Origin of the sequence: Leeia sp., from assembly GCF_041909055.1 — a bacterium.
Classification (GTDB): domain Bacteria; phylum Pseudomonadota; class Gammaproteobacteria; order Burkholderiales; family Leeiaceae; genus Leeia; species Leeia aquatica.
Window position 1 is genome coordinate 55398 of the sequence record NZ_JAYREC010000003.1, and the last position, 56661, is coordinate 112058.

50 protein-coding genes and 1 pseudogene (2 of these 51 running past the window's edge) are annotated in these 56661 nt (G+C 61.6%); 15 read left to right on the forward strand and 36 right to left on the reverse strand.

What is annotated here, in order from left to right:
- Together ACE3O2_RS09115 and ACE3O2_RS09120 are read right to left on the reverse strand one after the other, a co-directional pair.
- Positions 1-1735, reverse strand: the 5' portion of a protein-coding gene (locus tag ACE3O2_RS09115) for an ABC transporter ATP-binding protein/permease (RefSeq protein WP_168877740.1). 50 nt of this gene lie to the left of the window's left edge; 1735 of the gene's 1785 nt are visible here — the first part of the coding sequence; it begins with the start codon at positions 1733-1735; its stop codon lies beyond the left edge, outside the window.
- A 201-nt stretch (positions 1736-1936) separates the two neighbouring features.
- A complete protein-coding gene (locus ACE3O2_RS09120) occupies positions 1937-2533 on the reverse strand; it encodes a DUF1287 domain-containing protein (RefSeq protein WP_374336795.1) in 597 nt (198 codons plus the stop codon).
- 88 nt (positions 2534-2621) lie between these two features.
- Between ACE3O2_RS09120 and ACE3O2_RS09125 the strand changes: the two genes are divergently transcribed.
- The 5 genes from ACE3O2_RS09125 to ACE3O2_RS09145 all read left to right on the forward strand — a co-directional run bounded on the left by ACE3O2_RS09125 (position 2622) and on the right by ACE3O2_RS09145 (position 7559).
- A complete protein-coding gene (locus tag ACE3O2_RS09125) occupies positions 2622-2822 on the forward strand; it encodes a DUF2061 domain-containing protein (protein ID WP_374336797.1) in 201 nt (66 codons plus the stop codon).
- Positions 2823-2904: 82 nt separating this feature from the next.
- Positions 2905-4368 carry an FAD-linked oxidase C-terminal domain-containing protein gene (locus tag ACE3O2_RS09130; protein ID WP_374336799.1) on the forward strand — a complete coding sequence of 488 codons (1464 nt, stop codon included), beginning with the start codon at positions 2905-2907 and terminating at the stop codon, positions 4366-4368.
- 2 nt (positions 4369-4370) lie between these two features.
- On the forward strand, positions 4371-5426 hold the full coding sequence (gene glcE / locus ACE3O2_RS09135) for a glycolate oxidase subunit GlcE (RefSeq protein ID WP_374336801.1): 1056 nt from the start codon (positions 4371-4373) through the stop codon (positions 5424-5426).
- Between the two features lie 7 nt (positions 5427-5433).
- The gene (gene glcF, locus ACE3O2_RS09140) at positions 5434-6663 is read left to right on the forward strand and encodes a glycolate oxidase subunit GlcF (RefSeq protein WP_374336803.1); all 1230 of its coding nucleotides are present in this window, start codon (positions 5434-5436) and stop codon (positions 6661-6663) included.
- Positions 6664-6761: 98 nt separating this feature from the next.
- Positions 6762-7559 carry a GNAT family N-acetyltransferase gene (locus ACE3O2_RS09145; RefSeq protein ID WP_374336806.1) on the forward strand — a complete coding sequence of 266 codons (798 nt, stop codon included), beginning with the start codon at positions 6762-6764 and terminating at the stop codon, positions 7557-7559.
- A 7-nt stretch (positions 7560-7566) separates the two neighbouring features.
- Here ACE3O2_RS09145 and ACE3O2_RS09150 read toward each other — a convergent pair whose 3' ends face one another.
- Complete coding sequence (locus tag ACE3O2_RS09150; RefSeq protein WP_374336808.1) at positions 7567-8256, reverse strand: pirin family protein; 690 nt, start codon at positions 8254-8256, stop codon at positions 7567-7569.
- Between the two features lie 228 nt (positions 8257-8484).
- Here ACE3O2_RS09150 and ACE3O2_RS09155 point away from each other — a divergent pair, with 228 nt between their 5' ends.
- Positions 8485-14067, forward strand: coding sequence for an amino acid adenylation domain-containing protein (locus ACE3O2_RS09155; RefSeq protein ID WP_374336810.1), 5583 nt, complete (start codon positions 8485-8487; stop codon positions 14065-14067).
- A 55-nt stretch (positions 14068-14122) separates the two neighbouring features.
- On the opposite strand, the gene yegQ is transcribed toward ACE3O2_RS09155, so the two are convergent.
- Together yegQ and ACE3O2_RS09165 are read right to left on the reverse strand one after the other, a co-directional pair.
- Positions 14123-15487 (reverse strand): tRNA 5-hydroxyuridine modification protein YegQ, encoded by a 1365-nt coding sequence (yegQ, locus tag ACE3O2_RS09160; RefSeq protein WP_374336812.1) that lies wholly within the window; start codon positions 15485-15487, stop codon positions 14123-14125.
- 58 nt (positions 15488-15545) lie between these two features.
- The gene (locus tag ACE3O2_RS09165; protein WP_374336814.1) at positions 15546-16388 is read right to left on the reverse strand and encodes a hypothetical protein; all 843 of its coding nucleotides are present in this window, start codon (positions 16386-16388) and stop codon (positions 15546-15548) included.
- 124 nt (positions 16389-16512) lie between these two features.
- Here ACE3O2_RS09165 and ACE3O2_RS09170 point away from each other — a divergent pair, with 124 nt between their 5' ends.
- Positions 16513-17100, forward strand: a complete 588-nt coding sequence (locus tag ACE3O2_RS09170; protein WP_374336816.1) for a LexA family protein — start codon at positions 16513-16515, stop codon at positions 17098-17100.
- A 52-nt stretch (positions 17101-17152) separates the two neighbouring features.
- On the opposite strand, the gene ACE3O2_RS09175 is transcribed toward ACE3O2_RS09170, so the two are convergent.
- From ACE3O2_RS09175 to ACE3O2_RS09190, 4 genes are all read right to left on the reverse strand, one after another.
- The gene (locus ACE3O2_RS09175; RefSeq protein WP_374336818.1) at positions 17153-18010 is read right to left on the reverse strand and encodes an FTR1 family protein; all 858 of its coding nucleotides are present in this window, start codon (positions 18008-18010) and stop codon (positions 17153-17155) included.
- A gap of 55 nt (positions 18011-18065) precedes the next feature.
- A complete protein-coding gene (locus ACE3O2_RS09180) occupies positions 18066-18401 on the reverse strand; it encodes a cupredoxin domain-containing protein (protein ID WP_168877753.1) in 336 nt (111 codons plus the stop codon).
- A gap of 143 nt (positions 18402-18544) precedes the next feature.
- Positions 18545-19087 carry a hemerythrin domain-containing protein gene (locus ACE3O2_RS09185; protein ID WP_374336820.1) on the reverse strand — a complete coding sequence of 181 codons (543 nt, stop codon included), beginning with the start codon at positions 19085-19087 and terminating at the stop codon, positions 18545-18547.
- Positions 19062-20267 carry an NAD(P)H-dependent flavin oxidoreductase gene (locus tag ACE3O2_RS09190; protein WP_374336822.1) on the reverse strand — a complete coding sequence of 402 codons (1206 nt, stop codon included), beginning with the start codon at positions 20265-20267 and terminating at the stop codon, positions 19062-19064. The genes ACE3O2_RS09185 and ACE3O2_RS09190 overlap by 26 nt, the downstream gene beginning before the upstream one ends.
- A gap of 187 nt (positions 20268-20454) precedes the next feature.
- Here ACE3O2_RS09190 and ACE3O2_RS09195 point away from each other — a divergent pair, with 187 nt between their 5' ends.
- Entirely contained in the window at positions 20455-21849 is a 1395-nt protein-coding gene (locus tag ACE3O2_RS09195; protein ID WP_374336824.1) for an FAD-binding oxidoreductase, read from the forward strand.
- Positions 21850-21942: 93 nt separating this feature from the next.
- On the opposite strand, the gene ACE3O2_RS09200 is transcribed toward ACE3O2_RS09195, so the two are convergent.
- The 3 genes from ACE3O2_RS09200 to ACE3O2_RS09210 form a co-directional block, all read right to left on the reverse strand.
- Positions 21943-22944: an alpha/beta hydrolase family protein gene (locus ACE3O2_RS09200; protein WP_374336826.1), complete on the reverse strand. Its 1002-nt coding sequence runs from the start codon at positions 22942-22944 to the stop codon at positions 21943-21945.
- A gap of 104 nt (positions 22945-23048) precedes the next feature.
- Positions 23049-24656 (reverse strand): NAD(P)-binding protein, encoded by a 1608-nt coding sequence (locus ACE3O2_RS09205; RefSeq protein ID WP_374336828.1) that lies wholly within the window; start codon positions 24654-24656, stop codon positions 23049-23051.
- A complete protein-coding gene (locus tag ACE3O2_RS09210; protein WP_374336830.1) occupies positions 24656-26167 on the reverse strand; it encodes a polyamine aminopropyltransferase in 1512 nt (503 codons plus the stop codon). The genes ACE3O2_RS09205 and ACE3O2_RS09210 overlap by 1 nt, the downstream gene beginning before the upstream one ends.
- A gap of 82 nt (positions 26168-26249) precedes the next feature.
- Here ACE3O2_RS09210 and ACE3O2_RS09215 point away from each other — a divergent pair, with 82 nt between their 5' ends.
- From ACE3O2_RS09215 to ACE3O2_RS09235, 5 genes are all read left to right on the forward strand, one after another.
- A complete protein-coding gene (locus ACE3O2_RS09215; RefSeq protein WP_374336832.1) occupies positions 26250-26636 on the forward strand; it encodes a DUF350 domain-containing protein in 387 nt (128 codons plus the stop codon).
- A 29-nt stretch (positions 26637-26665) separates the two neighbouring features.
- The gene (locus ACE3O2_RS09220; protein WP_374336835.1) at positions 26666-27706 is read left to right on the forward strand and encodes an SPFH domain-containing protein; all 1041 of its coding nucleotides are present in this window, start codon (positions 26666-26668) and stop codon (positions 27704-27706) included.
- Positions 27707-27710: 4 nt separating this feature from the next.
- Positions 27711-29237 carry a DUF4178 domain-containing protein gene (locus ACE3O2_RS09225; RefSeq protein ID WP_374336837.1) on the forward strand — a complete coding sequence of 509 codons (1527 nt, stop codon included), beginning with the start codon at positions 27711-27713 and terminating at the stop codon, positions 29235-29237.
- A gap of 148 nt (positions 29238-29385) precedes the next feature.
- Positions 29386-29748: an adenosylmethionine decarboxylase gene (gene speD / locus ACE3O2_RS09230; RefSeq protein WP_374336839.1), complete on the forward strand. Its 363-nt coding sequence runs from the start codon at positions 29386-29388 to the stop codon at positions 29746-29748.
- A gap of 4 nt (positions 29749-29752) precedes the next feature.
- Entirely contained in the window at positions 29753-30928 is a 1176-nt protein-coding gene (locus ACE3O2_RS09235) for an AAA family ATPase (RefSeq protein ID WP_374336841.1), read from the forward strand.
- 6 nt (positions 30929-30934) lie between these two features.
- Here ACE3O2_RS09235 and ACE3O2_RS09240 read toward each other — a convergent pair whose 3' ends face one another.
- The 20 genes from ACE3O2_RS09240 to ACE3O2_RS09335 form a co-directional block, all read right to left on the reverse strand.
- Positions 30935-31843 carry a DMT family transporter gene (locus ACE3O2_RS09240; RefSeq protein ID WP_374336843.1) on the reverse strand — a complete coding sequence of 303 codons (909 nt, stop codon included), beginning with the start codon at positions 31841-31843 and terminating at the stop codon, positions 30935-30937.
- A gap of 64 nt (positions 31844-31907) precedes the next feature.
- Positions 31908-33122: a beta-ketoacyl synthase N-terminal-like domain-containing protein gene (locus ACE3O2_RS09245; RefSeq protein ID WP_374336845.1), complete on the reverse strand. Its 1215-nt coding sequence runs from the start codon at positions 33120-33122 to the stop codon at positions 31908-31910.
- Between the two features lie 3 nt (positions 33123-33125).
- Complete coding sequence (locus ACE3O2_RS09250; RefSeq protein ID WP_374336847.1) at positions 33126-34346, reverse strand: beta-ketoacyl-ACP synthase; 1221 nt, start codon at positions 34344-34346, stop codon at positions 33126-33128.
- A complete protein-coding gene (locus ACE3O2_RS09255) occupies positions 34343-35074 on the reverse strand; it encodes a 3-ketoacyl-ACP reductase FabG2 (protein ID WP_374336849.1) in 732 nt (243 codons plus the stop codon). Before ACE3O2_RS09255 ends, ACE3O2_RS09250 begins: the two co-directional genes overlap by 4 nt.
- The gene (locus ACE3O2_RS09260; protein WP_374336851.1) at positions 35071-35538 is read right to left on the reverse strand and encodes a hypothetical protein; all 468 of its coding nucleotides are present in this window, start codon (positions 35536-35538) and stop codon (positions 35071-35073) included. Before ACE3O2_RS09260 ends, ACE3O2_RS09255 begins: the two co-directional genes overlap by 4 nt.
- Positions 35535-36725: a beta-ketoacyl-[acyl-carrier-protein] synthase family protein gene (locus tag ACE3O2_RS09265; protein ID WP_374336853.1), complete on the reverse strand. Its 1191-nt coding sequence runs from the start codon at positions 36723-36725 to the stop codon at positions 35535-35537. Before ACE3O2_RS09265 ends, ACE3O2_RS09260 begins: the two co-directional genes overlap by 4 nt.
- Positions 36722-37282: a DUF3261 domain-containing protein gene (locus ACE3O2_RS09270; RefSeq protein ID WP_374336855.1), complete on the reverse strand. Its 561-nt coding sequence runs from the start codon at positions 37280-37282 to the stop codon at positions 36722-36724. Before ACE3O2_RS09270 ends, ACE3O2_RS09265 begins: the two co-directional genes overlap by 4 nt.
- Entirely contained in the window at positions 37267-39600 is a 2334-nt protein-coding gene (locus ACE3O2_RS09275) for an MMPL family transporter (RefSeq protein ID WP_374336857.1), read from the reverse strand. Before ACE3O2_RS09275 ends, ACE3O2_RS09270 begins: the two co-directional genes overlap by 16 nt.
- Positions 39600-40217, reverse strand: a complete 618-nt coding sequence (locus ACE3O2_RS09280) for an outer membrane lipoprotein carrier protein LolA (protein ID WP_374336859.1) — start codon at positions 40215-40217, stop codon at positions 39600-39602. The genes ACE3O2_RS09275 and ACE3O2_RS09280 overlap by 1 nt, the downstream gene beginning before the upstream one ends.
- Positions 40205-40621 carry an acyl-CoA thioesterase gene (locus ACE3O2_RS09285; RefSeq protein WP_374336861.1) on the reverse strand — a complete coding sequence of 139 codons (417 nt, stop codon included), beginning with the start codon at positions 40619-40621 and terminating at the stop codon, positions 40205-40207. Before ACE3O2_RS09285 ends, ACE3O2_RS09280 begins: the two co-directional genes overlap by 13 nt.
- On the reverse strand, positions 40605-42107 hold the full coding sequence (gene hutH, locus ACE3O2_RS09290; protein WP_374336863.1) for a histidine ammonia-lyase: 1503 nt from the start codon (positions 42105-42107) through the stop codon (positions 40605-40607). Before hutH ends, ACE3O2_RS09285 begins: the two co-directional genes overlap by 17 nt.
- Positions 42108-42203: 96 nt before the next feature.
- Positions 42204-43883 (reverse strand): glycosyltransferase, encoded by a 1680-nt coding sequence (locus ACE3O2_RS09295; RefSeq protein WP_374336865.1) that lies wholly within the window; start codon positions 43881-43883, stop codon positions 42204-42206.
- Positions 43880-44245: a 3-hydroxyacyl-ACP dehydratase FabZ family protein gene (locus ACE3O2_RS09300; protein ID WP_374336867.1), complete on the reverse strand. Its 366-nt coding sequence runs from the start codon at positions 44243-44245 to the stop codon at positions 43880-43882. Before ACE3O2_RS09300 ends, ACE3O2_RS09295 begins: the two co-directional genes overlap by 4 nt.
- Positions 44242-45501: an AMP-binding protein gene (locus ACE3O2_RS09305; protein WP_374336869.1), complete on the reverse strand. Its 1260-nt coding sequence runs from the start codon at positions 45499-45501 to the stop codon at positions 44242-44244. The genes ACE3O2_RS09300 and ACE3O2_RS09305 overlap by 4 nt, the downstream gene beginning before the upstream one ends.
- Positions 45498-46076 (reverse strand): hypothetical protein, encoded by a 579-nt coding sequence (locus ACE3O2_RS09310; protein ID WP_374336871.1) that lies wholly within the window; start codon positions 46074-46076, stop codon positions 45498-45500. Before ACE3O2_RS09310 ends, ACE3O2_RS09305 begins: the two co-directional genes overlap by 4 nt.
- Positions 46073-46324 (reverse strand): acyl carrier protein, encoded by a 252-nt coding sequence (locus tag ACE3O2_RS09315; RefSeq protein ID WP_374336873.1) that lies wholly within the window; start codon positions 46322-46324, stop codon positions 46073-46075. Before ACE3O2_RS09315 ends, ACE3O2_RS09310 begins: the two co-directional genes overlap by 4 nt.
- A 26-nt stretch (positions 46325-46350) precedes the next feature.
- Entirely contained in the window at positions 46351-46611 is a 261-nt protein-coding gene (locus tag ACE3O2_RS09320) for a phosphopantetheine-binding protein (protein ID WP_374336875.1), read from the reverse strand.
- Entirely contained in the window at positions 46598-47359 is a 762-nt protein-coding gene (locus ACE3O2_RS09325; protein ID WP_374336877.1) for a lysophospholipid acyltransferase family protein, read from the reverse strand. The genes ACE3O2_RS09320 and ACE3O2_RS09325 overlap by 14 nt, the downstream gene beginning before the upstream one ends.
- A gap of 14 nt (positions 47360-47373) precedes the next feature.
- The gene (locus ACE3O2_RS09330) at positions 47374-48051 is read right to left on the reverse strand and encodes a beta-ketoacyl synthase chain length factor (RefSeq protein ID WP_374336879.1); all 678 of its coding nucleotides are present in this window, start codon (positions 48049-48051) and stop codon (positions 47374-47376) included.
- A gap of 13 nt (positions 48052-48064) precedes the next feature.
- Positions 48065-48523: a hypothetical protein gene (locus ACE3O2_RS09335; RefSeq protein WP_374336881.1), complete on the reverse strand. Its 459-nt coding sequence runs from the start codon at positions 48521-48523 to the stop codon at positions 48065-48067.
- Positions 48524-48767: 244 nt separating this feature from the next.
- Between ACE3O2_RS09335 and ACE3O2_RS09340 the strand changes: the two genes are divergently transcribed.
- Complete coding sequence (locus tag ACE3O2_RS09340) at positions 48768-49970, forward strand: DUF3142 domain-containing protein (RefSeq protein ID WP_374336883.1); 1203 nt, start codon at positions 48768-48770, stop codon at positions 49968-49970.
- Positions 49971-49978: 8 nt separating this feature from the next.
- Positions 49979-52183 carry a tol-pal system YbgF family protein gene (locus ACE3O2_RS09345; protein ID WP_374336885.1) on the forward strand — a complete coding sequence of 735 codons (2205 nt, stop codon included), beginning with the start codon at positions 49979-49981 and terminating at the stop codon, positions 52181-52183.
- On the opposite strand, the pseudogene cysG reads toward ACE3O2_RS09345, so the two are convergent.
- The 4 genes and pseudogenes from cysG to ACE3O2_RS09365 form a co-directional block, all read right to left on the reverse strand.
- Positions 52134-53580, reverse strand: a pseudogene (cysG, locus tag ACE3O2_RS09350) (siroheme synthase CysG). The gene ACE3O2_RS09345 and the pseudogene cysG overlap by 50 nt on opposite strands.
- 20 nt (positions 53581-53600) lie before the next feature.
- Positions 53601-54644: an NADP(H)-dependent aldo-keto reductase gene (locus ACE3O2_RS09355; protein WP_374336886.1), complete on the reverse strand. Its 1044-nt coding sequence runs from the start codon at positions 54642-54644 to the stop codon at positions 53601-53603.
- 137 nt (positions 54645-54781) lie between these two features.
- Positions 54782-55570: a tetratricopeptide repeat protein gene (locus ACE3O2_RS09360; protein ID WP_374336888.1), complete on the reverse strand. Its 789-nt coding sequence runs from the start codon at positions 55568-55570 to the stop codon at positions 54782-54784.
- Positions 55571-55800: 230 nt separating this feature from the next.
- Positions 55801-56661, reverse strand: partial view of a porin gene (locus ACE3O2_RS09365; RefSeq protein WP_374336889.1) — the 3' portion only. 138 nt of this gene lie beyond the right edge of the window; the window shows 861 of its 999 coding nt (coding positions 139-999); its start codon lies beyond the right edge, outside the window — the gene reads right to left on this strand; it ends in the stop codon at positions 55801-55803.

Here is a 56661-nt window from a genome sequence, read left to right on the forward strand (position 1 = left end):
ATTGGTCGAGCAATTCACTGTGTGTACCCTGCTCGATGATGCGCCCGCCTTCCATCACCAGAATGGTATCTGCATGCACGATGGTGGACAGCCGGTGCGCCACGATCAAGGTGGTACGGTTGCTGGCGATCTGCCGCAGCTCCTCCTGGATGGCCTGCTCGGTACGCGAATCCAGTGCGGAAGTGGCCTCATCCAGCACCAGGATGGGCGGATTCTTGAGGATGGTGCGCGCAATCGCCACCCGCTGCTTCTCGCCGCCGGAGAGCTTGAGGCCCCGCTCACCCACCAGCGTGTCATAGCCATCCGGCAAGCTGCTGACAAAATCATGAATATGGGCGGCGCGCGCCGCTTCAATCACCTCTTCCCGGCTGGCGTCGGGACGACCATACGCGATGTTGTAATAGATACTGTCGTTGAACAGCACCGTATCCTGCGGCACGATGCCGATATGGCGGCGCAAGCTTTCCTGGCTCAGGCTACGGATGTCCTCGCCATTGATGCAAACTCGCCCCTGCTGCACATCATAGAAACGGAATAACAGGCGGGAGAGCGTCGATTTGCCTGCGCCACTGGTACCCACCACCGCTACCGTTCGCCCAGCGGGAATGCTGAAACTCACGTCATGCAGAATGGGACGTTTTTCTTCATAGGCAAAGGCCACTTGCTCGAAGCTGACCGTTACCTCCCGGCTGTTCAGGGCTCGCGCGTCAGGCGCATCCTCCACCTCGCGCGGCTCGCCCATCAGGTCGAACATTTTTTCCATGTCGGCCAGGGAGTGCTTGATTTCCCGGTAGACAAAGCCCAGAAAGTTAAGCGGGATATAGAGCTGAATCATGAAGGCGTTGACCAGTACCAGATCCCCCAGCGTCATGGTCTTGTTCACCACACCGCGTGCGGCCAGCCACATCAGCACGGTGACGCCCGTGGCAATGATCAGCGCCTGCCCGGCATTCAGGAAGGCCAGCGACACCTGATTCTTGACGGCAGCCCGCTCCCACACCTGCAGGTTCTGGTCGTAACGGCGAGACTCATAGGCCTCATTGCCAAAGTACTTCACCGTTTCATAGTTGATCAGCGCGTCAATGGCCTTGCTGTTGGCCTTGGAATCCATGTCGTTCATGGTGCGGCGGAACACCATGCGCCATTCGGTCACCCCCAGGGTGAAGGCGATGTAGATGGCCAGCGAGGTAAACGTAACAATGGTGAACCAGATGTCGTAGCGACTGAGCAGCACGCCAGCCACCAGCACGATTTCCACCAGCGTCGGGATGATGTTGAACAGCATGAAGTTGAGCAGGAAGGCAATGCCACGGGTACCACGCTCAATGTCCCGGCTCATGCCACCGGTTTGCCGCTCCAGATGAAAGCGCAATGAGAGCCGGTGCAGGTGTTCAAACACCTGCAAGGCGATGCGCCGGATCGCCCCCTGTGTCACCTTGGCAAACACGGCGTCACGCATTTCCCCCAGGCTGCTTGAAGCAAACCGCAGCAAGCCATAAGCAATGATGGCCCCCAGTGGAATCAGCAAGGCCACTTGCCCGGGAGCATGCTCGAAATGGTCAACCACGGCCTTGAGCATCAACGGCACCGCCACGTTGGCAACTTTGGCCAGCAGCAGGAACAGCATGGCCAGCATCACACGACCCCGGTATTGCCACAGGTATGGCAACAGGGTTTTCAGGGTATGCCAGTCGTTACGGCGTGCCGGGGCGGGGCCGGTATGGGAAATGCGCATGTGGAGCTTCCAGTGGAGCGTGGCGGGAGATCGGGTATGATCTCATGCAGATGGGGGCATCGGCGCGCCCTGCAAGGCAAACCTGCACAAAAAAGGGATACAGGATGGGCTGGCTGCTGCTGGAGGCCGCAATTGCGGTGGGTTTACTGGTCGGGATTGTCTGGTGGACCTGGCCACCTCAGAAATAAACGTGCGGCAAGCTCAACGCGCCAGCCGCCAGCGGTAATGGCCGGTGATGGTGTCCTGAAACAGATAGTCTTCTTCACGCGCGCCAAAGCCGATGTTGTGGATCACCAAAGGACGGCCACTGGCAGACTTGCGGTCACTGACCAGCATGATGTGTGGGCGGCCATTGGCCAGACGTACCGTCACGATATCCCCGGCCTGATAATCCGCATTCTGCTCACTCACCGGCAAGGCCATGCCTTTGTGCTGGAAAAACACCTGCAGATTGGGTACCCGGCGGTGGTCGATATTGGCATCGGGGCCGTTGCCGCCCCAGAGCTTGGGATACGTCGCCCAGCGCTGCCGCATGTCCTTATGCACCTGCTGCTGCAGGTCAACCTGGTAAGCGCGCCGTAGCGCACGGATCACCACGTCCGTACATACCCCCTGCAGGATCGGCACATCACCATTCGGATAAGCCAGCGGCTGGTAGCGCGGGTCATAGATCAGGGTCTTGCCCACTTGCGTACGGGCCGCCTGCACCAGCGCCGGACTGGCGGCATGGGCATGCCATGCCAGCCCCCAGCTCAGGCAAACGACCACCACCAGGCGAATTACCGAAAATTTAGTCATTAGCTATTTATTTCATAAAAACAATCAAATTTACCAATCAAGGCACTGTGCGCACAATTAGCACCAAGATCGACACAGGAGCACCATCATGGCCAAAAGTGCAGCGTTTGGGCTGGTCCACGTCGGCACCGCTTTTGGGGTGACCTATGCGATGACTGGCAATCTGGCGGTCAGTGGTGCGGTGACGTTTGTCGAACCCGCCGTCAACACCGTGGTACATTATTTTTTTGATCGGGCATGGGATCGTAAAGTTCATCCCGCCAGCCCGTCGACCGCGATGACACCCTGAGCCTGGCATTGCGGGTTTTCCCCAGCTTGTCCGGCGCGTCAGACCGGCGCAAGCTGGCTGCATTGGAAATCACCCGCCCACCATGCCAGCCCTGACCACTGACCTGTTCCTGCATGATCTGGCCGCCAGCCTGCCGGTTGACGCTCGGGTAGTGGATCGTGAGCGGATGCGCGTTTTCGAATGCGACGCCTTGTCGGCTTATCAGCAATTGCCCCTGGCCGTCGTCTTGCCCGCTGATGAAGCGCAACTGCTGCACACGCTGGCGCTATGCCGCCAGTATCGTGTTCCGGTGGTCGCCCGCGGTGCGGGTACCGGCCTCTCCGGCGGGGCCTTGCCGGTGGCCGGTGGCGTCCTGCTGTCGCTCTCCCGCATGAACCGCCTGCTGGAACTCGACCCGCTGGCCCGTACCGCCCGGCTGCAGCCCGGCGTTCGCAACCTGGCCATCTCGGAAGCCGCTGCGCCGCATGGCCTGTACTACGCACCCGACCCGTCCAGCCAGATTGCCTGCAGCATTGGCGGCAATGTGGCCGAGAATGCGGGCGGCGTGCATTGCCTCAAATACGGTCTGACCGTCCACAATCTACTGGCCTTGCGGGTGGTCACCATGGACGGCGAAGTCCTCAGCCTGGGTGGCACGGCGCCCGACGCGCCGGGGCTGGACCTGCTGCCGCTGCTGACTGGCAGCGAAGGCCTGCTGGGCTTTATCACTGAAGTCACAGTGCGTTTGCTCCCCAAACCACCACTGGCCAGGGTCATCATGGCGGCCTTTCCGACGGTGGACCGGGCGGCCGATGCCGTGGCGCAGCTGATTGCAAGCGGCCTCATCCCGGCCGCCGTAGAGATGATGGACCGGGCGACCGTACAGGCGGTCACCCCGCTGGTCGGCCCGATCTACCCCACCGATGCCGCCGCCGTGCTGCTGGTTGAGGCCGATGGCAGCGAGGCGGAGGTGGCGGGGGATATTGAGCGCATGCTGCGCGTCTTGCAGGAGCGTGGCGCGTCACAACTCACGGTATCTGACAGCGAGGCCGAGCGCCTGCAGCTGTGGGCCGGACGCAAGGCAGCTTTCCCGGCTGCAGCCCGTCTGGCTCCGGACTATTACTGCATGGATGGCAGCATCCCGCGCCAACAGCTGGGGCGTATCTTGCAGGAAATCGAGGCCCTGTCTGCCGAGTTTGGACTGCCTTGCATCAACGTCTTTCACGCCGGGGACGGTAACCTGCACCCCCTGATCCTGTTTGATGCCAACGCGCCCGGCCAGTTTGAACGCACCGAAGCCTTTGGCGCTCGCATTCTGGAAGCCTGTGTCGCGCTGGGTGGCGCCATCACCGGCGAGCATGGTGTGGGCGTGGAAAAAATCCAGTCCATGTGTGTGCAGTTCTCCCGCGCAGAGCTGACCTGCTTCCATCAGCTGAAGCAGGCTTTTGATCCGCAGGGTCTGCTCAACCCCGGCAAGGCGATCCCGGAGCTGCACCGCTGCGCCGAGCATGGCCGCCTGCATGTGCATGGCGGGCAACTGCCCTTTCCTGACTTACCCCGGTTCTGATCATGCTGGATACCCTGCAAGCACAAGTCCGCCAAGCCTGTCATGCCGGCCAACCGCTAGCCATCCGTGGTGGCGGCAGTCATGCCGGGCAGCTGCCTGCACCCGGCCCCGGCCCCACCCTGCAGGTCAGCGACTATCAGGGCATCGTCCAGCACGATCCAGCGGAGCTAGTCATTACCGTGCGGGCGGGCACCCCGATCGCTGTGGTGAACGCCCATCTGGCGCAGCACCAGCAGATGCTGGCGCATGAGCCGCCTGAGCATGACGGGCAAGCCACTGTCGGCGGCATGGTCGCCACCGCCGACGCCGGTCCGCGACGTGCCTACCGGGGGCCGGTGCGTGATCAACTGCTGGGGGCGCAGTTGATTGATGGGCAGGGTGAGCTGCTGCGTTTTGGCGGGCGGGTCATGAAAAATGTGGCGGGCTTCGATGTCAGCCGCATGCTGGCAGGCAGCAGGGGCAGCCTCGGTGTCCTCACCGAGCTGACCTTTCGCGTGTGGCCGCTGCCGGAGGAGGAACGCACGCTGGTGTTTGCCGCACATGAGCAAGAAGCCATCACCTGGCTGAACCAGTGGGCCGGGCAGCCGCTACCCGTGTCGGGTAGCGGCTGGCAGGATGGCCAGCTCTGGATACGCCTGTCCGGCCACTCGGCCAGTGTGACAGCGGCCCACCGCCTGCTGGGGGGCGGTCTGGACGAGGCGCCCCCTTGGTCAGCGCTGCGTGAGCAGCACTTTGCCCGTCAAACCCTGAATACCGGCGAGGCCCTCTGGCGCTTGAGTGTGCCGCCTACTGCGCCACCCTTGGCACTGCCCGGCCTGACACTGCTGGAATGGGGCGGTGGTCTGCGCTGGCTGAAAGCCCCCTTGAGTACCGAAGCGATCATCCGGCAACGGGTGCAGGCACTCGGCGGCCATTGCCAGTGCTGGCGCGCGGAAGGCGCACCACAACAGGTGTTTGATCCGCTACCTGCCCCACTGCTGGCACTGCAGCAACGCATCAAAGCCCGGTTCGATCCTGCAGGCGTGTTCAACCCCAGCGTGTTTTACCCGACCCTCTAGGCCGATCATGCAGACCCGTTTGCGCAGCGACCTCCTCTCGTCTACCGAAAGCCAGCAGGCTGAACAAATCCTGCGCCGCTGTGTGCATTGCGGCTTCTGCCTCGCCACCTGCCCCACCTACCAGCTGACTGGCAACGAACTGGATAGCCCGCGTGGCCGTATCTACCTGATCAAGCAACTGCTGGAAGGTGAAGCGGCCAGTGTGGCCACGCAACAGCATCTGGATCGCTGCCTGACCTGCCGAGCCTGTGAAACCACCTGCCCCAGCGGGGTGCAATACAGTCAACTGACCGACATCGGGCGCGGTCTGCTGGAGCAGCAAGGCTTGCGCCGCTGGCGTGATCGCCAATACCGGCGTTTGTTGCAGACCGGTTTGCGGCAGCGCGCCCTGTTTGGTACCGCCGTCTGGCTGGGACGTACCCTGCGCCCCCTGTTTCGCGCCACCACCGCAGGCATCCCCCCGCGCCACACCCTGCCGGCGTGGACCCTGCCGGCGCTGCCCGCTAACGCCCCCAGCGTCATCGTGCTGCAAGGCTGTGTGCAAGCTGCACTGGCACCGGACACCCACGAGGCCACATTGCGCGTGTTGCAGGCGGCGGGCCTTCAGGTCCATACCGTGCCGCGCGAAGGGTGTTGCGGGGCGCTGGCCTGGCATCTGGACGATCAGGACGCGGGTAGGGATGACATGCGACGGATGGTAGACAGACTGTGGCCACTGGTAGAAGCGGGTGCGAGCGCCATCATCACCACCGCCAGTGGTTGTGGTGTGCAACTGCATGAATATGCTGTGCTGCTCGCGCAGGATGCCGACTATGCCTTGCGGGCAGCCCGGATCAGCGCACTGGCTTGCGATGTGTCCGAAGTGGTCAACCAACACCTGACGCCGCTGCTGCCACAGCTGAAACCCGCCGGTCCTGCACTAACCCTGCACACGCCCTGCACCTTGCAGCACGGCTTGCGCAAGGCAGCGCTGCTACAAGACCTGCTGGTCCGGCTGGGCTGGCAACTTGCACCGGTCACCGAAAGCCACCTCTGCTGTGGCTCAGCCGGCAGTTACAGCCTGTTGCAGCCCGCTCTGTCCGGCCAGCTGCGCGAGCGCAAGCTGGCCGCATTGCGCGCGGAGCAGGCCGCGGTGATTGCCACCGCCAATATCGGCTGCCAGTGCCACCTGCAAGCCGGAACCCGCACACCGGTACGACACTGGATCAGTCTGCTGGCGGAGCGATTGCGGGACTGAGTGCCTGAGCCACTGACCCGCTTCAAGCCAAAATCCTGCAACTGGACACACGGGCTGCGGCACTGCCATCATGGCAAGCTGATTGATCGGAATACCCTATGTTCTCTCTGGAAAGCTCGCTGTCCGAAGCCACCGCCATGCTGTTTCACCGCTACAGTGGGCAGGTGGAAGCACATCCCGATTGCTGGTGCATCCTCACCCCGGATAATCCTACCTTCTGGTGGGGCAATTACCTGATCTTCCCGCAGCCCCCCACGCGTAGCCGCTTTCCGCAGTGGGAGGCGCGGTTTGCGACGTTGATCAGCCAGCGCCAGCCCGGCTCAAGCCATCGGGTGTTTGCCTGGTTGGGCGAGGCAGGCGAGGCGGCGCAGTTATGCGATCAGGGCTACCACCTGGTGGTAGCACAGGAGTTAAGCTGTACCGAGCCGACCCTGCCTGACGACGTGGCAACACATGTGCAAGTCCGCCCACTGCACAGCGATGCCGACTGGCAGGCTGCACTGGAGCTGGACGTCGTCAACCGCCGCCCACAGCATGCCGAGGACACCTACCGTGAGTTCAAGCTGCGCCAGCACGCCCGCTACCGGCGCATGGCTGCAGATGGTCACGGCCACTACTACGGTGCATTCCATGGCGAGACGCTGGTCGCTGCCCTGGGGATTTATGTCAGCCCGGAAGGTTATGGCCGCTATCAGAATGTCGGCACCCACCCGGACTGGCAACGCCAGGGGATTGCCGCCCGCCTGGTACATGATGCCGGGCATCATGTCCGGCAGCACTTCCCCGTACGTCAGCTGGTCATCGTGGCGGATGCCGCAGGCGCGCAGGCGCTCTACCGCAAGGTTGGCTTTCGGGTGGTCCGGCTGGCTTATGCGCTGGAGAAACCGCCCGCCTGACGCGGTTTCAGGGCAGGTCGAAGCGCAAGACTTCGGCCTGCTCCGCCTGATCGAGCATCAGCACATCACCGGGGTCCAGCATCAGGGCATCCCCCGCTTGCATGGGCTGCCCATTGGCCCGCAGCAGCCCGCGTACCAGATGCAGATAGCGGCGGCATCCGGCAGGCACCATGCCGCGCTGCTCACCGCTCAGGCGCAAGGCATAGACACGGGCATCCTGCTTGATCGAGATCGACCCCAGTGCGCCATCTGGTGACAGCAGCAACACCCAGCCTTGCGCCAAAGCCGCTGCATCCACATGGGTCTGCTGGTAGCGGGGGGCTTCACCGCGTACCCAGGGTTCAATCCAGATTTGCAGCAAATGTGCAGGCGCTGTCGTGGAACCGTTATATTCGCTGTGTTCCACCCCGCTGCCCGCACTCATGTACTGCAATTCACCAGGCCGCAGACTGGCTTGATGGCCCATGCTGTCTTGATGATTCAGCTGGCCCGAGAGCATCCAGGTGACAATTTCCATGTCGCGGTGACCATGGGTGGCAAAGCCCGCACCGGGCGCAATGATGTCCTCATTGATCACCCGCAGAGGCCCAAATCCCATGAAGGCCGGGTCGTAATAGCCCGCAAAGGAAAAGCTGTGCCAGCTTTGCAGCCAGCCATGATCCGCCTTGCCCCGCTCTGCCGCACGCCGCCACTGCATGACACCCCTCCTGCTGTTGCTGGCATGGTAGGCAGATCTCCATGTGCAGCGTTAGCTAAAGGTTTTGCTGGAATCATTCAGCACGTCTGAATGACAAGAACACCCCCCCATAAAAATTAGGTAAGGCTAAAATTTCCACTCCCGCGCCCATGCAATTCGTGTAGCATTTCCAGCAAAAAACCATACCCAGAGGACGACATGCCCCCATCAGCACCCCATGCTGCCTCAATGCGCTTGCTGCCAGCACTGCCACGCGCGGAAACCTCAGCCACCACTTCTCGTGTGCAGCAATGGACTTCACCCGCCCCCACTGAGCTGCAAGCACAGCTGCAGCGCTATTGCGCAGCGTCCGGACAGTGGGCGCCACAGCTACTGCAGTATGCGGGCCTGATCTGGATGGCACGGTGCACCCACTTTGAGCAGCAGCATGTGCACTGGCAACACCCGGACGGAATGCGGGTGGTTCACCTGCAGCTGAGCCCACAGCACAGCTTGCAGTACCTGCTACACCAAGGCCTGCCGGAAAACGCCGCCAGTGACACGGCCGCCTACTGGCAACTCTCAACCCTGGACGCTCCCTTGCCGGAGGGTCTGGCCTTGGGCTTGCGTTTCAGCCTTGAGCCACTCGCTCTGGAGCTGACCTGTGATGCCTCCGTGCTGGATGTCCCGTTCCTGCGTACTGCGCCAGATCAGATCTGGACCTTGTTCTCTGCTGCCTTGACGCAGCCGGATACACCTGTGGGTCAGCTGAAGATGTTGACGCCAGCCCAGCGCACCACACAGCTGGTGCAATGGAACCAGACTGCCCTGCCTTACCCGCAGAACAGTCATCTTGCTGAGCAATTTCATCAGGTCGCCATGCGCCAGCCCGATGCCATTGCAGTCAGCCAGCAGGGTGCTCAACTGAGCTATGGCGAACTGGATAGGCAGTCCAGCCAGCTGGCAAACCAGCTGTTGCAACACGGCATTCAGCCCGGCATGCGCATCGGTGTCTGCCTGCAACGCAGCCTGGCCCTGCCACTCAGCTTGCTTGCCATTCTGAAAGCCGGGGCTTGTTACGTACCGCTCGACCCGGACTACCCGGCACAACGGCTTGACTGGATGCTGGCCTTTGCCGAGTGCGCCTGGGTGCTGCTGGACCACACCACGGCTGAACGCATGCCAGCCCCGGCCTGCCCCGTGCTGCAGGTAGAGTCGCTGCTTGCACACAGTGCCGCACAGCCTCTGCATGTACCGGATGGCCAGACACAGGCAGAAGACCCCGCCTACTGCATCTATACCTCGGGCTCGACAGGCGTGCCCAAAGGGGTCATGGTCACACATCGGGGTGTACTGCGACTGGCCATGGGCAGCGGTTGGCCCTTTCCGCCCGATGCCGTCTGCCTGCAATCGTCGTCGATGGCGTTTGATGCCTCCACCTGGGAAATCTGGGGCGCACTGCTGAATGGCGCACGGCTGGAATGGATGCCGCCGGGGCAGATCACAGCAGAAAGTGTGGCTGATGTGATTGCTCGCGAGCAGGTCAGCCATCTGGGCTGCTCCACCGGCCTGTTCCACCAGCTGGTGGAACAGCACCTGCCCAAACTGGGCAGCCTCAAGCGTCTGATTGCCGGGGGCGAGGCCATGTCCCGCGCCCATGCCCAGCGCTTTCTGGAAGCGCTGCCGGGGACTCAACTGGTCAATGGCTACGGCCCTGCCGAGAACACCACCGCCAGTACGGCCTACCAGCTTACCCTGCCCTTGCCGGCAGGCAGCATGCCGATCGGGAAAGCGATTGGCAATTCCGAGTGCCTGGTACTGGACGAACAACTACAGCTGCTTCCGCCTGGCGTGACCGGCGAACTGTACGTCGGTGGGGATGGCTTGGCGCTCGGCTACCTCAAGCAACCTGAACTCACCGCAGCCCGCTTCATCGACCATCCCTTCCGGCCTGGTGCACGCCTTTACCGCACCGGCGATCTGGTGCGACAGCGCGCAGATGGTGTGTTGCTGTTTGTCGGACGGCAGGATCATCAGGTCAAGGTGCGCGGTTACCGGGTCGAGCTGCCGGAAGTTGAAGCAGCGCTGTCCAGCCTGCCCGCTATCCGGCAAGTGGCCGTCGTGGTCCGGCAGGACAGCGCCACCCCGGAGCTGGTCGCCTATCTGGTCACCGATACCCCTGCCCCTACCCGCGACAGGATCCGGGCAGCGCTTGCGGCACGACTGCCCGCCTTCATGTTGCCCACGGCCTATGTGCTGCTGCCCAACTTGCCGCGCACGCCAAACGGCAAGGTGGATCACGCCGCCTTGCCCGCGCCCGGCCGTTCCCGCCCGGTGCTGACCACCCCGTATGTGGCGCCAGAAACCGTCCTGGAAAAGCAACTGGCCGCCATCTGGGAGGCGGTGCTCGACATTGCACCCATCGGCATGAACGATGACTTCTATGCGCTGGGTGGACACTCGCTGCGCGCCACCCAGATTACCGCGCGCATCCGCAATGAACTGGGCTTTGAGCTCTCAGTGGCCGACACACTGGCCTGGCCCAGCGTTCGACAGCTCCTGGAGCGGCTGCAACACAATCGCCCTGTACTGGAAGACATCCGCCCCTGCGCACGGGAAGGCGATCACCCACTGTCGCTATCGCAAGAGCGGGTGCTGTTTCTGGAGACCCTGAATACCGACCTGCTGGCCTATAACGCACAGGCCGCGTTCCACCTGCAAGGTCCCTTGCAGGTGGATGCACTGGCACAGGCCTTGTCCGATCTGGTCGAGCGGCATGACATCCTGCGGACCACATTTCACAGCGGACGGGGCGAGCCAGTCCAGCGTGTAGCCCCAGCGTGGCAGGTACCGTTGCCGCTGCTCGATCTGAGCATGCTGGCGGCTGATGAGCAGCAGGTTCGGCTGAAACAGGAAATCGAGCAGCGAGTCCGCCAGCGCTTTCAGCTGGACCAGCTGCCCTTGGCCTACTGGTATCTGTTCAAGCAGGCCGAAGAGCGGCATGTGCTGCTGCATGTCGAGCACCATTTTGTCCATGACGGCTGGTCATTCGGTATTTTCCTGAATGAGCTGCGTGCCTGCTATCTGGCCCGAAGTACCGGCAAGGCACCACAGTTGCCACCTGTCAGCGCTCAGTACATTGACTATGTGCACTGGCAACGCAACTGGTTGAACACCCCGCATGCCCAAGCCCAGCTGGACTACTGGGTACAGCTGCTGCGGGGCGCACCTCCCCTGCTGGAGCTGCCGACCGATCGGCCTGCACCGCCCGTCCAACGGTTCCAGGGCACGGCCCAGCGGGTAGAGCTCCCTGCCAGACTGGCCAATGCCATGCGCCAGCTTTGCCAGCAGGAGGGCGTCACCCTGTTTGTCGGTCTGTATGCCGCCTATGTGGTCCTCCTGCATCGGCTGACCGGCAGTGATGATCTCTGCGTAGGTACCGCTGTCGCCAACCGGCAGCTCAAAGCCAGCGAGGGCATGATGGGTATGCTGGTCAATACCATTGCCCTGCGTAATCAGCTTGGCCCAGACCAGTCCTTCACCGGTTTGCTGCAACAAGTACGTGAGCAAACCCTGCAAGGGTTTGCCCATCAGGAATTGCCCTTTGATCGGGTGGTGGAAGCACTGTCGCCAGTGCGTAGCCTCAGCCATGCCCCGGTTTGCCAAACCTTGTTCAGCTTCCATGATGCCCCGATGCCGGACCGCCAGTGGGGCAGTCTGGAAGTCGACATTGAAGAGGCCATCAATAATGGCTCCGCCAAGTTCGCGCTCGATGTGGTGGCCATCCCCAGAGTGGAGCAGCAACGGGGCAGCACGCAAGAGGCCATCACCCTGATCTGGGAGTACCAGACGGCCTTGTTCGACGATGCCACCATTCGTCGCATGATAGACAGCTACTTCTGCCTGCTTGAGGCGGTGGTGGTGAACCGGCAATGTGCGATCGGCCAGCTGCCCTTGCAGGATGCTGCCCTGCAGGCGGCCACCATGCAACTGGGGCGACCGCAACCGGTTGCCGTGCAGGATGTGCATCTGGCTGCGGCCTTGGCACGTCACGCCCGCAACACCCCCCAGGCGTGTGCTGTGCAACACGGCGCGCACACCCTGAGTTATGCCGAGCTGGAAGCGAAGAGCAATCAGCTGGCGCGACTTCTAAAGACATACCCACTGGCACCTGACAGCCGTATTGCTCTTTGTCTGCCCCGCTCCCCGTGGCAACTGATAGCCCTGCTGGGCATCCTGAAAGCTGGCGCTGCCTATGTGCCCATCGACCCGGACTGGCCTGCCGACCGCCAGCAGGCGGTCTTGCACGACAGTGCGGCGGTCTTGCTGCTGGGGGTTGACGCCTTGCCGCAGTGCACGGTCCGGCAGCTCCCACTTGCCGCATGGCAGGCGGCGCTGCCGGGTCAGGACAGCCACCCGCTGGCGCTGGAGCAAGCCGGGCTGGCCTATTGCCTGTACACCTCGGGCTCGACCGGTGCACCGAAAGGAGTCATGGTCGGACACCAGCAGGTCCTGCACCAGCTGGCCGCCTTGCAGGCACATTACACGCTCAGCACAGCGGACCGGGTACTGCAAAGTGCCGCCTTGACCTTCGATGTCTCGGTGGGCGAAATCTTCATGGCATGGTCGGCAGGGGCCTGCCTGGTGCTACGCGAAGAGGCCTGGATGGATAGTCTGCCGCGTTGGGTCAGCGCGGCCAGTCAGGCAGGAATCACCGTGGCAGACTTGCCCACTGCCTTCTGGTCCACACTGGCACAGGAGGCCTCGCTCACCCTGCCACCCAGCCTGCGTCTGATCCTGATTGGCGGCGAAGCCGTCAGCCCGGTGGCCCTGCAAGCCTGGTTTGCACGCCCTCAGCCCCTGCCTCGGCTGCTCAATGCCTATGGCCCCACGGAGACCACCATCAACGCCACGCTGTGTGAACCTCGACCAGATGGCAGCAACTGGCACGCCATTGGTCGCCCACTCGCCAACAGCCCGCTGCATGTGCTGGACCTGTCCGGCCAGCCGGTGCAGGTGGGCGTGGCAGGCGAGCTCTACATCAGTGGGCCCTGTGTGGCGCAAGGCTATCTGAACCAGCCCGAGCTGACGGCATCGCGTTTTCTGCCCGACCCCTACCTGCCCGGGCAGCGCATGTATCGCACCGGAGACCGGGTTCGCTGGCGAGTCGATGGCGAGCTGGACTTCCTCGGGCGCCTGGATCAGCAGCTGAAACTCAGAGGGTTCCGCATCGAGCCGGGTGAAGTAGAGGCCGCACTGCAGCGTTGTCCGGGTGTCAGGGCATGCGTCGTCTTCATTCGGGAGCAACAGGGTGAGCCGATGCTGGTTGCCTGCCTGGAAGGTCACGCGGAGGTCAGCCTGTTGAAGCAGCAGCTGCAACAAACCTTGCCCGCTTACATGGTGCCAAGCGCTTTTCTGGTAGTGCCGCAATTACCGCTGACGGCGCAAGGCAAAGTGGATCGCCGCGCCCTGTTGCAACTCCCCTGGCTGGAACCAGACCGGGTAGAGGCCATGCCGCCGCGCAGCGAGATGGAAATACGGCTGCAGCCGCTGTGGCAACACGCGCTAGGGCGCCCGGTTGGCCTCCAGGACAACTTCTTCACCGCAGGCGGGCATTCCCTGCTGGCCATGAAGCTGATCGCTCAAATCGAGGCGGAACTGGGGCTGAGCCTCAACCTGCGCACCCTGTTTGAGCACCCGACACTGGCGGAACTGGCCCTGTGGCTTGAGCAGCAACAGGTATCGGAAGAGGATGAGGCCGCCGCCATCCTGGCGGAACTGGCCCATTTGTCGGATGAGGAGATTGCCGCCCTGCTGGACAAGGTAAACTAAGCCGGCAGGGTGCACCCTACCGTGCCCTCTCTGTAACCAGAGGGGGCACGGGGCTTTACAGCAGGCGGGCCAGCAGTGCCTTGTCCAGCCCGGTCGCCAGTGGAATCTGCACGATGTGACCACTGCCCGAAGCCACTTCCACCAGGGCCCCGTCCAGCCCGCGCATGGTCTGCACCTCTACCAGATGATTGCCGCTGGGGTGGATCACCTCCAGCCGGTCGCCCACCGCAAAGCGGTTTTTCACCACCACCTCAGCCCAGCCATCCTGCACCTGACGGACATCACCGACGTACTGGCTACGGTGTGCTTCCGACACCCCGGCAAGGTAGTTCTGGTATTCCTGGGTGTGGTGACGCTGATAGAAACCATCGGTATAGCCACGATTAGCCAAGCCTTCCAGTTCACCCAGCAGTGCCGGGTTGAAGGGACGGCCCGCCACCGCATCGTCAATCGCCTGTCGGTACACCTGCGCGGTGCGCGCCACGTAGTAGAGCGATTTGGTGCGCCCTTCCACCTTGAGCGAATCCACGCCGATGCGGGCCAGCCTCTCGACGTGCTGTACAGCACGCAGGTCCTTGCTGTTCATGATGTAGGTGCCGTGCTCGTCCTCAAAGATCGGCAGCAGTTCACCGGGCCGCTCTTTTTCCTCGAGGAAATAGGGACGATCGGCCAGCGGATGGCGGGCCTGCTGGCCGAGTGCCGAGAAGGACTGATTGGCTTCTTCCAGCGCCTGCTGGTAGTTGAACCGCAGGGTTTCCACCGGGATGCGGGCGAGGTCGCCACTGGCATCTTCATTGGCGTTCTGCACCTTGTAATCCCAGCGGCAGGAGTTGGTGCAGGTGCCCTGGTTCGGGTCACGATGATTAAAGTAGCCCGACAGCAAGCAGCGCCCGGAATAGGCGATGCACAATGCCCCATGCACGAATACTTCCAGCTCCATGTCCGGGCAGGTCTGGCGGATTTCTTCCACCTCATCCAGCGACAGCTCGCGCGAAAGGATCACCCGGGTGAGGCCAACGGACTTCCAGAACTTCACATCCGCCCAGTTGACCGCATTGGCCTGCACCGACAGGTGAATCGGCACCTCAGGCCATTTCTCACGTACCAGCATGATCAGGCCAGGATCGGCCATGATCAGCGCATCCGGCTTCATCGCCACCACCGGCGCCATGTCGTGCAGATAGGTCTTGAGCTTGGCGTTATGGGCAAAAATGTTGCTGGCCACAAAGAATTGCTTGCCGCGCGCATGCGCCCCTTCGATACCGGCCTGCAATACCTCCAGCGTGGAGAATTCGTTGTTGCGCGCCCGCAGGCTGTAGCGCGGCTGACCGGCGTACACGGCGTCCGCGCCAAAATCGAAAGCAGCGTGCATCTTGTCAAGAGAGCCCGCAGGCAGCAACAGTTCAGGGGCGCGTAACATGGTGAGGTCCGGATTGCGTGGTGAAGGGGCGTTATTCTAACGAAAAAACAGAAAAGAATCAGTAACTTCCTGCCCCCTTTGCCGTTCCCTGCAGGAGGGGCATGCGCTGCAAGGTCACGGCTGGCATCAGCGCTTGCAGTTGCGCCTGCAAGCGGCGTGCGGCCTCCGCATCCGCTGCCCAGCGTAAGTACTGGGGCCCTGCTGCTGCAGCGTGTAGCAGCCGCCCCTCAACCAGCATGCCTTCTGCCGAGGCCGAAGCAGCCGCTCGCTCCGCCCACACCACGCCCCAGCCCGCATCTGCAATCGGCTGCCATAGCTCCGCGTGCTGGGGGTGCCACTCCCAGAGTGCCAAATCCTGCCAGACAGGTTGCCCGTGTGGACGGCTAAAGCGAGCCTGCACCAGGCTCCATTGCCCATCCCGATGGCGGCGAGGCTGCACCTCTACCCAGTAGGCACGATCTGCCTCATCGGACACTTCCAGCTGCCCCTGCAAGTCCAGTACGCCTGGTGGACCGTCATACCACTGCACCACGGTTTTCGCAGGTGCCCCCAGGAACCGTAGCGTCAGCAATGCGCCACCATGCTGGCCGGGCCAGGTCTGTAGACCGATCTTGACGGCATGCTGCCCATCTTGTGCCAGCAGCCATTGAGCAGGTGGCGCGGTTTGCGCCTCAACCGCTGCCGTCAGCCTGAACGTGGACCAGGCAGGCTCACCCGGCAAGCCCGGCACTCGCCAATCGACTCGGGCATGTGCCTCCGGCTTCCCTTGCTGCATACGCACCAGCGACATTTTGCACTGGTATGCCGGACAGGCATCCCGCTGCAGGACGTAGCTCACCTCACTGGCCACCGCAGACGACATTGCCCCAAGCATGATCAACCCTTTCCAGAGTCTGCGCATGAATGCTCCTTTGATCCCCATCTACGACAGGACTGGGCACGCCGTAAAATGTTCCCAGACTTGCGTCTGGCGCATCCCGGCAGTATGATATGGAACGAACGTTCTTGTTTAGCAAGGAGTGGCGATGCCCCCACCGAACCGTGATCACGAATATCTGGCCAAGCTGCAGGGCTATTATGCGGACTACCGCTCGCTGCCCTCCTTTGCCGTGATGGGGCAAATGCTGGGGCTGGCCTCCAAATCGGCCGTGTCTGCGCTGGTCAAGCGGCTGCAGTTGCAAAACTTTCTGGAGATGACACCGGACAAGCGGTTGGCACCCACCAAACGCTTCTTTGCGCGCCCGCTGATGGAAGACGTAGTGCGCGCAGGCTTGCCCAGCCTGGCCAATGATGGCATGCGCGACGCCATCACCATTGATGACTACCTGATCGACAACCCGGCAGAAACCATCCTGATCACGGTGCGGGGCGATTCCATGATCGACGCCCACATTCAGGACGGCGATCTGGCGGTAGTGGAGAAGCGTCACGCCGCCCGCCCAGGCGACATCGTGGTCGCCATTGTGGATGGCGAATTCACGCTGAAATACCTGGAAAAGGAAAACGGCCAGTTCATTCTCAAGCCGGGCAACCCGGCTTATCCGGTGATCCGGCCTACCACCAGTCTGGAAATTTTCGGGGTCATGGTCGGTCTGGTACGCAAGCTGGGCTGACACCCATCGGTCTTGCCCGGCCAGACTTGCCGGGCTCGCATCAAGCGATTCGCTAAGCGCGCTGACCTTGTGCCACCGCCGCAACCGCCGGGGCCGCTGCAGCGCGCTGCGCACGGCGCAACAGGAACCAGACTGCGGCCCAGTATGCCGCGTAGCAGAGCAGCAACATCAGCGACGGTTGTGCCCGGTAACCGGTCAAGCCCGACAGCAAGCCGCCCAAACGGCCATCATCCGGCACCAAGGCACTGCTGTCCCACAACGGGTCCACCAGCGCAGGCAGCCATTCCAGCCCGATCATTTTCTCGACACCCGTCACCAGCATGGATGCGCCCAGCAGCAGTAGCAGGCTTTCTGTGACCCGGAAGAACAGCCGCCACGAAAACACTTTGCCGCCCAACTGCAACAGCCAGAAGGTGACCAGTGCCAACACAAACCCGGTCGCAGCCGCCAGCCAGAAGTGCAGCAAGGCCATGCCCTGCTGCGCCACACCGGAGCTGTAGAGGAAAATGACTGTTTCGCTGCCCTCGCGCCCCACCGCCAAGGCCACCAGCAGCAGCATGCCCCACCAATTGGTGTTGTCTACATTCTGCTGCATGCCCTGCTCCAGCGTGCGCTTCAGGTGTCGACCATGCCGCTTCATCCACAGCACCATCTGTACGATCAGGGCCGACGCCACCAGCACCATGGCCAACTGAAAGTAATCCTGCGCCCCCTCCGGCAGCATTTCATCAAACAACAGGATGGTGCCACCCAGCAGAAAGGCAAAGCCCAGACCGGCAGCCACCCCACCCCACAGATAGCGCATGCCTTGGCCTGCATTGGGATTGCCCCGCAGCCAAGCGTAGAGAATGCCGATCACCAGCATCGCTTCCACACTTTCCCGCCAGACGATGAAAAGAACCTGATCCATACGGCTGCCCCGCTGCTGATTTGACACCACCGGGCAGCAAGCCCGGTGTACTGCCTTACTTGGCGATGATCACGCCTTGTGCAGTCGGCAGGTTTTCATGGAATTCATCCACAAACTTGTACTCGCCCGCCTTGACAGCTTTGACCTTCAGCTTCACGGTCTTGCCCGGTGCAACCACTTTTTCCTGCTTCAGCGTCTTGCTCTCGAATTCGGCAGCGGATTTGCCGGTGTTGCTCACTTCAATCACGAAGGGCTTGCCAGCCGGTACTTCCAGCTTTTGCGGCGTCATCACGCCATCCTTGAACTCCACCTTGACCGACAGGTCTTCGGCCTGGGCAACACCCACCGACAACAGCAAAGCACCCACCACTGCAAAACGCTTGACCAACATGAAGCCACTCCTGATCACATTGAAAAACCGAAAAAGCTGCCCGCTTGGACAGCTTGTATTATCCGCGCCTGCAATAACAAACGCCAACAAAATGTGAATCATTCCGTTTATCAGGCCAGCTACAAGCCCTCAGGCTGTCACACTTAGTGACGACGACGCGCCACCATCTGCTCGGCAATCCGGGCCAGCGCCTCGGTGCTCAACAGTTGTGTGGCGGCTGGGTAGACCTCAGCCTCTTCCCGTGCCGCGTGAGCGATATAGTCCGCCACAAAACGGCTGGCCAGCTCCCCCTCGTTCAGCTCCAGCCAGTGACCATCATGGATGGCCTGCAGGCGCGGGCGCAGTTGCTGCCACAGCAGGCCCAACGGCTCATGCTCATGCTGCAAGGCCAGCAGGGCCGCCCGCATGCCCGCAAACTCCACCTGTTCGCCCGCCGCCAGCAACAAAGCCGGGAACAGGTCATCTTCTTCGTCTGCATGGTGGCGTGGTGCGGCCAGGTCAAAGTAGCGGATCACATTGCCTGCCGCCTGGCGGGCATCGGCCGTCAGGCCATGCTGCGGCAAATGCGTCACCAGCTGCTGGATCACATGGCAGAACTTGCGCACCCGCCCGTGACACGCCAGCAGCATCTCCAGCGGGGTTTCCAGTGAAGGGAGCTCTTCATGCCCCGGCAAGCGCAGGCTCATCGTGTTCCTGTTGGGTGAAGACGGGCTTGATGCCAGTGAGCAGGTAGTCAATCAACTCACGCACCGGCCGGATGGCCGAACCAAATGGCAGCGGCTCCGAGCCCCGGAAGAACAAACCCTTGCTGACCTCGCCACGCAGCGCCGCTGCCAGCTGGGTATCAATGCAGAATTGACCAATCTTGGCCAGACCATCGCGCAGGCCGCACACGGACAGGCAATTCAGCCCCGTGGTACAACGTGCCGAATCACACTTGGCCTTGCTCTGCAGCAAAGACTCGCGGCGCAGATAGGTTTTCAGCCACGGCGTCAGCACCCCGCGAGCAGGCAGGCCCGCCACGCTCATGAACTCGACGATATCTTCCGGGCCCGCTCCAGCCAGCACCGCTTTGAAATTAGGATGGGCATCCCCTTCCTGACTCACGGCAAACGCTGTACCCAGCTGCACGCCAGACGCCCCCATCTCGAAGGCTTCCTTCACCTTCTGGTGGCTGTTGATACCTCCAGCCAGAATCAGCGGAATCGGCTCCCGTTCCAGTCCCAGCTCGCGGAACAATTCCCGTGCGCCTTCCACCACCAGCCGGAAGTCAAACCGCCCATCCTTGAGGTCTTCGATCCGGGCCGCGCCCAGGTGCCCTCCGGCATAACGCGGATGCTCAATCACGATGGCATCCGGCTTGCGGCCTTTTTTCAGCCACTTTTTCAGCACCAGTGCGATACCGCGCACTTCCGACAAAATCGGGATCAAGGCCACCTTGGGGTGCTCGGCGGTAATCTCAGGCAAATCAAACGGCAGGCCCGCCCCCATCACCACGGCATCCGCCCCGCTTTCGCAGGCTTGCCGCACATAGTCGGCATTATCCAGCACCGCCTTCATCACGTTGACCGCAATCATGCCTTTGCCCCCGGCAATCTCGCGGGCCATGCGAATCTCTCGGTCGAGGGCCTCCAGATTGGTCTGGTCCAGCACGTCCTGATCGCGCACCTTGTGGCAGCGGGCCAGCAGGTCCGGGTGATGATGCTTGAGGTCCACACTGGCAATGGTGCCCATGGCCCCTTCACGCGCCACGCTACCGGCCAGACGGTGTGCAGACACCCCGACCCCCATCCCGCCCTGCACGATTGGTAATACGGACTTGCCTGCCAGTTCCAGCATGGGGAACGGCGATTGATGCGAAGACATGACACCCTTTCCGGGCAACAACGGGATGCCCAAGCTTGCCAGCAATCGGCTTGGCTGGCTTTGAGTTGAATCAACGCTCACGGAATGGTTCTCATCTTCCGTGCAATGGATGATCAAACCACAGTCGCCCCTGTTCGCCAAGCCCCGCAGCGATTAGACTGCATGCGTACCCTGTTTGGCCATCACTATGTCTGATTTGCTTGCGCAACTGGCTCACCGGATTGGTGACGCCCATGTCTTGACCGCCCCTCAAACCATACAGCCCTATCTGACCGACTGGCGCAAACGCTATCGTGGCAAGGCGCTGGCAGTGTTGCGCCCGGCCAGCACCGCCGAGGTGGCCGCCATTGTCCGCCTGTGTCATGACGCCGGTGTGTCGATGGTGCCACAGGGTGGCAATACCAGCCTGTGCGGGGCCAGCGTGCCGGATACCCGTGGCGATGCGGTGGTGATTTCGCTATCCCGTCTGCGGCAGATTCGACAAGTCGATCCGGTCAACCAAACGCTCACTGCCGAGGCAGGCTGTACTTTGGTCGAGGTGCAAGTTGCAGCGGCGCAACAGCAGCGCCTGTTTCCGCTCTCGCTAGCGTCTGAGGGCAGCTGCCAGATTGGCGGCAACCTCTCTACCAATGCCGGTGGCGTCCAGGTATTGCGCTACGGCAATATGCGCGAACTTACCCTCGGGCTGGAAGTGGTACTGCCGGACGGGCAAATCTGGGATGGCCTGCGTGGCCTGCGCAAGGACAATACCGGCTACGACCTCAAGCACTGCTTTATCGGCGCGGAAGGCACGCTCGGCATCATTACAGCAGCCACCCTCAAGCTGTTCCCGCGCCCACAGCAGCAGTGCACCGCCTGGGTGGCACTCAACGGGCCGGAGGATGCACTGCAACTGCTGGGACAGCTGCAACAGCGTTTCAGCGACCGCCTGACCGCCTTTGAGCTGGTGTCGGACGTGTGCCTACAGCTGGTCACACAACACATCCCCGGTAGCCGCTCACCGCTGGAAGCCCCCAGCCCTTGGTATGCCCTGCTGGAGCTCTCGGACGGCGCGCCGGATGACCGTCTGGCAGGCGACCTGCTCGCCACCCTCGCGGAATCCCCGGTGCAGGATGCCGCCATCGCCCAGAGCGAGCAGCAGGCACGCGCGCTATGGCTATTGCGGGAAAGCATTTCGGAAGCCCAGCGGCTGGACGGACCGTCAATCAAGCACGACATCGCGCTGCCTGTGAGCGCCATCCCGGCCTTCCTGCAAGATACCGCCGCCCTGCTGCAGCACGCCTTCCCCGGTGTACGCTTGCAGGTCTTCGGCCACCTTGGCGATGGCAATCTGCACTACAACCTCAGCCACACCCGCCCCGGTAATGTCGATCTGTTCGACGACGAAGCCCAAGCCAACCGCATTGTTTACGACCAGGTCGCGCACTACCGTGGCAGCATCAGCGCCGAACATGGCATCGGTCAGCTGAAGCGCGACACCCTGCCCCACTACAAGTCCGCCCTGGAACTGCAACTGATGCTCCAGCTCAAAGCCAGCCTCGACCCCAAAGGCCTGATGAATCCGGGTAAGGTCCTGGTCTAGTGCGCTTACGGTCTACCCCACGCCAAGCCGTCAACAATGCGGCCCAGGATTCTGCCAGTGGATCAGATAGGCCTCAACGCGTAACCGACTGAATCAAAATTGCCCGGCATACCGTTGCAAATCCTGCAGGTAGTCCGGGTTATAGACAGCCCGTGGCCGGAACAGGCTGGTGAGCCAACCCACCGTGGCGCTGTCTTCCACTTGCCGCCGTGTCATGGCGTGGTAGGTATCCGGGTAGCGAATCACGGTCAGTCGGCTGGCCGGGAGCCACTGACGATAACCTTGCTCGGTATTGAGGATATCCACGTTGCGATCCAGCGCCCCCAGCAGCAGCAATACCGGGACCGGGCGCTTTGCCAGCGCTTGCAGGTCCAGGGTGGCATCGGCTTGCCAGTTGCGTTGCACAAACTGCCAGCGGTCTGCACTCATCGGCTCGCTGCCAGCAACTTGCAGATATTGGCCATAACTGCCGCCCTGCTGCAGCAGGGCCAGTACCTGTTGGCGGCGCTGCAGGCTTTGCTGGCGGGTGGCGGCATCCGCGTGCTGATGCTGCAAGGTGGCCTCGCTGTGATAGCGCCCTTGCTGTAGCCAGTTGATGGCCGGGCTGACCGCAATCACAAAGCGGATACAGCAGTCGCGTGCGGCCACCTTGGGCAACACCCAGCCCGCCTGACTACTCCCCCACAGGCCGATACGTCGAGTATCAAACTGCGGTTGCTTTCGCACCCAGTCCAGCACCAACTGTGCCTCTTTGGCACGATCTTCCATGCTTTGCTGCAGCCAGTTACCGCTGGACCCGCCGATACCTGGCTTGCTCCATGACACCGAGGCATAGCCTGCCTGAGCCAGCGCTTCCCACAGCGGCTGATAGTAGTCGTCATAGCTGGCGTTGGCCGGGCCATCACCATGAATGAACAGCACCACTCCAAGCTTACGCGCACTACCCTGCGGCAGGGTGACCGTGATGTCCAGCGTGCGCCCATCCGCAAAGCGCACCACCTGCTGCTGCTCATCAAAGGCGTAACTGTGCTGATACAACAGCCAGCACAACAGCGACAGCAGTATGGCGACCACCCATAGCCACTTTTTGCGCACCCATGCCCCAACCCTCGTACCCACGCTTGACTTGACCTCTTTGAACAACCGCAAGACTAGAAGAGAAAACCTAAAATGAACCAAAGCGGACGGCAAGCCACACCTTAAGCCGCATTCCCCAGTACCCGGTTGGCCGCTTGCACGCCCCACCAGGAGGCTTCCTCAAACAGCGAAAGGCCGGAAAGGTCTGAATGGGCAAACAGGATGGGGCCAGAGTGTTCACGCAGCGCCCGCAAGCCGGGGTGGGTGAGGAAACCGGGGCGGGGGGTGGACATGCCATGCCCCCGCACGGTGATCTCCACTTCGCGGGCCGCACGCCACCAGTCCATGCGGCCGTAGACCTGTCGCAGATCACACATGGCCATGTCGTACAGCACCTCACGATTAGCCTGCAGCAACCAGCGGCGGGCATCACCCGGCCCCTGTCGGGACAGGGCCTGGTAGGCGGTAAACACAGTATGCTGTGGCTTGGCGGTACGGAGCCATTGGTGTGTCGCCACCACATAGCCCAGGCCCGGCCCTTCGTGCAGGATATTGTCCCAGGCCAGCTCCACCCCACGAGCCTCTTCGGGAAACCGGTTCAAGCCAAAGCTGGACACCAGCCAGGCCGCGTGCGGTAACGCCTGTTGCCGTTGATAGCCGTACTCCGGCAAGGTGGGCAATACATGCTGCAGCACATGCAAGGGCATGGCACAGATCAGCTGTTGCGCCTCGATGCGCACCACTTTGGCGTCCATCCGGCACAGTACGACCGGCTTGCCCTGCTCCAGCCTGATATGCAATGCCGTGCCTTGATGCAGCCGCTGCTGCCCATCCTGTTCCAGCGCGCGCTGCAAGTGGCGCAGCACGGGATTCAGCCCATCGGGCCAGGTCAACACTGCGCCATCCTCACCATTGGCGGCATGCCCACCGCGCGCGGCAAAGTAATGCAGTCCGGCCCATGCCGAGACTTCATCGCACGGCGCGCCATAGTCATCGCGGCAGCTGTAATCCAGCCAGCGCCGTAACACGGGGTCGGTCAACTGCTGCTGATCCAGCCAGGCCGCAAAACTGAGTCGATCCAGCGCCAACCATTGCGGGTCTTGCGATGACAGCGCCAGCGGCACGCTGAACACCGGCCGGCCATCCCGCCCCACTTGCCGCTTGAGACGAGCCACCTGCGCCAGAAAGCGCTGCTGCTGTGCCAGGCTGTCCGCACTGCGGCCACGCTGTGGCAGCTGCCCTTCTTGCCATACCCCATTGGCAAACACGCGTTCGTCTGGTGCCTGCACCAGCACCTGCTCGTCGTATTCCGGGCGTAACGCCTGCGGATCACCGCGCAACACCCCCATCTCGGCCAGCATCTCCCGCACATGGGAGGACGCCAGCGAGGGGAGCGGCAGGTAATGTGCGCCTCGCGGGTAGGGCACCTCTCCCATCTGGCCGGATGCCCCATTGCCGTACCATTCTGGCCCCGACAGCAGCAAAAAGTTGCGATAGCCCTGCCGCCGCAGCTGCCAGCCTGCACTCAGGCCAGCCGCACCACTGCCGAGGATCAGCGTATCGGTACACCAGACGGCTTGCGGCTCCGGCAGTTGCTTGAGATCGCGCAAGGCGTGCCCCGTCGCCATCCCCGGCTGATAGACCCGTGTCGGCACCTCCAGCCAGCTGCCCGCTTCACACCCCGCCAGCGCCAGGCTGGACAGACCAATCAAAAACCGGCGGCGGTCCATCAGCGCAACACCTGCCGCCAGTCCTGCTCAAAATAATGCACCAGCGCCTGGGTATTGAGCTGGTTGGGTTCCACCTTCCAGCGCGGCATGTCCGGCGGGAAGCTGAACATCAGGCGGGTCGACTCGGCATTGAGGAAGCGGGTCGGTACCCGGTAGCGCCCGGGAGGCGCAAAGCGGGCAGTCATCGGCCCGGCCATGATGAACCCCCACTCGCCAAAGGAGGGCACGTAGGCGTGATACGGCCAGGTTTGCAGCCCGGCCGCACGCAAGGTGGCCTCAATGCACCAGTAGGAGCGTGGCGCGAAATAGGGCGAGGTGGATTGCACCACCATCAAGCCATTGACCGAGAGGTGATGCGACATCAAGCGGTACATCGGTACCGAGTACAGCTTGCCCAGCCCGAAGCTGGAGGGGTCGGGAAAATCGACGATGATGGCGTCAAACACCTCGCTGCTCTGCTCCAGCCAGCGTCCGGCATCATCATTGATCACCTTGACCTTGGGATGCCGCAGCGCACGCTGATTGAGTGCCAGCAGATCCGGTGAACGGGAGAACAGGCCGGTCATCGCCGCATCCAGATCCACCAGCGTAATCTGCAGCTGTGGATATTTCAGCAGCTGGCGCACCGCCAGGCCATCGCCACCACCGAGTACCAGCACCCGTCGCGCCCATGGCAGGTTTTCCATCAGCGGCAGCACCAAAGCCTCGTGATAGCGGTATTCATCGCGCGAAGAGAATTGCAGATTGCCATTCAGGTACAGCCGGGTGTCGTCCTTCCAGCGGGTCACCACAAGCCGCTGGTAGGGCGTAGTCTCCGCATGAATGATGGGGTCGCCGAACAGACTCTGCTCCGCCCAATGGGTCAGCCGTTCAGAGAGAAAGAACCCACCCAGCAGCAGCCCCAGTACCAGCACTGCGCGCAGGCGGCGCAAGGGCAACTGGCGCACCTCACCGCGAAAGGTCTGCAAGGTCCACAATGCCACCCCGGCATTCAGCACACCGAACAGAAAGCCACTGCGGCCCAGACCCAGATGCGGGGCCAGCACCAGCGGGAACGCCAGCGACACCGCCAGTGCCCCCAGGTAATCAAAGGTCAGCACCCGGCTGACCAGCTCCCGGAAAGCGGTATTCCGCTGATTGAAGATCCGCATGACCAGCGGGATCTCCATCCCCACCAGACAGCCAATGATGAAGACCAGTACATACAGCACCGTGCGAAACGGGGTGGCATCCCAGGCATACAGCACAAAAAGCAGGGTGGCTGCCACACCGCCAAACAGCCCTACCAGCAACTCAATATCGACAAAGCGCCCCAACAGGTCCTCATCCGGCACATAGCGCGCCAGATGCGAGCCCACGCCCATGGCAAACAGGTAGCAGCCAATAATGCTGGAGAACTGCAGGATGGAGTCCCCCAGCAGATAGCTGGCCAGCGCACCCGCAATCAGTTCATAGGCCAGTCCGCAGGAGGCCACCACAAACACGGACAGAATCAGGATCCGGTCACGCATTACTCACATTCCGTTCGGCAAACGCTTGAGGGTATCGCAAAATGCTGGCTAAATGCATGTGATCGTTTCGCAGGAGTTGACCATGCCCCCGTTACAAGCCTATTTGTTGTACTTGCTGACCGCGATGGCCCTGCTGTTTCTGTTTACCCTGATCTACCTCAAGCTCACCCCCTACGATGAGCTGAAACTGCTGCGTGCCGGTGAAACTGCGCCTTTGCTGTCACTGGGAGGCGCCGAGCTGGGGGTCACCCTCGCGCTGGCGTCCAGCATCATGCACAACGACAGCTACCCCCTGTTTCTGCTGTGGGCGGGCATCGCCATGCTGATCCAGCTGCTGCTGTATGTTGCGCTGACCCGGCTGGTACCAGATCTCAAGCGCGCCATTGCCGACAACAATACCGGTATGGCCGGTTTGCTGGGCATGGCCTCACTGGCGGTCGGCATCCTCAACGCCGCCTGCCTGTACTGAACCTCATTCTTTTCGAAAGGACGCCGACCATGGGTCTCGGATCGTTTATCAAGAAGCAGTTTATAGACATCCTGCAGTGGACAGAGGATGGCGACGGCGTGCTGGTGTGGAAGCACCCGATGGAAGACAACGAAATCCAGTATGGTGCCAGCCTGACCGTGCGGGAAAGCCAGCAGGCCGTGTTCATCAATGAGGGCAAGCTGGCCGATGTGTTCGGCCCCGGCATGCACACCCTGACCACCCAGACCCTGCCAGTGCTGACCTATCTGCAGAACTGGGACAAGCTGTTCGAGTCCCCCTTCAAGTCGGATGTCTACTTTGTCAGCACCCGGCTGCAGCTAGGCCGCAAATGGGGCACCCCGCAGCCGATCACCATCCGCGACAAGGACTTCGGCATGGTGCGTCTGCGCGCATTTGGCAGCTACAGCTACTCGGTGACCGATGCCGCCAAATTGTTCTCCGCTGTCAGCGGCACCCGCGAGGTGTATACCCGCGATGAGCTGGAAGTGCAGCTGCGCAATCTGGTGCTGGCCACCATCACCAACACGCTGGCCGCCTCCGACGTGCCATTCCTCGACATGGCAGGCAACCAGCTGCTGATGGGCGACGCCGTCAAGCAGCACCTGGTGGAACCGTTTGCCAACTATGGCATTGCGCTGGACGCCTTTGTGGTGGAGAACATTTCGCTGCCGGAAGAGCTGCAAAAGGCCATCGACACCCGGATTTCGATGGGCATGATCGGCAATATGGGTACCTACGCCCAGTACCAGACCGCCCAGGCCATCCCGCTGGCGGCGCAGAACGAAGGTGGCATTGCCGGCATTGGTGCCAGCCTCGCGGCGGGCCTGCAGTTCGGGCAGATGATGGCAAATAGCACCGCCAGCAATATGGCTGCCGCAACGGCAGCTGCCGCAACGGCACCCGTCGCAGCGCCTGCAGCCGCTGCCGCCGACCCCACTTCGCCGGAAGCCCGGCTGGAAAAGCTGAAGGGCCTGCTGGACAAAGGCCTGATCTCCGCCGCGGATTACGACAGCGCCAAAGCGGAAATCCTCAAGCAGCTGATCGGCTAAGCCCATGTTCAAGGCAGCCTGCCCCGGTTGCGGTGCCGAGCTGAGCTTTCGCTCGGCCACCTCCGTACTGGCCATCTGCGAGTACTGCCAGAGCACCGTAGCCCGGGATGCGGACAGTGTGCGCAACCTGGGCAAGCAATCTGCGGTGCTGGAAGATTTCTCCCCGCTGCAGATTCATAGCAGTGGCCGCTATCTGGGTCTGGACTTCAGCCTGATCGGCCGCATCCAGCTGCAGTACGAACGCGGGGTATGGAACGAGTGGTATCTGTGGTTTGACGACGGCAGCACCGGCTGGCTATCCGACGCCAACGGCCAGTATGTGCTGACCCGCCCGCTGCCCGACGTTCCCAATGCACCCTCTTTTGACAGCCTGCAGCCAGGCAGCGACTTCATCCTCGACAACAAGCGCTATAGCGCGGCCGACGTGCGCCGCGCGCAGTGCGTCGCCGGACAAGGCGAGCTGCCGTTTACCGTGGGCGCAGGCTGGGAGGCCATCGTTGCCGATTTCCGCTGCGACAGCCGTTTCCTGACCCTGGATTATTCCGAAGGCCAGCTGATCGGCTATCTGGGTGATGCCGTCCGGCTGGAGGAGCTGCAATGCCAGAACCTGCGTACAGAGGAGCAGATACAGCAACAAGCCGGAGCAGTACGCGGAGAGCTCAGTACCCTGAGTTGCCCCGGTTGCGGCAGTGGCATTACCCTGCCCGCTGGTTTGGCTACCCAATTGATCTGCCCGGCCTGCCACAGCCAGAGCGTGCAGGAGGGTGGCGCGCTGCAACTGGTGCAGCAGCACCAGCAGCATGAGGCGCAGCATGGCTCCCTGTCTCTGGGCGACCAAGCCACCATCAACCAGCAGTCGTGGACGGTGATTGGCCTGCAGCAATGCCGGGAGCTGGACAGCGATGCGTACAGCCTGTGGTGGGAGTACCTGCTGTTCAACCCCTTGCGCGGCTTCTGCTGGCTGAGTGAGAGTGATGAGCGCTGGGAGTGGATTGAAGTGCTCAACCGGTGGCCTCGTCAGGTCAATCGGGGCGGTGTCCGCCATGGCGACAATTTGTATACCAGTGAGTATCAATATGGCGCAGAGGTCTGCTATGCAGCCGGCGCCTTCAACTGGCAAGTACAGGTGGGCGACCAGACCCGCATCGCCAGCTATCGCCTGGATGGCAAAACCGGCATGCCTCCGGACCGCCTGTATGCGGAATACACCGCACATGAGCTGACCTGGAGCGCTGCCAAAACGGTGCCATCCAGCGTGGTATCCGGCTGGTTCGGCAAGGAAGTCGCTGCCGCCACGGCCAGCGACCCGGACACGACCTCAGCCCGCAAGACCTTCATCTGGCTGGCGATTGGCATGTCCATACTGTTGCTGGTGCTGAACCTGTCCTCTGGCTGGCTGGAGTACGATGACGACGGCGACTCCACACTGTCGTCTGCCGGCGTGGCCGTGCTGGTGGGGCTGGTGCTGATCTGGCTCCCGATCTGGCTGACCTCGCCCAAATCCGACAGTGCCGATGAGGATGACGACTGATGCTTCGGGGCCTCTATATCATTTATGCAGTGATCATCGTCCTCGTCGTCACCAGCTATAACCACAGCAGTACTGGCCAGAGCGCACGCGGCTGGAGCAGCGCGCGCAGTACTGGCGGCGGCAGCGGCTGGTTCTCCGGTGGGCATAAATGACGGTAGCTGTAGGGCAGCACTGGCTGATTGAACTATCGCAGGCGGACCCGGCACGGCTGGCCAGCCCGGCACAGATTGAGCACGCTTTGCGTGCCGCCGCGGAGGCCGCCGGTGCGCATGTGGTGCATGCCCACTTTCACCATTTTGGGCCCAATCAAGGCGTCACCGGCATGCTGTTGCTGCGCGAATCGCACATCAGCATTCACAGCTGGCCGGAGCTGGCTTACGCTGCGGTAGACCTGTTCATGTGCGGGCATGCTGCGCCAGAGCGCGCGCTGGCGGTGCTGCAAGCGCAACTGCAGGCGGCAGCCTGCCAGGTGCGGCAGCTACAGCGCGGCCCACAAGCAGTCGAGCCCTGAACGTATGTTGCATACGCTGGCGATTGCCAATTACCGCTCGCTGCGCAAGCTGCACCTGCCCTTGCAGCCCCTCACGCTGGTAACCGGCGCCAACGGCAGCGGCAAATCCAGCGTCTACCGTGCACTGCGACTGCTGGCCGACGTGGCGCAGGGGCGCATCATCAGCTCGCTGGCACAGGAAGGTGGCCTCAGCTCCACCCTGTGGGCCGGACCCGAACAATTCTCCCGTCAAATGCTGCAGGGGACACAGGAAATCACCCCCTTGCGGCGAAAAGACCCGGTACGGTTGTGCCTCGGATTTGCCAGCGACGATTACAGTTACACGATTGATCTGGGATTTCCTCAAAAAGATCCCGATCCATCAGCGCCCCCCTCGCCATTTGAACTGGACCCCGAAATCAAACGCGAGTGCATCTGGAATGGTCCGGTCTACCGTCCGGCCAGCTTGCTGGTAGACCGGCATGGTGCGCATGTACAGCTGCGTGAGGGCAAGGGGGACTGGTCGGTGAGTCCACTGCGGCTGGCCACATACGAGAGCATGCTCACCCAGCTGGCCGACCCTCGACAAGCCCCAGAGATGCTGCTTCTACGCGAGAAAATTCGCGGCTGGCGCTTCTATGATCACTTCCGCAGCGACAGCGAAGCCCCCGCCCGACAGCCGCAGATCGGTACCCGCACCCCGGTACTGGCCAGTGATGGGGCTGACCTGGCCGCTGCCATGCAGACCATTCTGGAAATCGGGGATGATGCCGCCCTGCACGCTGCCATCAGCGATGCTTTCCCCGGTGCCCGAATCCACATCGACAATCAGCAAGGCCGCTTTGAGCTGCAGATGCAGCAACATGGGCTGCTGCGCCCCTTACGCAGCGCGGAGCTTTCCGATGGCACCCTGCGCTATCTGCTGTGGGTAGCAGCACTGCTGACGCCCCGCCCGCCCGAATTGCTGGTACTCAACGAACCGGAAACCAGCCTGCATCCGGACCTGCTGCCCGCGCTGGGACGGCTGATCATCCACGCCAGCCAGTATAGCCAGCTGCTGGTGGTCTCCCATGCGCCCCGGCTGATCGCCACACTGGAACGCGAAGGCCGCTGCCATCACCTGATGCTGGAGAAGCGCTTGGGCGAGACCCTGCTGCAGGAAGACATCGACAGCGCCGCCTGGAAGTGGCCCGAGCGCTGAGCCCCCTCAGTGCCGAGGCAAATCGGCCTCCGGGCCAGCTGCCTTGCGCGGCCACAACTGTGCAGTCAGCATGCCTGCCAGCATCAGCCCGCAGCCCAGCCAGCCGCGCCCGGTCAGGCGTTCACCCAGCACCCACCAGCCCGCCAGCGCACCAAACACCCCTTCCATGCTGAAAATGATGGCGGCGTGTGACGGAATGGCATGACGCTGAGCCACCATCTGCAAGGTATAGCCCAAGCCCACCGACAAGGCCCCACCATACGCAATGGCATACTTGGCCTGCCACAGCGCCCCCAGGCTGACGGGCTCACGCCACAGCGCAACCAGCAGGCTGAGCAGCCCGCAGACCCAGAACTGGATACAGGCCAGTTGCAGGGCATCATGCCGCCGCGCGTAGTAGCCCACCAGCAGCACATGCACCGCCCATACTGCGGCGCTGACCATCTGCAGGCCATCGCCGTAGGACAGGGTCAACTGGTCGGTGACGCTGAGAAAGTACATGCCCACCACCGTCAGCCCCGTGCCCAACCAAACCCCGGCACCAGCCTGATGCTTGAGCACCCAGCCGATCAGCAGCACCAGCACCACGTAAGAGCCAGTAATGAACGCCGCGTTGGTTACACTGGTAGACTGCAGGCCCACCTGCTGGAAATTGATGGCAAACGACACCACCGCCCCCAGCACCAGACCAGCCAGCCACAAGCTGCGACGTGACGAGTCTGCCACCCCAGGCGGATGCGCCCGTCGCTGCAGTGCCAGCGGCGTCAGCAACAAGGCCCCCAGCAAAAAGCGTGACGCCGTGTACAGAAACGGCCCCACCACATCCATGCCCAGACGCTGGGCAACAAAGGTGCTACCCCAGATGGCCGCCGCCAGCAACATCAGGCCATCGGCACGCAAAGACGAACGATTCATGCGACGCTTTACCACACACAAACCCCGAGCCTGCCCGAAAGCCCGCCCAAGGGCAAGCCTGATCTCAGTCGGTGCGCTGAAACAGCAGGCTGGCGTTGGTGCCACCAAAGCCAATGCTGTTGGACAATACCGTGTCCAGCCGACATGGGGTGTTCTGGCGAACGACCGGTAGATCGGCAAACTCAGGGTCAAGTTGATCCAGGTTGGCTGAGCCCGCCACAAAGCCATGCTGCATCATCAGCAGGCAAAAAATGGCTTCATGTGCACTGATCGCCCCAATCGAGTGGCCAGACAGGCCCTTGGTCGCCGAAACAAGAGGCATATGCTCGCCAAACAGGCGGCGAATGGCCTGCACTTCCGCACGATCGCCCAGCACCGTGGCGGTGGCATGCGGGTTCAGGTAGTCCACCACCGGCTCACCGGCCTGCGCCAGCGCCTGCTGCATGGCCTGAAGAATGCCATCGCTATCAGGCTGAACCATGTCCGATGCAGTATTGCTGGCCCCATAGCCGCTCAGCTCAGCATAGACCCGCGCCTTGCGTTGCCGGGCACAATCGGCCGCCTCCAGCAGCAGGACACCTGCACCGCCTGCAATGGCGAACCCGTCCCGGTCCTGCGCAAAGGGGCGACATGCCTGCGCCGGGGTGTGGTTATAGCGGGTGGTCAGGGCCCCGAGGGGTTCATACAAAGCCGTGGCGACCGCACTCACCTCTTCCGCACCGCCCACCCAGGCCCGGTCAATCAGACCGCTGCGTATCATCGCCCATGCTGTCCCGATACAGTGCGCAGACGTGGCACATGCCGCGGTAATGCCAAAGCTGGGGCCATTGATCTGAAACGCCTGCGCCAGATTGGCCGCCACCGTACTCGACATGACTTGCGGAATGTAATAAGGCCGCAGTTTGTCGATACCGCGCCCGCGCAGGGTGCCCAGCGCCTCATCAAACTGTTGTGGCGCTGACATGCCTGAGCCAATGAACAAGGCTGTTCGGCTATCGTGCAACAACGCTGACGGTAAAGCTGCATCATCCACCGCTTGTTGCATGGCATGATAAGCATACACGGCGGCATCACCCATGAAGCGGCGTAACTTGCGGTCAATCATGGGCAGTCCACCCAGATCCGGCACTCCGGCCACCTGGCTGCTTAACTGGGCCTCCGCAAACGCGGGGACCTGCCGGATACCACTTTGGCCGGTCTGCAAGGCCCGCGTCACCGTCGCCAGATCATTCCCCAGGCAAGAGACGATGCCCATGCCGGTCACCCATACCCGCCGCATGTCTTATACCCTGGCAAAAATCAAAGAGGTATTGATACCACCAAAGGCGAAGTTATTGCTCATGGTGTATTCGGTATCCAGACTGCGATGCTGCTGAACAATATGATCCAGCGCTGCGCAGGCCGGGTCCGGATCCGTCAGGTTGAGGGTGGGCGCAAAGGCTTTGTCCCGCATCATTTCAATCAACCACCATGCCTCAATCGCACCGCAGGCCCCCAGCGTATGTCCGAGATAGCTCTTCATGCTACTGACCGGTACCTGCTCGCCCAGTACGCGCTGTGTTGCATGGCTTTCAGCGATATCACCACGGGTGGTTGCCGTGCCATGGGCACTGACATAATCAATGGCCGACGCGGGCAGCGCGGCATCATCCAGCGCCATCAGCATGGCCTCTGCCATGGTGTCCGACTCCGGCTGGGTGATGTGGGCACCATCCGAGTTGGTGGCAAACCCAATGACTTCTGCATAGATGGTGGCACCACGGGCCAAGGCATGCTCCCGCTCTTCCAGCACCAGGGTCGCTGCGCCTTCGCCGGTCACCAGCCCATCCCGGTTTCGGTCAAAGGGGCGCGGCGTCATGTGCGGCTCATCATTGCGAACCGAGGTGGCAAACAGCAGATCAAACACCACGGCGGAGGCCTCAGTCAGCTCTTCCGCCCCACCCGCCAGCATGATGTCCTGCTTGCCCATGCGAATGGTTTCAAATGCATAGCCAATCGCCTGGCTACCGGAGGTACAGGCGCTGGAGGTCGGAATCACACGCCCGGTCAGACCAAAATGCAGGGCCGCATTGACCGCCGTGGTGTGCGGCATCATCTGAATGTAGGAAGTGGCATTCAGCGACATCATGCTGCGCTGGTCGAACATCGCGCCAAAGGCACGTACCGGCTCCATGCTGCCCGCAGAGGAGCCATAGGCAATCCCGGTTCGTCCCTGCTTCAGCACAGCATCTTCCAGCAGACCCGCCTGGGTCAGGGCCAGCTCCGTCGCGCGTACGGCCAGCAAAGACACACGCCCCATGGAGCGAATCTGCTTGCGTGGGTAATGGGGGGGCACGGTAAACGATACCGGCGCGCCAAGCGCCGTATTCAGGCCCTCCAGATCTGCCCATTCCGTCATGCGTCGTACCGCATTGCGCCCTTCACGCAGCCGGGCGTCAACGCTGGCCCAATCACTGCCCAGGGCTGTGACACCGCCCATGCCCGTTACCACCACGCGCCTCATGCCAGCCCCCCATTGATGCTGATCACTTGCCGGGTCAGATAGGCCGCGCCTTCCGAGAACAGAAAACTCACGGTCGCTGCCACTTCCTCAGGCTTGCCCATGCGCCCCATCGGGATTAATTTCATCATGTCTTCGGTGGGAAGCTGCGCCACCATATCGGTTTCAATCAGCCCGGGAGCCACACAGTTCACCGTGATTTTCCGGCTGGCCAGCTCCAGGGCCAAGGCTTTGGAAGCCGCAATCAGCCCGCCTTTGGCCGCACTGTAGTTGACCTGTCCCCGGTTCCCGATCAGACCGGATACCGAAGCCAGGGTCACCACCCGCCCCCCCTGCCGCAAGCGGATCATGGGCATGGTCAAGGGATGCAGGACGTTATAAAACCCGTTCAAACCGGTATCAATCACCTGGTCCCAGTCTGGTGCGGTCAATGCCGGGAAGGCCTGATCGCGGTTGATGCCCGCATTCAACACCACACCCCAGTATGCCCCGTTCGCTTCAATATCCGCTTCCAGTACCGCACGGACAGTATCCCGCTCACACACATCAAATTGCAGCACACGGGCGGACTGACCACTCAGGCTAGCCACCTGCTGGGCGACCTGCTCTGCCTCATCCCGCTGTTGCCGGCAATGCACGGTGACGGCAAAGCCTGCTGAAGCCAACTGTAGCGCAACCGCCTTGCCAATACCCCGGCTGGAACCCGTCACCAACACTCGACGCACACTCACAGCGTACGCTCCTTGTATAAAAACGCCTGGAAGTCGTCAGGCTCGAACACCGTCAGCGTCGCTTCCGCCACCGTCCCTCCACCGTCGGCCAGCTCGATGCGGCAGTCATACGCACCCACTCCGGTGTCGTCGCGAAAAGCTTGGGTCGCCTGAATCCGCAATCCTTTTCCGGCAGGCAAACATGCCATCATGGCCGTATATTTCCGTGTCCCCAGCAGTGCGCCAAGGCGCGGCGGGCGACCTTGCATTCGTGCCAGCATGCCAACATGCACCCCCACCGTCTGTGCCATCAACTCAATACCAATCCAGGCCGGCATGTCTCCGGCCTCGGACGCATACCATGCGGCTGAATCAGCCTTCGCCGTGCAGCATGCCTGTGTGGCATCCACATGCTCAATAGCATGCACCAGCAGCATATCGCCTCGGTGGCCCAGCACCGTTTCAATCGCTGGATAGCTTGTCATGCGCCACCTCCCAGGATCAGGCTCAGGTTGTTGCCACCAAAGGCAAATGAATTGCTCATCGCGTAGCGCGGCCCTGGACGCCAATGTTGCCCCACTTGCACGAGAGGCAGCGCAGGCAACGCAGGATCCGCGACACCATCCCAGCAGTGCGGAGGCAGTCGACCTTGGGTATCCGTCAGACTCAGATAGCAAAATGCGGCCTCCAGCGCCCCGGCAGCCCCCAATGCATGCCCCGTCATGCCCTTGGTGCCACTCACCGGCACCCCATGCGGGAAAACACGGTCCACCGCCTTGCTTTCCATCGCATCATTCTTGATCGTGGCGGTGGCATGCAGGTTCAGGTAACCGATGGACGTTTCATCCAGCCCCGCATCGCGCAATGCGGCCTGCATGGCAGCGCTTGCACCGAGCCCTTCTGGCTCTGGTGCAGAGATGTGATAGGCATCGCTACTTTCCCCGGCACCCAGCAGTTGCACTGCCCCCGGCTCGGCTGACAGGATGAACACCGCCGCCCCTTCGCCGATGTTGATCCCTGCCCGGTTGAGGGACAGCGGGTTGGTCAGTTCACTGGTGGTGGATTCCAAGGCCGTAAAGCCATTCAGCGTCAAACGGCACAAGGTGTCCACGCCGCCGGTAATGACCGCATCACACATCCCACTCTGCACCAGGTTTCGCGCACTGACCAGCGCCTTGCCCCCGGAGGTACAAGCGGTGGAGATACAGTACGCCGGGCCGGTCAGCTCGAGCCAGTCCGCCAGGAACCGTGCCGGATCACCTAGGTCGATCTGTTCAAACTGGAACCCTTCGGGCAACTGACCCTGTGCCGCATGTGCTTCCAGCGCCCATTCAGCGTGGTCTACCCCCGAGGTGCTGGTTCCCAGCACCACACCGATGCGGTGTGCCGGGTAGCGTTGCTTGCAGCGCTCTACTTCTTGCATGATCTGCTGTACCGCAGCCAGCAGCAGGCGGTTGTTCCGGCTGGCCCGGGCCTGCCAGGCTGGCGGCAGTATCGGCAACGCTGCCGCCACACGCCCGACCCGTACAGCGGCATTGTGATCATGAGCCAGCCAGCCCTGCTCCAGCACCAGCCCCTGCTGCTGACCCGCAAACAGCGCTTCAGCAACGGTATCCGTATCCGCACCCAGCGCGCACAGCAGACCTGGCCGCGTCAGATAGCAAGATTTCATGGGCCGTTCCCCTCCTCCAGTTGCCGGGTATCCACGATCACGCCTGCAGCAGGCAACTCAAAACGCAAGCGCGAATAAGGCGGGTGTGATCCTTGCCACTGAATGCGCAGCACATCCTGCCCATCTTGCATCAGTCGTCTTCCACCCGCGTCTTCGACCAGTTGTACACCGTCAGACAAGCCCCGCCGTACCTGCTCTACCGGCCAGAACGCCAGCTGCATGAGCGCGGGCAAAAGGGCGGGTGGCAATTTGCCTTTCAGCGCGTCAAGCTGCCATACGCTCAATTGTCCGTTGTCCCAATCGACTTTCAGCAGGGTCTGGCCCAAGGGGCTCACCCCGGCCAGCTGCATCCGCGGCCCGCTGACTTGCAAACGACTGAGCAACTGGAAACGGTCATCACCGTGCGCCACTTGAGTCAGACCATCCGCATCCATTGCAGGGCCTGCTTGGGTACTCAGGCAATAGTGTGCTGAAATCGACAGCCGACTGCAGTGCTCCGGCAAGCTCATGCATGCGGGTAACAGGGCCGTCAGCATGATCATCACGCACCAGCGCATCGTGCCCTCCCGAATGTCAGCGACAGCGGAGCCAGCAGGACCGAACAGATAATGCCAAACAGCAGTACGGTGCCGAACTGGTTCAAGGCAGGCATGCTCGACAGACTGAGCAAGCCAAATGACAACACAGTCGTCGCGGCCGACAGCAAGACCCCGGCGAAGGGCACCGGATTACGAACCCCGGCCTCCAGCAAGAAAATCGCGTAATTCACCCCGACGCCCAGCACCAGCATCAAGCCCATCAGACTGAACAGGGTAAACGGCTGCCCGGTCAAACCATACGCTGACAAGGAGACCGCCAGGGCCACCAGATTGGGCAGCATGATGGCACAGGCATTTCGCAGCCGATAGCGTACCAGCAAGACCAGCAACACCATGCCCATGGCACCTGGCAGCCAGTAATAGCCTAATTGTCGATACTGCTGAAACATGCGGGATACACTTCTGGCCTTGTTGACCACCGTCACTCCGGGCAGGCCGCGTGCCGCGGCATCCAGGTCCAGTCGTCCATCGTCACCTTGCAGGATCAGGATCAAGCCCTTTTGCCCTCCCGGCAAAGACATCACCTGGTGGCGGTATACCCCGGCAAGTGGCTGCTGCATCCAGTGATCCAGCGTCAGTACCGGCCATGTACTGCGGGACTGCCAGCGGTTCATGGCCTCGTCTGGAAAACCTAGTGCCTGCATGACGGGCAGCACTGCTGATGCCGGTAAGCGCTGGCGTAACAAGGCCTGGTCTCCACGCTGCTGAGCCACCGGCGGCACCAAGTCCGATACAGCGGTGAACCCGGACACCCCCTGCCCGAGGTGCGCGCGCAGGCGGCTGACCAGCACGGCTTCACGCTGCAAGGCCTGCTCGGCATCCGCCCCTTCGGTCAAAAAGAAACGACTGGCCTCGCTGATACCTACCAGCTGTCGAACCTGCCGCTCCTCCGCAACCAGCTGCGCAGGATGGGATACCAGCAGGTGGATATCATCATTGCCTTGCAAGCGAAGCCAGCCCGGCAGACAAGCCAGCAGCAAAGCAGCTACCAACAGCACGCCTCGCCCCAGCGTCATCCGGGCCAGCCACCAATGCAACACGGCCGCAGGCCAGCGCACCCGCCGCAATCCATCATGCTGACCAGGCTTTTGCACCCATCGTGGCAACAACAGTACGACCGATAACCAGGCAGCAACCAAGCCGGCAAACGCAAACAGGGCAATCTGACTGATGGCCGGGAATGGCGTCAAAGTGAGCGCCCCATACCCCAGCAGGCTGGTACACAGGGCGACCAATAAGCCAGGTAATACACGGCGCATGCCTTGCCGCGCCTCCCAGCGTGATCCGGCCTCCAGATGCGCGGCAAAATACTGAATGGCGTAATCAATGGCCTCGCCAATCAGGCTGACGCCAAACACCAGGGTGATGAGGTGGATTTTGCCGTAAACCAGCAAGACGGCCGCACAGCTGAATACCATGCCAATCCCGACCGTCAGCATGCCCAGCAGCAAAGGCTTGATCGAGCGGAACAGCAACCACAGCAACAGCAGGACCCCAAGCAGTGAACCACCACCGATCAGGTCCACCTCATGACTGGCCTGCTCCCGAGCACTGCTGGCATAAAACAGGGCGCCGGTGCGTAACAGTTGCACCCCGGGGTGCTGAGCCTTGACCTCTCGTTCAGCCTGCTGCAAACCCGTGATGACGGCCCGTTGCGTCGCCGCATCAAACGCCGCCCCTTGTGGCTCCAGCACCAACAGCACGTAAGTCTGACCTGACTGCCGTGCGACCAGCACGCCTTGCTCTTGCTGCAGGCGGGTTTGCGCCAGTGGCAGCTGCCCCAGCCAGCGCTGCAAGTAGCCGAAGGGGTCAAGCGCAGGGGGGGTCGGGATCCCGTCCTGAAAAGGAGCCCCCAATCGACGCAGCAACTGGTGTTGTATGTCCGGCGTGGCCTGTTGCAGTTGCTGCCGATCAATCGCCGTCAGCAGGCCCGGCGCATACGGCAGATAGGTATCCAGCAGTTGTTGGGCATTGAAGGTCGGGACCTCCAGCACCACTCGGCGGAACGCCGGGCTGTGGCGCAGCGCGCTCGCCAGCTGGTGCGCGGCAGCATGTGCTTGCGGCGCATCCTTCGCCCCTGCCAGCAGCAGGATGCGGTTGCCCAACTGCCCGTAGAGGGCATTGACCGCTTGCTCAGCGTGGCTGTTCTGCTCGGTCGCAGGCAGCAGGCGCAGCAAGTCGGTTTCCAGCACGCCGCCACGCAGGAAGGCACTCAACACCCAGGCGCCACACAGGCCCGCCAATGCCAACCACCACCATGGTAACCACCGCCGCATCAAGGCTGTCCCAGCAGCGCACGTTCATCGCCAGTCAGCTGCTCCGCCTCGGTAACACCCTGGAATGTAATCACGGTTGCATCACCGCTGGTTTCCTCAATGCGGATACGCTCTACATTGCGTCCGCCTGCCATTTGCACTTGCTTCATGAACTGCGCTACCGGCCCCGGCTTGGGTTGCAATTGCATCTGCCAAGCCTCTACCTGCCCATTGGCCTGCACCATGAACAGGTCTTGCAAGGATTGCGTCTGCGCACCCAGCAGACTGCGGAACACCTTGCTGACCTGGGCGATTGCAGGCACCTCTTTACTGGTCCGGACCAGCCGCTTGCCTTGCTCATCAATTTCAATCACCCGGTCATCCTGCATGATGTAGCTGACCTTGATGGGTGACTCCAGGCTCCACAGTGCGCCCTTGCCCGCCACAAACACAAAGCGCCCCTTGCTGATCAGCGGCTTTTTGAATGCAGCCATCTGCTTCTCTTGTACAAAGGTAGCCCGTAACACCGGCTTCTTGTCCAGGCGCTGGCTGAAGCGGCTTGCCAATTCGTCAGCAAGCGGCAAAGCGGCGTACAGCGGCTGGCTTATCAGCAGCAGGGTGACGATCAGGAATCGCATAAGGCTTTGCCTCGCTCCAGCAAACAGGCGGGAGAAACGAACTGCATTTCCCCTGTTTTCAGACAGACGGCCACCTGGATGGTGACCGCTTTGGTCAGGCGCGCACCCTGCTCGTCATGAATTTCATAGGACAGCTTGAGCCGGTTTTCGTACTCCAGCAGTGTCGCCGTCACCGCCAGGCGTTGCCCATAGCGTGCAGGCCGCACATACTTCAGATTGCATTCGACCACGGGCCATGCAAAACCTGAAGCCTTCATCTGCGGGTAGTCGTAATCCAGCTTGCGCAGCAAGGCACAGCGGGCGATCTCCAGATACTTGATGTAGTGGCCGTGCCAGACCACATCCATGGTATCAATATCATGGAAAGGGACGTCGACCCAGATGGTTTCATGCAGCGGAGTCATACAATGCCCATGTACGCGACTGAATCCAGGCCACCATGCGACGCAGGTCATGCTCCATCGGGCGGTCCTCATCCAGGAAGGCCACATGCTGCCGGATTTCCTGACAGAACGCAGCACAAGCTGCCGTCAACATCGGTTCGCTATCGGCAAAGCGCAACTCAATACCCTGCGTCACAGCCAGCACCAGTGCAGCAGCCACCTGTTCGGTCAGCTCCAGCACCCGCAGGCAATCCCGGGCCGCGATGGTTCCCATGCTGACCTTGTCCTGGTTATGGCATTCGGTCGAACGAGAAAACACCGAGGCTGGCATGGTGAGCTTCAAGGCTTCCGCAGTCCAGGCAGAGGCACCGATCTGGATGGCCTTGAAACCATGATTGATCGCAGCACTTGGGCCGCTGGCGCCAGACAGGTTCTGCGGCAAGCCATGGTTATAACGGCTATCCACCAACAGCGCCAGTTGCCGGTCCATCAAGTCCGCCAGGTTGGCCACCGCCGTTTTCAGGCCATCCATGGCAAAGGCGATATGGCCGCCGTAGAAGTGCCCGCCATGCAACACCCATTCTTCATCACCATTGATGATGGGGTTGTCATTGGCACTGTTCAGCTCATTCTCGACATCGCGGCGGATCCAGTCCAGCGCGTCACGGGCGACGCCGATGACATGTGGGGCACAACGGATGGAGTAACGGTCTTGCAACCGGACTTGCTCCGCCTGAGACTGGGATGCCAGATCCTCCCAGATCCATTGAGCACATTCGATCTGTCCCCGGTGCGGTTTGACCGCAAACAGTCTTGGATCGAAGTGCCCCGGGTTGCCTTGCATGGCGATGGAAGCCAGCGCCGTGATACGGCTGCACAGCCGTGTCAGATACTCTGCACGCTCCACGGCCAGACACGCCAGACCGGTCATCACAGCAGTGCCGTTCATGATGGCCAGCCCTTCCTTCGGCGCCAGCTTGAGCGGTGCCCAGTTCAGCGACTGCAAGACCGGCAACGCATCACAGATCTCGCCGCGGAAACGAACCTGTCGCTCCCCTACCAGCGTCGCCGCCACGTAAGACAAGGGCGTCAGGTCGCCACTGGCCCCCACCGAACCTTCCGCCGGAATCAACGGCAACACATCCTCAGCCAGCAATTGCTGTAACCGCTCCAGCAACGCCCAACGCACGCCGGAGTAGCCTTGCGCCAAAGACACCAGCCGAGCCACCAGCACCGCGCGCGTCCACTCCGGAGACAAGTACTCCCCCAGACCGCAACCGTGGTAACGGGTCAGATGCAAGGGCAGCTCAGCCACCAGCTCAGGCGGTACGGTCACGGTACAGGAGTCGCCGTAACCCGTCGTCACACCATACACTGTGCCACCATCCGCCAGCAGGGCTTCCAGATACGCTGCACCCGCCCGGATCTGCCGCTGAAATTCAGCATCGTCAGACAGGCAAAGTCCACGTGCGCCGCGTGCCACAGCCGCCACTTCAGCAATGGTCATACGTTGTCCGCCTACCATCACCGGGCTCGCTTGAGTACCGCCGGGTAGCGTTGTGAAGTGTTCAGTTTTCATCGGTTTGACTCAGCCACTTTGTCTTTATTGCTTCCGGTTTCGTGCCCAGAAGTCGAAAAAATTGAACCATTGTAATGGCGCTTGCTGGCAATACCAGGTCAGACGGTCAGCGTATTGCTGTACGTACCGGGAAATGGCTTGTTGTCGCTCGCCACGCGGCAATACCAGTTGCTCAGCAAATGCCTCGAACTCGACCTGATAACCGGTGTCAGTTTTCAGGCAGAAGAACAGGTAGACCGGACACTCCAGCAGTGCGCCCAGGATAAAAGGCCCCTGCGGAAACAAGGCCTCGTGCCCAAGGAATTGGGCGGGCACCACTCGGCCATTGTCCGCCGGCGGGGTACGATCCCCCACGATCACCAGCAGTTCACCCTGGTCTACTTTGTCGCGCAGGCGAATGGCGGTATCCGGCCCCATATCGCTGATCTGCAGCAAGTTGACCTGAAATTGCGGGTTCACACTGGACAACGCACCATTGAAGCGCTGGGCATGCTCGGTGTACACCACCGCGTTGACACGCGCAATGCCATTCAGATTGGCCAAGGCACGCAACATTTCCAGATTGCCCAGGTGCGCACCCAGCAAGACCGCACCCTTGCCACTGGCCAGCAAGGCTTCAAACGCGGGCTGCTGCGGAAAACGGATGGCGCGGTGTGCCACCCGTCCAGTCCAGGCCGCCAGTTTGTCCAGCCCCGACTCGGCAAAGCTGAGGATGTGCCGGTAGGCATTGCACCAGCCGGGCGCGGGGGTCACGCCACCGCTGACTTGATGCAAGCGTGAAAGGTATTCATATGAGGCGCGCCGAGCACGCCCACTGGTCAAGGCAAACCAGAGAACGATCAGTCGCAACAAGGCCTGCGCACCAGCATCTCCCAGCAGCCGGTACGTCAGCATGACAAGGTGCAGCCCCAGCGAGGTTCCACGCTCGTCCTGACGCGACCAATGTTGCTCCTCAAAACGGCGAGGGAAGCATTTGCGCCACAGCAGCAGGGGGCTGCGCCAAAGCATGCCAAAGAACAGCCGGGTATGCATGGCTGAAATCCGGACATTGTCCCGCAGCATGTCAAAGTGAGAGAGGCCACCTTCCGGGTAAATCACCCGGGTCGGCTGGTTGATGACGGGTAAGCCCGCCCAGAATAGTCGGACGATGATCTCGATATCAAACGCCATGCGGGAGGGGATGCGGACCCGGTCAATCAACTGCACGGTGGGTGCGACCGGGTATAGCCGAAAGCCGCACATGGAATCCCCGATGCTGAATGACAGGGTTTCTACCCACACCCAGAAATGGGTGACCAATCGGCCATAGCGACGCCCCGCCGGGGCCGAAGCATCGTAGATCGGTTTGCCCGAGATCACCGCCCAGGGGTTGCTTTCGCCCACGGACATGAAGGCCGGCACATCATCGAGATCATGCTGGCCATCCGCATCCACCTGCAAGGCGTGGCTAAAGCCCAGCCGGTGCGCCTGACGCATGCCATGCAGAACAGCAGCCCCCTTGCCCGCATTCTGCGGCAGATGAAACAGCGTGACGGTGGGCTGCTGTTCGGCAAGCTGGACCAGGATATGCCGGGTTGCTTGGTCCGAACCATCATCGACAATCAACACCGGATAGCCGTACACGGACAGCCGGTCTACCACAGCCGCGATGGTGTCCTTGTGGTTATAGATCGGGATGATGATACAGGGGTTGAAACGCATCATGCCTCAGCCGGAGCGAACTGCAGTTGCCCCATGGAAAAAATCTTGTCGCTGTCCAGCGCCAGGTATTTAAAGTCGAGCCGGGCCTGCGTTGCCTGCCAGGACAGCAGCAAGCGCAGTTCGTCACCCGGCAGCACAGGGGCGGTAAACTTGAGGGCTTTCATGCCAGACATGGCGATCAGCGGCAGCCCCAAATGCAACCGTGCCAGCCGGACGGCCCAATCAAGCTGCACCACCCCCGGTAAAATGGGCATGCCGGGAAAGTGACCTTCGAAATAGCGAAGGGTCGGGCTGACCTGGAACTGCAACGCCACATGCTCCGCCGTCGCAGTCATGACCGTCACATCAGGCATCCATGCACTCATTGTGGCTCCTGCAACAAGCGCACCAGATCAGCCTGAACCAGCTTGCCGCGTTCGTTATACGGCAATTGCTTGCACAGTCGCCAACGGCGCGGCAGCAATATCGGGTCATAATGCTGCAACAGGTGGGTTTTCAAGGCAGACAGCAGCGCTGTACGTACCGGCGGCGCCAGCTGCGAGGGTACCAGCACGCCCCCCAGAACGGTTCGTCCGCCCAGGGCAACTGGCGCCAAGGCAGCCTCCTGTACCCAGTCATGTTGCCGTAGCAGGGATTCCATCGCATCCAGCGAGACCCGCTTTTCGGCGATCTTGACGATACGATCCAGCCGCCCCATCAGCTCAAACCGGCCATCACGGGCAAAACGTACCGCATCCTCGGTTTGCCAGACACCCGGTGGCGGTAAAAAGGGGGATTGTACCCGCAACGCGCCTTGCGCATTGCTATCCAGCAAGACCGTGGGCAACGCCTGCCAGCGCGCATCTTGCTGCTGGTCACGCCAGGCCATGCCTCCAGTTTCCGTGCTGCCCAATACCTCCACAACCGGAAGTTGCCAGGCTTGCTGCAGCCGACACGCATCCATGCTCGACAGTAAGCCACCGGAGGAAAAAACCGCCTTGAGTCGCCCTGCCACCTGCTCGGGCCGGAGGAGCTCCGGCAGGCGGGATAACTGCGAAGGGGATGAAACCAGTATGGCGCCAGGCAAGGCTTCCAGCCGCTCCATCAATCCGGCTGGCTCGCTGACGACGTCGTTGTCCCACACTCGTCCGGCACGTAATGGCCACAGCAAGCGGAAGAGCAAGCCATAAACATGGTGTACCGGCACCGTGCTCAGTACAGGTGCTCGCCCCAGCTGTGAACCCCAGCACTGTTCCAGCACATCACACTCACGCAGCAGCTGATCCAGCTGCTTTGGCACGCACTTGGGTTCGCCACTGCTTCCGGATGTGTACAACTCGATCTGATGTACATCTGCCGGGGTGGGCTCCGGCAGCGTCTGCAGGGCAGCCAGGGTCGCTGGCTGAAAATTGGGCGGAATGACAGCAATATCGCCATCCGCCAATGCCGCGATCAACGTGGACAAAAACGCCAACGGCTCAGCAGCCGTGAGCAGGCGGCGCCGAGGTCGGCCATCACCCCGCACAGATTGGAGGGCGGCCTCATGCAACACCGATGCGGTAATGCGCTGCGAGCCGGCACAGGCCACCACGCTGTCGGGAAGCAGGCCAGGCGCCAGGCGTGCCAACAAGGGGAGCGTCATGCCGCAGCCCCTGCTTTGACACGTTTGCGCACCAGCATTTCGCCCAGAAACAATACCCCCATCAGCGCATACGAGACCAGACCGTTATACACCAGCCAGGCCTGCCGTGAATGCAGTGTGGTGGCCAGCGCCACCAAGGCATTGAGCAGAAAAAAACCACACCATACCTTGGTCACCTGCCGGGTGTAATGCACGGCAGCAGGGGGCAATGCAGGCTCCCGCAAGCGGGCAAAGCGCTCAATCATGCTGGGAGGGGCCCAGAGCGTACGGGCAAACAGCATCAACATGATGCTGCTGACGGCAATCGGGTAATACAGCAGAAGTTCAGCCCGGTTGCTGAGTGAAATGGCTGTGGCCAGGCTGGCCAGCAGCATGACGCCCAACCACTCCACCCACGCCATGTTCATGACGAAGCGCAACCCCATCAGCCCATAGCGCAACACCAAGAGTGTCAGCAGCATGAGGCCCAGCCAACGCGGCTGTATGGTTTGCAGGCCATAGTACACTGCAAACGGGTAAGCCAGACTCAGTAGTACCAGCAGACCACTGAGCAGACGATGCCCGCGCAAGGTCATGCAGCCAGCAGTTGCTGAACCGCAGCAATCACATCGCCAACCGTGCGGACTTCCTTGAAGTCTTGCGGTTGAATGCGGCGACCCGTCAACTTCTGCAGGCCGATGGCCAACTCGACAGCATCAATGCTGTCCAGATCAAATTCTGTAAACAAATTGGCGCCAGCGTGCACCCGCTCTGGATCAATTTCGAAGTTCTCACTCAGTATCTGCTTGATATGATCGAGAATGGTTTGATCTGTCATGCTCATGGTAGGTACTTCCAATACGTTTGTTTTTATTGGTGTGCTTGCTGGCGTACCAAGGCCGCCAGCGCTGCAATACTGCGAAAGTGTTCCCGGGTACTGCTATCTCCGGCTTCCAGCTCAATCTGGTACTTCTTCTTCAGGGCAATGCCCAGCTCCAGCGCATCAATTGAGTCCAGCCCCAAACCCTCGCCAAACAGCGGGGCGTCCGTCACGATGTCATCCGGGGTCATGTCCTCCAGGCTGAGGGCATCAATCAGCAGTTGTTTGATCTCGTGTTCAAGCGTATCCATACTCAGTCAGTCTCGATTGGAAAAGGGCATGCAATGCTTCGGAAAGCTTACGTGCGCCGATGGAGGGATTGGCAACCTCACCGATCAGTTGCGATACATCGGTCTGTGCCAGGACACGAACCGTAAATACAAAAGGTTGCGCCGGTGCAAGCCACCAGGATGCGCCCTTGGTCAGCGTCGGTGGCGTACAGTGCAGCAACACCGGCACGACCCTGGCCGTAGCCCGCAAGGCCACATGCGCCGCGCCACGCTGGAACTTCATGGACTCACCAGGCACCGTTCTCGTCCCTTCCGGAAACAGGATCAGCGCATCACCTGCGCTAATGGCCTCGGCACACGCATCCAGCGCCTGCTCCGGCGATGTGTTCTGCACATACCCTGTTGCCCGCACGATGCCCCAGAAGAAAGGGTTTTTCCACAACGCGCCTTTTACCAGACAATTGGCCTCCGGCATCAACGCCAGCAATACGACCACGTCCAGGTAGCTGGGATGATTGGCCAGCACCAGACTCTGCCGCAGCGTTGCCAGCTGTGCCACATCGTGCACCACCAACTGCATACAGCCGGTAACCCGCAATGTGCCGAGTAACCCCCGGAAGAAGAAGTTAACCATCTTGCGGGCATGCCGCTGCTTCTTCTGCACCGAGCCCGGCCATAACAGTCGATACAACACGCACAAGGTGGACACGCCAATGCCACCTATGGCAAAAAAGCTGAAGCACGCGATTTGAATACCGGTGCGCCACATACGGCTCAAAGTCCTCATGGCAGCAAGGTCCAAGTCCATGAGCCACGCTGGCCAGTCCAAGTAGCCGTCCCTTTTCCCTGCAGTGCTGTGAGGCACGCATCAACTTGAGCAGCGGGCAGCGGACTATCCACACGAACACTGTCATCAAAGGTCAGCTGCAACCGAGTCCCATCTCCCCCGCCCAGCAGCACAGCCAGCCCGCAAGGTGTGGCAGGGTCTGTCTTTTGCACAGCAAACGGCTGAGGTGCGGGCTCCTCCGCAAACAGAAACAACACGGGTCTGGACGGGCTGCGCCCATAGCGAATGCAAGCCTCCAGCAATCCCCAGCCCAAGGTTTCCGCACCGGCCGATACCGCAGTAATGGCCGAAGTATCCTGTCGGGAAATCGACAGGATACCTGGCAGTGCATTGAGCACTGACAAACTGAACTGTGTAGGCGATGCCGCCTCGCCTTTCAGCAATCCCTGCACCACCTCTACCGTCCGTTTGAGTTCGCCGTGACGTGAGGCATAAACCAATTCAACAGACGACAAGCCCCCCCAGCACTGAGCAGCAGCCCATGATGCGCCTCTCGCCAAAGGCGACAATCTGCGGCGCAACATGGGCTCAACCTCCGCCCCTGCCAATTTGGCATCCATCGCTGGATCTGGCCAACTTGCCCAGCCCAGCAGGGGTGCTTGCCATCTCAACACAGTGCAGCCCCGCTTACAGCTTGTTCAGTTCCCGCTGAATAGCCATGCGCAGGTTATTGACCCAGCTGTTGTAGTTCGGATGAATCACGCGAATACCGTCAGGAGACTTGTCGTTCGGAGCCATCTGCCGATAAACATCCAGATTGGACACTTCATAGTTCAAGTTAATGCTGCTGCTATACAGGATGGAGTATTTGGTTGCATCGTAGGGGATATTCACGACAGCCGTGTGCTTGTTACGCACCAGCACAGTTGCCACCAGCCCTTTGCCGTTCGGGTTGGCATGCACTTCCCAGGTCAGCCCGTTTCCTGCTGCGATGATCGCCTCACGCACTTGCTCAGCCTTGACTGGCTTGCCGGATGCGGTCGCCACAGGGATGTCAATCCAGTCAATCACCGGGGCCGATTGGCGAGCCTGCGCGGCAGACATCACGCCCAAGGTCAACAGTAAACCGGCAAAAATCGCTTTCATGTCGTACACACTCCTGAAGTTAAGCCAAGGAAATATATAAACCCATAACTATAACATGGATTTATGACTCTTTTCCAACCCGATCATGACAAGCAAATTTTTTTCTAACCTATGCCATGCCAGCCATGACCGCAGACTGTTAAGCCCCTCTCACGCCCCCGGCGTAAACCTTCACACCGTGTCACGGTGGCAGCCCTTATACTCAGCGCATTCTGGTTCACTGCGTCTGCCCCGGGTTTGCCTTATGTGGCTTTATCGTCTGCTGTGCGGTTTGTCATGCTGCCTGTTGCTGGCTTGCCAGCCGGAGCAGGCCGCGCCACAGTGGGGACATGATGCCTATATCTGGCAGCGAGCCTGGCGTCCGGCCCTGCTGCAGGCGGTGCAAGAGGGTGGCGCGTTGTTCCAGCAGTGGCGAGTCTTGGGGCTGGAGGGCGACGCACGGTCCGGCAGCTGGTACCGGGTCAAGGTGAATGCTGCCGCCTTGCAACGCTCGGCGCACCCGGTGTGGCTGGTGGTGCGGATGAATGGCGCACTCGGCCAATATAATGAAGCGGACACCTTGCGCACCATCATGGACACCCTGGCGCAGTGGCAAAGTCTGGGTATTCCGCTGGCCGGGCTGGAAATCGACCATGATTGTGGCGAGAACAGCCTGCCCGCTTATACCCGCTTCCTGCAGACCTTGCGGCAGCAGCTTAAGGGCAAGTTACCGTTGTCGATCACCATGCTGCCCGCCTGGCTGGATAGCGCGCAGCTGGGCCACATCATCGCGGCCAGCGATCAGCGCGTACTGCAGGTGCATGCCGTACAGAACCCACGCAAGGGCCTGTTTCACCCGCAACAGGCTGAGGACTGGATTCGCCGCCTGTCCCGCTCGACGGATCAACCGTTTCGCGTCGCCTTGCCCAGTTATGGCTCGATGGTCAGTTTTGATGACTGGGGCAATCTGGTCGGTATTGAGAGTGAAGCCCGTACCGGCGTGACCGGTGCACAGCGCCAGGAGCTGATTGTGCCGCCCGCCCAGGTTGCTGCCTTGCTGCAGCGCTTGCGGCAGGACCCGCCCAAAGGCTTGAGCGGCTTCGTCTGGTTTCGTCTGCCCACGCGCGAGGACCAGCGCGCCTGGCAGCTCAGCACCTTGCAAGCGGTAATCCACAATCAGCCTTTACTACCCCGGATCCGGGTCGGGCTGACGGCCCGTGACCGTGCTGGGCTGCATGATGTGACCTTGATCAACGATGGCAATGTGGATGCCCCCCTGCCAGCCATGCTGGAAGCGCCCTACACGTGCGGCACGGGCGATGGTATTGGCCCCTACCGCGCGCAAGAGGGCGTCAACGGCCTGCTGTTGCAGCGTCAGCAAGCCGGCCTGTTGCGCCCCGGTCAGCGGCTCAACATTGGCTGGTTGCGCTGCAGCGCCCCACCTTCCTCCCTCATCATTCACGACTGAGCCCACCCATGCGCCTTCGTCTTCCGTTGTCCCCACGCCTGCTGCTGGCCAGCTCTGCCCTGCTCGGCTTGGTGGTCTATGCCTGCGGTCCGGAATTCAACTTGCTGCTGAGCGACCGCCGGTTCACCCTGCAAGCGCCACCCAGCAGCGGCTTCCGTCACGATGCACAGCGGCTGGTGCCCAAGCCCGCGTTGAAATTACCCGTAGGGCGTGATCTGGAAAAAGAGTGGGAGCAAGGGTTGTATGATCTGCCTCCCTTGCCGGATCGGGAATCCATCGACAAGCAAACCTTGAGCGCCAGCCAATTCAAACAGGTACAAGCCATGCGCGCCGAGCGCAACGGTGAGCGCGCCTACGCACTGGGTCAAGGCCTGCCGGAAGCCATACGGCTCTACACCGCGGCCGCCGTCGACTATCGCGAACATGACTTTGATACCGCTCTCCAGCGCTTTACTGCCATCTCGCAGTTACCAGAGGCAGAACAGCGCAGTCGCGGCATCTGGGCGTACTATATGTTGGGCAAACTCTACAGCCTGAATGGAGATGCCCCCCAGGCGCACGCGGCATTTGCGCGCAGCCGGGAACGTGCAGCCCAAGGCTGGCCGGACCCGCTGTTTCTGGCGGTGGCCAGCTATGGTGAAGAGGCACGCCTGTTGCTGGACCAGGGCAAGCTGGAAGCTGCCCTTACCCTGTATGCCACCCAGGCCAGCTATGGTGATGCCAGTGGCCGCAGTTCACTCAAGCAACTTGCCCGTACCTTGCTGCAACAGCCGCAGGACACTCGCCTCATCCTGCACAATCCACTGGTTCAACGTCTGCTGGCCGCCTATGTGCTGGATCATGCCGGCAACCGGCTGCAGTGGGAAACCACCTTTGGCGATAAGCCCGATCTGAGCGACTTGCGGACCCAGGACTCCCCACTGCGTCAGCTCACCCTGCTGGTCCAGTCTGCCGGGCTGGCAGACTTTCCCGAATCGGGCCGTCTGGCCGCAGCCGCCTACGGCGGGGGAGACTATGCCCTGGCCCAAACCTGGGCGGAACGTGGCAAAGGCGCGTGGAACCACTGGGTGCTGGCCAAGCTGGCCCTGCGTGAAAGCAATCAGCGCCGTGCAGCCCAACACTATGCAGCTGCCTTGCGTCTGCTCACCTCTGCCGACAGTGACCGCACCCGCCTGCAACTGCAAGGCGAGGCCGCGCTGCTGCACCTCTCGCGGGATGAAACGCTTAAAGCCTTCCAGCTGCTCTACCAGCAAGCCGACCAGCACTGGATGGATGCGGCGTATCTGGCCGAGCGGGTCTTGACGGTGGAGGAGCTGAAAGCGTTTGTGGACCGCAAGGTGCCGCAACCACCCTCACCCGCGTACCGCATGGTGGATGGCCAGAAGCAGCCCGAGTACAACCCGGCCATGCGCTGGCCAGCCACCCAGCCCGCCGCCCAGCTGCGGGACTTGCTCGCACGCCGGCTGGTGCGGCATGGCCGTTACACCGAGGCCCTGCCCTACTTCCACGCGGCGGACAATGCCTGGTTTGCGGACCCGCAGGTCAGGGAGCATGTCGAAGCCTATGCCTCCGCTCTGGCCGACAGCCGCAGCGCCTGGACCCGCGCCGGGCGTGCCGAAGCCCTGTACCGTGCGGCGCGGTTGGCGCGTGACCACGGCATGGAGATGATGGGCTATGAAATGGCGCCGGATTACTTTTCCAATGGCGGCCAGTACGACGGCCCGGAAGTCACGCTGGAATCCAACGATGCCTTTGTGGGAAATATCGAGCGACGCATCCACTGGCGTGAGAGTGCGCCACCAGAGCTGCGTTTCCACTATCGCCATACGGCCGCCCGGCTGGCCGAACAGGCCGCAGATGCCATCCCTTCTCACACGCAAGCCTACGCCACCCTGCTGTGCAAGGCCGGTGCCTGGGTGCAGCGAAGCGATCCGGATCAATCCCGTACCTACTATCTGCGCTATCTCCAGCACGGCGCCTTGCTCGATGGCAAGGGAGGCATGCTGCTGGACAGTGAGAACATCCGCTTTGGTACCCACTGCCCTGAGCCGGACTTTGACGCGGCCGCACAGGCCGCACGCGCCGAATACCTGCAATCTGCCGGACAGTGGGCAGCACAGAACCGGGTGTCGCTGGCCGGACTGGGCCTGCTGCTGATGCTGCTCACCGGCCCTGCCCTGTGGCGTCGCTGGCGTACACGCCGCCCGGGTTAGAGCGGATCGGCACGGTCGTCGTGCCAGCGCAGCTTGTCGTGCAGCCGCACCACGTCACCAATGATGATCAGCGCCGGCGAACGAATGCCGTGTGTCTCGATCAAGCTGGGCAGCTCCGCCAAGGTGCCGGTGCGTACCCGCTGCTGCCGGGTGGTGGCCTGCTCGACCACGGCGACCGGTGTTTCCGGCAAGCGGCCATGCTCGATCAACTGACGGCAGATGTCCGGCGCCTGTGCCACGCCCATATAGACCACCACCGTTTCGCTGGGGTGGCTTAGCCGCGCCCAGTCCAGCCGGGTTTCACCCTCGCGGCGATGACCGGTGACAAAGGTACAGGCTTGTGCGTAGTCGCGGTGTGTCAGCGGGATACCGGCATAACAGGAGGCCCCGGCAGCCGAGGTAATGCCCGGCACCACTTCAAACGGGATGCCATGCTCGGCCAGGGTTTCGATCTCTTCCCCGCCTCGGCCAAAGATGAAGGGGTCGCCGCCCTTCAGGCGCAGCACCTTCTTGCCTTGCTGCGCCAGCTCCACCATCAGCAGATTGATGTCCTGTTGCGGCAGCGCGTGGTTGTTGCTGCGCTTGCCGACGTACACCCGGTCCGCATCGCGGCGCACCAGCTCAAGAATGGCCGGGGCCACCAGATTGTCGTACAGCACCACATCCGCCAGCTGCATCAAGCGCAGGGCGCGGAAGGTCAGCAGATCCGGGTTACCGGGACCACCGCCCACCAGATAGACACAGCCCTGCTGTAGCTGGGCGGCATCCGCCGCCTCCAGTTGCCGCGCCAGCGTCTCTCGGGCCGCTTCCAGCTGACCGGCGAACACCTGCTCGGCCACCGTGCCTTCCAGTACGTCCTCCCAGAACAGGCGACGGCTGGCCGGGTCCGGCAATTTCTGTTTCGCCTGACTGCGGAAAGACCCCGCCAGTTTGGCCAGCTCGCCATAGCCGTGGGGAATCAGCCCTTCCAGCCGGGTTCGCAGATGACGCGCCAGCACCGGCACCCCACCTGAAGTCGAGACGGCAATCACCAGCGGGGAGCGATCGACAATGGCGGGCATGATGAAACGGCACAGCTCGGGTTGGTCCACCACATTGACCGGGATACGTTGTGCTTCAGCCGCCTCGAATACCGCTCGATTCACCGCCGGGTCATTGGTTGCGGCAATCACCAGCCGCACTTCCTGCAGGTGCTCCGGCAGGAAACAGGCCGGCTGATGGCGCATGCGCCCTGCCGCGACTTCGGCTCTCAGCGCGTCGCACAACTCTGGCGCAACAATCTCCACCTTCGCATGTGCATCCTGCAACAAGCGTGCCTTGCGCGCTGCCACCTCGCCACCGCCCACCACCAGCACTGGCAGGTCACGCAGCTGAAAGAAAACCGGGAAATAGTCCATATTGAGTCCTGAGCAGCCCTTCAGGGGGCTGGATTGGGGGAATCCTGTTGAATCATGTCGATGGCGGCGAGCAGCTCGGCATCCAGCGTCAGCTGCTGGCTATCCAGTGCCGACTGCAGTTGCGGGCAGGTGGTCACGCCAATGATGGTGCTGGCGACGAAGGATTGCTGTCGGACAAAGGCCAGCGCCATTTGCGCGGGGTCCAGCCCCCGCTCACGGGCCAAGGCCACATAGCGGGCAATCGCTTGCTGTGCCTGAGGTTTGCGATAGCGCCCCCCAAAGGCCGGGAAGGCCGACAAACGGCCGTTTGCAGCCGGGTCGTCCAGATATTTGCCGCTGAGTGCGCCAAAGGCGAGCGGGCTGTAGGCCAGCAGCGGCACACGCTCACGGTCCGCCACTTCGGCTAGTGCCGACTCAAAGCTGCGGTTGACCAGGCTGTAGGCATTCTGAATGGAGACAATGCGCGGCAAACCATATTGCTCGGCCAACCGCACGAATTGCATCACCCCCCACGCGGTTTCGTTGGACACCCCGATGTAGCGCACCTTGCCACTCGCCACCAGCGCGGAAAGGGCTTCCAGCTGGGCATGCACCGAGGGCGTATCCGCCGGGTCACTTTGTGCTTGATAACGGGTGCCGCCAAACATCGGCACATGGCGTGCGGGCCAATGCAGCTGGTAGAGGTCAATGTAGTCGGTTTGCAGACGGCGCAAGCTGTGGTCGACAGCTTGCTGCAATTGCTGCCGGGTGTACTGGATGGCCTCATGCGGACGCAACCAGTCCATGCCCCGGGTGGGGCCCGCCGCCTTGGTGGCGATGATGAAACGATCGCGTGCCTGCTGCACCAGCCAGCTGCCCAGATACTGCTCGGTTCGACCAGCGGTCTCGGCACGCGCCGGGACCGGGTACATTTCGGCGGTATCAATAAAATTGATGCCGTGCTCCGCCGCCATCGACAATTGTGCATGGGCATCGGCTTCATGGTTCTGTTCGCCCCAGGTCATGCTGCCCAGACAGATGGCGGAAACCTTGAGCGGGCTGTCGCCCAGTGTGTGATACAGCATGTGGACTCCGGCAAAAGGCGCGGGGTACAACACCCCACGCCTTCATTGTAACGGTATCCACACACACCCGGGCAAGCAGACGCAACAGGCTTGATCCGGCGCAACCCGGACTCAGCCTCTCCACTAAAGCGCTGGCATCAATACAGCGAGCAAGCGGGCTGCAAGCCATGCTCGCACAGCCGTTGCAGGTTATCGCGGGCCAAAGGGTAATTCTGCCGCGCAGCCTGATAGAACCAGTACAGGGCAGCCACCAGATCACGCTCCACCCCATCGCCCGCCAGATAGAAGGTCGCCAGATTATTCTGGGCGGCAGGCAGGCCGGACTCCGCGGCCAGCCGGTACCAGTTGAAGGCCGCCCCTGCGTCTCGTTGCACCTCTTCACCACTGTCCAGCAGCTGTGCCAAGTTATATTGCGCCTGTGGCAAACCCAGTACCGCAGCTTTCTGGTAGGCCTGCATCGCGGCGGGCACATCACGCGGCCCGGCCACCCCATTTTCCAGCATCACGCCCATGTTGTACCACGCGGCAGGCATGCCCTGCTGGGCCGCCTGCTGATACCGATGCAGCGCTTCCGCTTCATCCTTGCTGCCGCCCACCCCATTGAGCATCATCATGGCAAGGCTGAACTGGGCATCCGCGCTGCCATGATCGGCCGCACGCAGGAACCACTGCCGGGCCAATGGATAATCCAGCGGCAAACCATAGCCCTGTTCATGCAAGCGCCCCATGGCATATTCCGCTTCTGCATCGCCCTGCTCTGCCGCCATGCTCACCCGGCGCAGCACATCCGGTGGCAACGCCAGGGTACTCGACACAAACTCCACGGACTGGGCTGCAGGATCAGGTGGTGGTGCCATGCTCAGACTGGCAACAGCAGGCAGGGGGAGCAGCAAAGTGATATACAGGAACAACCGAGAGGGTTTCACAGCTCACCTCCTTTCGTGGCGAACCGGTCTTCCGGTTTTTATCCTAGTCCTGTCCCCGAGGGGGAAACCATGACTAGCCGATCAACGGTCAGTCATTTTGAACCTGTGCCTGCGGCAGCCGACGAAAGGTCGATTTACCTTTTGCCATCGCATAAAAAAACCTCCCCGAAGGGAGGTTTCAAGACTGCAGCCACCGGCTGCAGTGACCATAGGAGACCGAGCTAAAACGATCAGAATGCGTGGCGCATGCCGATGAAGAAGCGGTTACGGCTGTCTTCGTTGGTGGTCTTGTCACGCATGGTTTCAATGAAGGCCGAGGTACGCTTGCTCAGGTTGTAAGCAGCGCGCAGCGACAGAATGCTGCGGCGGTTGCTGTTGAAGCTGTACTTCTCGCGGGCAGCGAACAGGCCCAGATCCACCTTGCCAATGGTGTAGTAGGCGTACACACCGAAGGCCTTGGTGGTCTTGTTGCCCGGTTCCTTCTTGCGCTGATATTCAGCGTAGGCACTAAAGTCACCAAACTTGGCACCGCCGGTCAGGTTATAGGTATTGGTGCTGCCTGCGGATTGCGACAGCTTTTCGTAACCGGCACCGATGTCCCAATCGGCCGCATCGTAATCCAGACGCAGGCTGGTGGAGGTGGTGGCCTTGGTGGTGGCAGTCTTATCCTCACCGGTAGACCATTGCAGCGAACCGGTGAAACCACTCAGGTTCGGGCTGTTGTAACGGACCATGTTCTTGGTGCTGCCCGGACGACCAAACACGGTCGTGCCGGATGCCTTTCCATCGGCCGCATTCTTGTTGCCGCCGGTGCCGCCAGCCCCCATCACCACAAACTGGTCGTGCTTGCCGTCATTGAAGTTGTCGTAGCCACGGCCAAACACCATCTGACCGAAGCCACCCTTCAGGCCCACATAGGCGCGATCGTTACCAAAGGTCCCATCACGCGACTTGCCGTTTTCGTCGTAGCCACTGCCATCCATGGCAAAGCGCTGACGCACGATCCATACCGCTGACAGACCATTGCCCAGGTCTTCGGTGCCGGAAAAGGCCATTTCGCCACGACCATCCACGCCAACTTCAGAGGCATC

Excerpts from the sequence above, each read along its gene's own strand:
- ACE3O2_RS09120 (WP_374336795.1), bottom strand. The coding sequence starts at position 2,533 with ATGACTAAATTTTCGGTAATTCGCCTGGTGGTGGTCGTTTGCCTGAGC.
- ACE3O2_RS09125 (WP_374336797.1), top strand. The coding sequence starts at position 2,622 with ATGGCCAAAAGTGCAGCGTTTGGGCTGGTCCACGTCGGCACCGCTTTT.
- ACE3O2_RS09130 (WP_374336799.1), top strand. The coding sequence starts at position 2,905 with ATGCCAGCCCTGACCACTGACCTGTTCCTGCATGATCTGGCCGCCAGC.
- glcE (WP_374336801.1), top strand. The coding sequence starts at position 4,371 with ATGCTGGATACCCTGCAAGCACAAGTCCGCCAAGCCTGTCATGCCGGC.
- glcF (WP_374336803.1), top strand. The coding sequence starts at position 5,434 with ATGCAGACCCGTTTGCGCAGCGACCTCCTCTCGTCTACCGAAAGCCAG.
- ACE3O2_RS09145 (WP_374336806.1), top strand. The coding sequence starts at position 6,762 with ATGTTCTCTCTGGAAAGCTCGCTGTCCGAAGCCACCGCCATGCTGTTT.
- ACE3O2_RS09150 (WP_374336808.1), bottom strand. The coding sequence starts at position 8,256 with ATGCAGTGGCGGCGTGCGGCAGAGCGGGGCAAGGCGGATCATGGCTGG.
- ACE3O2_RS09155 (WP_374336810.1), top strand. The coding sequence starts at position 8,485 with ATGCGCTTGCTGCCAGCACTGCCACGCGCGGAAACCTCAGCCACCACT.
- yegQ (WP_374336812.1), bottom strand. The coding sequence starts at position 15,487 with ATGTTACGCGCCCCTGAACTGTTGCTGCCTGCGGGCTCTCTTGACAAG.
- ACE3O2_RS09165 (WP_374336814.1), bottom strand. The coding sequence starts at position 16,388 with ATGCGCAGACTCTGGAAAGGGTTGATCATGCTTGGGGCAATGTCGTCT.
- ACE3O2_RS09170 (WP_374336816.1), top strand. The coding sequence starts at position 16,513 with ATGCCCCCACCGAACCGTGATCACGAATATCTGGCCAAGCTGCAGGGC.
- ACE3O2_RS09175 (WP_374336818.1), bottom strand. The coding sequence starts at position 18,010 with ATGGATCAGGTTCTTTTCATCGTCTGGCGGGAAAGTGTGGAAGCGATG.
- ACE3O2_RS09180 (WP_168877753.1), bottom strand. The coding sequence starts at position 18,401 with ATGTTGGTCAAGCGTTTTGCAGTGGTGGGTGCTTTGCTGTTGTCGGTG.
- ACE3O2_RS09185 (WP_374336820.1), bottom strand. The coding sequence starts at position 19,087 with ATGAGCCTGCGCTTGCCGGGGCATGAAGAGCTCCCTTCACTGGAAACC.
- ACE3O2_RS09190 (WP_374336822.1), bottom strand. The coding sequence starts at position 20,267 with ATGTCTTCGCATCAATCGCCGTTCCCCATGCTGGAACTGGCAGGCAAG.
- ACE3O2_RS09195 (WP_374336824.1), top strand. The coding sequence starts at position 20,455 with ATGTCTGATTTGCTTGCGCAACTGGCTCACCGGATTGGTGACGCCCAT.
- ACE3O2_RS09205 (WP_374336828.1), bottom strand. The coding sequence starts at position 24,656 with ATGGACCGCCGCCGGTTTTTGATTGGTCTGTCCAGCCTGGCGCTGGCG.
- ACE3O2_RS09210 (WP_374336830.1), bottom strand. The coding sequence starts at position 26,167 with ATGCGTGACCGGATCCTGATTCTGTCCGTGTTTGTGGTGGCCTCCTGC.
- ACE3O2_RS09215 (WP_374336832.1), top strand. The coding sequence starts at position 26,250 with ATGCCCCCGTTACAAGCCTATTTGTTGTACTTGCTGACCGCGATGGCC.
- ACE3O2_RS09220 (WP_374336835.1), top strand. The coding sequence starts at position 26,666 with ATGGGTCTCGGATCGTTTATCAAGAAGCAGTTTATAGACATCCTGCAG.
- ACE3O2_RS09225 (WP_374336837.1), top strand. The coding sequence starts at position 27,711 with ATGTTCAAGGCAGCCTGCCCCGGTTGCGGTGCCGAGCTGAGCTTTCGC.
- speD (WP_374336839.1), top strand. The coding sequence starts at position 29,386 with ATGACGGTAGCTGTAGGGCAGCACTGGCTGATTGAACTATCGCAGGCG.
- ACE3O2_RS09235 (WP_374336841.1), top strand. The coding sequence starts at position 29,753 with ATGTTGCATACGCTGGCGATTGCCAATTACCGCTCGCTGCGCAAGCTG.
- ACE3O2_RS09240 (WP_374336843.1), bottom strand. The coding sequence starts at position 31,843 with ATGAATCGTTCGTCTTTGCGTGCCGATGGCCTGATGTTGCTGGCGGCG.
- ACE3O2_RS09245 (WP_374336845.1), bottom strand. The coding sequence starts at position 33,122 with ATGCGGCGGGTATGGGTGACCGGCATGGGCATCGTCTCTTGCCTGGGG.
- ACE3O2_RS09250 (WP_374336847.1), bottom strand. The coding sequence starts at position 34,346 with ATGAGGCGCGTGGTGGTAACGGGCATGGGCGGTGTCACAGCCCTGGGC.
- ACE3O2_RS09260 (WP_374336851.1), bottom strand. The coding sequence starts at position 35,538 with ATGACAAGCTATCCAGCGATTGAAACGGTGCTGGGCCACCGAGGCGAT.
- ACE3O2_RS09265 (WP_374336853.1), bottom strand. The coding sequence starts at position 36,725 with ATGAAATCTTGCTATCTGACGCGGCCAGGTCTGCTGTGCGCGCTGGGT.
- ACE3O2_RS09270 (WP_374336855.1), bottom strand. The coding sequence starts at position 37,282 with ATGCGCTGGTGCGTGATGATCATGCTGACGGCCCTGTTACCCGCATGC.
- ACE3O2_RS09275 (WP_374336857.1), bottom strand. The coding sequence starts at position 39,600 with ATGCGGCGGTGGTTACCATGGTGGTGGTTGGCATTGGCGGGCCTGTGT.
- ACE3O2_RS09280 (WP_374336859.1), bottom strand. The coding sequence starts at position 40,217 with ATGCGATTCCTGATCGTCACCCTGCTGCTGATAAGCCAGCCGCTGTAC.
- ACE3O2_RS09285 (WP_374336861.1), bottom strand. The coding sequence starts at position 40,621 with ATGACTCCGCTGCATGAAACCATCTGGGTCGACGTCCCTTTCCATGAT.
- hutH (WP_374336863.1), bottom strand. The coding sequence starts at position 42,107 with ATGACCATTGCTGAAGTGGCGGCTGTGGCACGCGGCGCACGTGGACTT.
- ACE3O2_RS09295 (WP_374336865.1), bottom strand. The coding sequence starts at position 43,883 with ATGATGCGTTTCAACCCCTGTATCATCATCCCGATCTATAACCACAAG.
- ACE3O2_RS09300 (WP_374336867.1), bottom strand. The coding sequence starts at position 44,245 with ATGAGTGCATGGATGCCTGATGTGACGGTCATGACTGCGACGGCGGAG.
- ACE3O2_RS09305 (WP_374336869.1), bottom strand. The coding sequence starts at position 45,501 with ATGACGCTCCCCTTGTTGGCACGCCTGGCGCCTGGCCTGCTTCCCGAC.
- ACE3O2_RS09310 (WP_374336871.1), bottom strand. The coding sequence starts at position 46,076 with ATGACCTTGCGCGGGCATCGTCTGCTCAGTGGTCTGCTGGTACTACTG.
- ACE3O2_RS09315 (WP_374336873.1), bottom strand. The coding sequence starts at position 46,324 with ATGAGCATGACAGATCAAACCATTCTCGATCATATCAAGCAGATACTG.
- ACE3O2_RS09320 (WP_374336875.1), bottom strand. The coding sequence starts at position 46,611 with ATGGATACGCTTGAACACGAGATCAAACAACTGCTGATTGATGCCCTC.
- ACE3O2_RS09325 (WP_374336877.1), bottom strand. The coding sequence starts at position 47,359 with ATGTGGCGCACCGGTATTCAAATCGCGTGCTTCAGCTTTTTTGCCATA.
- ACE3O2_RS09335 (WP_374336881.1), bottom strand. The coding sequence starts at position 48,523 with ATGAAAGCGATTTTTGCCGGTTTACTGTTGACCTTGGGCGTGATGTCT.
- ACE3O2_RS09340 (WP_374336883.1), top strand. The coding sequence starts at position 48,768 with ATGTGGCTTTATCGTCTGCTGTGCGGTTTGTCATGCTGCCTGTTGCTG.
- ACE3O2_RS09345 (WP_374336885.1), top strand. The coding sequence starts at position 49,979 with ATGCGCCTTCGTCTTCCGTTGTCCCCACGCCTGCTGCTGGCCAGCTCT.
- ACE3O2_RS09355 (WP_374336886.1), bottom strand. The coding sequence starts at position 54,644 with ATGCTGTATCACACACTGGGCGACAGCCCGCTCAAGGTTTCCGCCATC.